Source organism: Senimuribacter intestinalis (assembly GCF_943192965.1).
GTDB classification, from domain to species: domain Bacteria; phylum Bacillota; class Clostridia; order Peptostreptococcales; family Anaerovoracaceae; genus Senimuribacter; species Senimuribacter intestinalis.
The window spans coordinates 1-57,671 of sequence record NZ_CALPCF010000007.1; the positions used below are offsets into that span (position 1 = coordinate 1).

57 protein-coding genes, 1 tRNA gene and 1 pseudogene (1 of these 59 running past the window's edge) are annotated in these 57,671 nt (G+C 44.8%); 8 read left to right on the top strand and 51 right to left on the bottom strand.

The window, feature by feature from the left end; genetic code table 11:
* Positions 1 to 189, top strand: a pseudogene (locus tag NFR88_RS07590) (hypothetical protein); the annotation flags it as partial.
* A 192-nt stretch (positions 190 to 381) separates the two neighbouring features.
* Here NFR88_RS07590 and NFR88_RS07595 read toward each other — a convergent pair.
* The 6 genes from NFR88_RS07595 to NFR88_RS07620 all read right to left on the bottom strand — a co-directional run bounded on the left by NFR88_RS07595 (position 382) and on the right by NFR88_RS07620 (position 7,035).
* Positions 382 to 1,620 (bottom strand): aminopeptidase, encoded by a 1,239-nt coding sequence (locus tag NFR88_RS07595; RefSeq protein ID WP_251614757.1) that lies wholly within the window; start codon positions 1,618 to 1,620, stop codon positions 382 to 384.
* A complete protein-coding gene (locus NFR88_RS07600) occupies positions 1,621 to 2,592 on the bottom strand; it encodes an ABC transporter ATP-binding protein (RefSeq protein WP_161908538.1) in 972 nt (323 codons plus the stop codon).
* The gene (locus NFR88_RS07605; RefSeq protein ID WP_251614760.1) at positions 2,585 to 3,574 is read right to left on the bottom strand and encodes an ABC transporter ATP-binding protein; all 990 of its coding nucleotides are present in this window, start codon (positions 3,572 to 3,574) and stop codon (positions 2,585 to 2,587) included. The genes NFR88_RS07600 and NFR88_RS07605 overlap by 8 nt, the downstream gene beginning before the upstream one ends.
* Positions 3,575 to 3,586: 12 nt before the next feature.
* Positions 3,587 to 4,462, bottom strand: a complete 876-nt coding sequence (locus NFR88_RS07610) for an ABC transporter permease (RefSeq protein WP_251614763.1) — start codon at positions 4,460 to 4,462, stop codon at positions 3,587 to 3,589.
* Positions 4,463 to 4,467: 5 nt separating this feature from the next.
* Complete coding sequence (locus NFR88_RS07615; protein WP_160202559.1) at positions 4,468 to 5,400, bottom strand: ABC transporter permease; 933 nt, start codon at positions 5,398 to 5,400, stop codon at positions 4,468 to 4,470.
* A 105-nt stretch (positions 5,401 to 5,505) separates the two neighbouring features.
* Positions 5,506 to 7,035: an ABC transporter substrate-binding protein gene (locus tag NFR88_RS07620; RefSeq protein ID WP_160202558.1), complete on the bottom strand. Its 1,530-nt coding sequence runs from the start codon at positions 7,033 to 7,035 to the stop codon at positions 5,506 to 5,508.
* Between the two features lie 203 nt (positions 7,036 to 7,238).
* On the opposite strand from NFR88_RS07620, the gene NFR88_RS07625 reads away from it, so the two are divergent.
* Positions 7,239 to 8,039: an IclR family transcriptional regulator gene (locus NFR88_RS07625; RefSeq protein WP_251614766.1), complete on the top strand. Its 801-nt coding sequence runs from the start codon at positions 7,239 to 7,241 to the stop codon at positions 8,037 to 8,039.
* A gap of 297 nt (positions 8,040 to 8,336) precedes the next feature.
* On the opposite strand, the gene NFR88_RS07630 is transcribed toward NFR88_RS07625, so the two are convergent.
* From NFR88_RS07630 to NFR88_RS07680, 11 genes are all read right to left on the bottom strand, one after another.
* The gene (locus tag NFR88_RS07630; RefSeq protein WP_160202556.1) at positions 8,337 to 9,119 is read right to left on the bottom strand and encodes a hypothetical protein; all 783 of its coding nucleotides are present in this window, start codon (positions 9,117 to 9,119) and stop codon (positions 8,337 to 8,339) included.
* 205 nt (positions 9,120 to 9,324) lie between these two features.
* On the bottom strand, positions 9,325 to 10,164 hold the full coding sequence (locus tag NFR88_RS07635) for an RnfABCDGE type electron transport complex subunit B (protein WP_251614769.1): 840 nt from the start codon (positions 10,162 to 10,164) through the stop codon (positions 9,325 to 9,327).
* A gap of 17 nt (positions 10,165 to 10,181) precedes the next feature.
* Positions 10,182 to 10,760: an electron transport complex protein RnfA gene (locus tag NFR88_RS07640; RefSeq protein ID WP_160202554.1), complete on the bottom strand. Its 579-nt coding sequence runs from the start codon at positions 10,758 to 10,760 to the stop codon at positions 10,182 to 10,184.
* On the bottom strand, positions 10,754 to 11,461 hold the full coding sequence (gene rsxE, locus NFR88_RS07645) for an electron transport complex subunit RsxE (RefSeq protein ID WP_160202553.1): 708 nt from the start codon (positions 11,459 to 11,461) through the stop codon (positions 10,754 to 10,756). Before rsxE ends, NFR88_RS07640 begins: the two co-directional genes overlap by 7 nt.
* Positions 11,461 to 12,042, bottom strand: a complete 582-nt coding sequence (locus NFR88_RS07650; RefSeq protein ID WP_160202552.1) for an FMN-binding protein — start codon at positions 12,040 to 12,042, stop codon at positions 11,461 to 11,463. Before NFR88_RS07650 ends, rsxE begins: the two co-directional genes overlap by 1 nt.
* Entirely contained in the window at positions 12,032 to 13,021 is a 990-nt protein-coding gene (locus NFR88_RS07655; RefSeq protein WP_160202551.1) for an RnfABCDGE type electron transport complex subunit D, read from the bottom strand. The genes NFR88_RS07650 and NFR88_RS07655 overlap by 11 nt, the downstream gene beginning before the upstream one ends.
* The gene (gene rsxC / locus NFR88_RS07660; protein ID WP_160202550.1) at positions 13,021 to 14,337 is read right to left on the bottom strand and encodes an electron transport complex subunit RsxC; all 1,317 of its coding nucleotides are present in this window, start codon (positions 14,335 to 14,337) and stop codon (positions 13,021 to 13,023) included. Before rsxC ends, NFR88_RS07655 begins: the two co-directional genes overlap by 1 nt.
* 339 nt (positions 14,338 to 14,676) lie before the next feature.
* Positions 14,677 to 14,889 carry a hypothetical protein gene (locus NFR88_RS07665; protein ID WP_160202549.1) on the bottom strand — a complete coding sequence of 71 codons (213 nt, stop codon included), beginning with the start codon at positions 14,887 to 14,889 and terminating at the stop codon, positions 14,677 to 14,679.
* Positions 14,890 to 15,020: 131 nt separating this feature from the next.
* Entirely contained in the window at positions 15,021 to 15,347 is a 327-nt protein-coding gene (locus NFR88_RS07670) for a LytTR family DNA-binding domain-containing protein (RefSeq protein WP_251614772.1), read from the bottom strand.
* Between the two features lie 145 nt (positions 15,348 to 15,492).
* Positions 15,493 to 16,011 carry a helix-turn-helix domain-containing protein gene (locus NFR88_RS07675; RefSeq protein WP_161908546.1) on the bottom strand — a complete coding sequence of 173 codons (519 nt, stop codon included), beginning with the start codon at positions 16,009 to 16,011 and terminating at the stop codon, positions 15,493 to 15,495.
* Positions 16,012 to 16,087: 76 nt separating this feature from the next.
* The gene (locus NFR88_RS07680) at positions 16,088 to 16,789 is read right to left on the bottom strand and encodes a DUF3990 domain-containing protein (protein WP_251614790.1); all 702 of its coding nucleotides are present in this window, start codon (positions 16,787 to 16,789) and stop codon (positions 16,088 to 16,090) included.
* A gap of 227 nt (positions 16,790 to 17,016) precedes the next feature.
* On the opposite strand from NFR88_RS07680, the gene NFR88_RS07685 reads away from it, so the two are divergent.
* The gene (locus tag NFR88_RS07685) at positions 17,017 to 17,313 is read left to right on the top strand and encodes an ATP-binding protein (RefSeq protein ID WP_160202567.1); all 297 of its coding nucleotides are present in this window, start codon (positions 17,017 to 17,019) and stop codon (positions 17,311 to 17,313) included.
* Positions 17,314 to 17,539: 226 nt separating this feature from the next.
* Here NFR88_RS07685 and NFR88_RS07690 read toward each other — a convergent pair whose 3' ends face one another.
* The 4 genes from NFR88_RS07690 to NFR88_RS07705 form a co-directional block, all read right to left on the bottom strand.
* Positions 17,540 to 17,929: a DUF2500 domain-containing protein gene (locus tag NFR88_RS07690; RefSeq protein WP_251614792.1), complete on the bottom strand. Its 390-nt coding sequence runs from the start codon at positions 17,927 to 17,929 to the stop codon at positions 17,540 to 17,542.
* Between the two features lie 627 nt (positions 17,930 to 18,556).
* Complete coding sequence (speB, locus tag NFR88_RS07695) at positions 18,557 to 19,489, bottom strand: agmatinase (protein WP_160202545.1); 933 nt, start codon at positions 19,487 to 19,489, stop codon at positions 18,557 to 18,559.
* Between the two features lie 137 nt (positions 19,490 to 19,626).
* Positions 19,627 to 20,985 (bottom strand): sigma-54 interaction domain-containing protein, encoded by a 1,359-nt coding sequence (locus NFR88_RS07700; protein WP_161908547.1) that lies wholly within the window; start codon positions 20,983 to 20,985, stop codon positions 19,627 to 19,629.
* Positions 20,986 to 21,064: 79 nt separating this feature from the next.
* Complete coding sequence (locus NFR88_RS07705; protein ID WP_251614795.1) at positions 21,065 to 22,498, bottom strand: aminotransferase class I/II-fold pyridoxal phosphate-dependent enzyme; 1,434 nt, start codon at positions 22,496 to 22,498, stop codon at positions 21,065 to 21,067.
* Positions 22,499 to 23,021: 523 nt separating this feature from the next.
* Here NFR88_RS07705 and NFR88_RS07710 point away from each other — a divergent pair.
* Positions 23,022 to 23,915, top strand: coding sequence for an SPL family radical SAM protein (locus tag NFR88_RS07710; protein WP_160202541.1), 894 nt, complete (start codon positions 23,022 to 23,024; stop codon positions 23,913 to 23,915).
* A 54-nt stretch (positions 23,916 to 23,969) separates the two neighbouring features.
* Here the strand turns inward: NFR88_RS07710 and NFR88_RS07715 are convergent, their stop codons facing one another.
* The 8 genes from NFR88_RS07715 to NFR88_RS07750 form a co-directional block, all read right to left on the bottom strand.
* Entirely contained in the window at positions 23,970 to 24,836 is an 867-nt protein-coding gene (locus NFR88_RS07715; RefSeq protein WP_251614797.1) for a methyltransferase domain-containing protein, read from the bottom strand.
* 297 nt (positions 24,837 to 25,133) lie between these two features.
* Positions 25,134 to 26,669 (bottom strand): cardiolipin synthase, encoded by a 1,536-nt coding sequence (gene cls, locus NFR88_RS07720; protein ID WP_160202539.1) that lies wholly within the window; start codon positions 26,667 to 26,669, stop codon positions 25,134 to 25,136.
* A gap of 96 nt (positions 26,670 to 26,765) precedes the next feature.
* Positions 26,766 to 27,857 carry a putative NPN-dependent ornithine cyclodeaminase gene (locus NFR88_RS07725; protein ID WP_160202538.1) on the bottom strand — a complete coding sequence of 364 codons (1,092 nt, stop codon included), beginning with the start codon at positions 27,855 to 27,857 and terminating at the stop codon, positions 26,766 to 26,768.
* An 18-nt stretch (positions 27,858 to 27,875) separates the two neighbouring features.
* Entirely contained in the window at positions 27,876 to 29,150 is a 1,275-nt protein-coding gene (gene serS / locus NFR88_RS07730; RefSeq protein ID WP_251614810.1) for a serine--tRNA ligase, read from the bottom strand.
* A 23-nt stretch (positions 29,151 to 29,173) separates the two neighbouring features.
* Entirely contained in the window at positions 29,174 to 31,093 is a 1,920-nt protein-coding gene (locus NFR88_RS07735; protein ID WP_160202536.1) for a glutamine synthetase, read from the bottom strand.
* Between the two features lie 102 nt (positions 31,094 to 31,195).
* The gene (locus NFR88_RS07740) at positions 31,196 to 34,081 is read right to left on the bottom strand and encodes a UPF0182 family membrane protein (protein ID WP_251614812.1); all 2,886 of its coding nucleotides are present in this window, start codon (positions 34,079 to 34,081) and stop codon (positions 31,196 to 31,198) included.
* An 11-nt stretch (positions 34,082 to 34,092) separates the two neighbouring features.
* Positions 34,093 to 35,931, bottom strand: a complete 1,839-nt coding sequence (locus NFR88_RS07745; protein ID WP_251614815.1) for a zinc ribbon domain-containing protein — start codon at positions 35,929 to 35,931, stop codon at positions 34,093 to 34,095.
* Positions 35,932 to 35,957: 26 nt separating this feature from the next.
* A complete protein-coding gene (locus tag NFR88_RS07750; protein WP_160202534.1) occupies positions 35,958 to 36,413 on the bottom strand; it encodes a hypothetical protein in 456 nt (151 codons plus the stop codon).
* A 408-nt stretch (positions 36,414 to 36,821) separates the two neighbouring features.
* Between NFR88_RS07750 and NFR88_RS07755 the strand changes: the two genes are divergently transcribed.
* Positions 36,822 to 37,769 carry an AEC family transporter gene (locus tag NFR88_RS07755; protein ID WP_371874454.1) on the top strand — a complete coding sequence of 316 codons (948 nt, stop codon included), beginning with the start codon at positions 36,822 to 36,824 and terminating at the stop codon, positions 37,767 to 37,769.
* On the opposite strand, the gene NFR88_RS07760 is transcribed toward NFR88_RS07755, so the two are convergent.
* Genes NFR88_RS07760 through NFR88_RS07770 form a run of 3 tightly spaced genes read right to left on the bottom strand, consistent with a single transcriptional unit; the run spans position 37,764 to position 40,739 of the window.
* Entirely contained in the window at positions 37,764 to 38,648 is an 885-nt protein-coding gene (locus tag NFR88_RS07760; RefSeq protein WP_160202533.1) for a ribokinase, read from the bottom strand. The genes NFR88_RS07755 and NFR88_RS07760 overlap by 6 nt on opposite strands.
* Positions 38,645 to 39,562 (bottom strand): ribonucleoside hydrolase RihC, encoded by a 918-nt coding sequence (gene rihC / locus NFR88_RS07765; RefSeq protein WP_201759590.1) that lies wholly within the window; start codon positions 39,560 to 39,562, stop codon positions 38,645 to 38,647. The genes NFR88_RS07760 and rihC overlap by 4 nt, the downstream gene beginning before the upstream one ends.
* A gap of 40 nt (positions 39,563 to 39,602) precedes the next feature.
* A complete protein-coding gene (locus NFR88_RS07770; protein ID WP_251614817.1) occupies positions 39,603 to 40,739 on the bottom strand; it encodes an aminotransferase class V-fold PLP-dependent enzyme in 1,137 nt (378 codons plus the stop codon).
* A gap of 123 nt (positions 40,740 to 40,862) precedes the next feature.
* Here NFR88_RS07770 and NFR88_RS07775 point away from each other — a divergent pair, with 123 nt between their 5' ends.
* On the top strand, positions 40,863 to 41,093 hold the full coding sequence (locus NFR88_RS07775) for a hypothetical protein (protein ID WP_251614821.1): 231 nt from the start codon (positions 40,863 to 40,865) through the stop codon (positions 41,091 to 41,093).
* Positions 41,094 to 41,113: 20 nt separating this feature from the next.
* Here the strand turns inward: NFR88_RS07775 and NFR88_RS07780 are convergent, their stop codons facing one another.
* From NFR88_RS07780 to NFR88_RS07795, 4 genes are all read right to left on the bottom strand, one after another.
* A complete protein-coding gene (locus NFR88_RS07780; protein ID WP_160202530.1) occupies positions 41,114 to 41,461 on the bottom strand; it encodes a hypothetical protein in 348 nt (115 codons plus the stop codon).
* 17 nt (positions 41,462 to 41,478) lie between these two features.
* Positions 41,479 to 41,718 (bottom strand): hypothetical protein, encoded by a 240-nt coding sequence (locus NFR88_RS07785; RefSeq protein WP_160202529.1) that lies wholly within the window; start codon positions 41,716 to 41,718, stop codon positions 41,479 to 41,481.
* Between the two features lie 424 nt (positions 41,719 to 42,142).
* Positions 42,143 to 42,218, bottom strand: a tRNA-Lys gene (locus tag NFR88_RS07790).
* Between the two features lie 397 nt (positions 42,219 to 42,615).
* A complete protein-coding gene (locus NFR88_RS07795; protein ID WP_251614824.1) occupies positions 42,616 to 43,353 on the bottom strand; it encodes a beta/alpha barrel domain-containing protein in 738 nt (245 codons plus the stop codon).
* Positions 43,354 to 43,492: 139 nt separating this feature from the next.
* Here NFR88_RS07795 and NFR88_RS07800 point away from each other — a divergent pair, with 139 nt between their 5' ends.
* Together NFR88_RS07800 and NFR88_RS07805 are read left to right on the top strand one after the other, a co-directional pair.
* Positions 43,493 to 43,753 (top strand): TIGR03905 family TSCPD domain-containing protein, encoded by a 261-nt coding sequence (locus tag NFR88_RS07800; protein ID WP_160202519.1) that lies wholly within the window; start codon positions 43,493 to 43,495, stop codon positions 43,751 to 43,753.
* A gap of 2 nt (positions 43,754 to 43,755) precedes the next feature.
* Positions 43,756 to 44,931, top strand: a complete 1,176-nt coding sequence (locus NFR88_RS07805; protein ID WP_251614827.1) for a cation diffusion facilitator family transporter — start codon at positions 43,756 to 43,758, stop codon at positions 44,929 to 44,931.
* Positions 44,932 to 45,016: 85 nt separating this feature from the next.
* On the opposite strand, the gene NFR88_RS07810 is transcribed toward NFR88_RS07805, so the two are convergent.
* The 15 genes from NFR88_RS07810 to NFR88_RS07880 all read right to left on the bottom strand — a co-directional run.
* Positions 45,017 to 46,447, bottom strand: a complete 1,431-nt coding sequence (locus tag NFR88_RS07810; RefSeq protein WP_251614830.1) for a HAMP domain-containing sensor histidine kinase — start codon at positions 46,445 to 46,447, stop codon at positions 45,017 to 45,019.
* A gap of 31 nt (positions 46,448 to 46,478) precedes the next feature.
* The gene (locus NFR88_RS07815; protein WP_160202516.1) at positions 46,479 to 47,177 is read right to left on the bottom strand and encodes a response regulator transcription factor; all 699 of its coding nucleotides are present in this window, start codon (positions 47,175 to 47,177) and stop codon (positions 46,479 to 46,481) included.
* 137 nt (positions 47,178 to 47,314) lie between these two features.
* Positions 47,315 to 47,923, bottom strand: coding sequence for an ABC-2 transporter permease (locus NFR88_RS07820; protein ID WP_251614833.1), 609 nt, complete (start codon positions 47,921 to 47,923; stop codon positions 47,315 to 47,317).
* Positions 47,917 to 48,780 (bottom strand): ABC transporter ATP-binding protein, encoded by an 864-nt coding sequence (locus NFR88_RS07825; protein WP_160202514.1) that lies wholly within the window; start codon positions 48,778 to 48,780, stop codon positions 47,917 to 47,919. Before NFR88_RS07825 ends, NFR88_RS07820 begins: the two co-directional genes overlap by 7 nt.
* Before the next feature lie 4 nt (positions 48,781 to 48,784).
* Positions 48,785 to 49,156 (bottom strand): GntR family transcriptional regulator, encoded by a 372-nt coding sequence (locus tag NFR88_RS07830; RefSeq protein ID WP_160202513.1) that lies wholly within the window; start codon positions 49,154 to 49,156, stop codon positions 48,785 to 48,787.
* 567 nt (positions 49,157 to 49,723) lie between these two features.
* On the bottom strand, positions 49,724 to 50,386 hold the full coding sequence (locus NFR88_RS07835) for an RDD family protein (RefSeq protein WP_160202512.1): 663 nt from the start codon (positions 50,384 to 50,386) through the stop codon (positions 49,724 to 49,726).
* Positions 50,376 to 51,335: a signal peptide peptidase SppA gene (sppA, locus tag NFR88_RS07840; RefSeq protein WP_160202511.1), complete on the bottom strand. Its 960-nt coding sequence runs from the start codon at positions 51,333 to 51,335 to the stop codon at positions 50,376 to 50,378. The genes NFR88_RS07835 and sppA overlap by 11 nt, the downstream gene beginning before the upstream one ends.
* Before the next feature lie 15 nt (positions 51,336 to 51,350).
* Positions 51,351 to 51,956 carry a lactate utilization protein gene (locus tag NFR88_RS07845; protein ID WP_251614836.1) on the bottom strand — a complete coding sequence of 202 codons (606 nt, stop codon included), beginning with the start codon at positions 51,954 to 51,956 and terminating at the stop codon, positions 51,351 to 51,353.
* A 13-nt stretch (positions 51,957 to 51,969) separates the two neighbouring features.
* A complete protein-coding gene (locus NFR88_RS07850) occupies positions 51,970 to 53,187 on the bottom strand; it encodes an MFS transporter (RefSeq protein WP_251614839.1) in 1,218 nt (405 codons plus the stop codon).
* 16 nt (positions 53,188 to 53,203) lie between these two features.
* Positions 53,204 to 53,989 (bottom strand): bifunctional hydroxymethylpyrimidine kinase/phosphomethylpyrimidine kinase, encoded by a 786-nt coding sequence (gene thiD, locus NFR88_RS07855; RefSeq protein WP_251614855.1) that lies wholly within the window; start codon positions 53,987 to 53,989, stop codon positions 53,204 to 53,206.
* A gap of 3 nt (positions 53,990 to 53,992) precedes the next feature.
* A complete protein-coding gene (locus tag NFR88_RS07860; protein ID WP_251614857.1) occupies positions 53,993 to 54,667 on the bottom strand; it encodes an HAD family hydrolase in 675 nt (224 codons plus the stop codon).
* The gene (gene thiE, locus NFR88_RS07865) at positions 54,664 to 55,308 is read right to left on the bottom strand and encodes a thiamine phosphate synthase (protein ID WP_251614860.1); all 645 of its coding nucleotides are present in this window, start codon (positions 55,306 to 55,308) and stop codon (positions 54,664 to 54,666) included. Before thiE ends, NFR88_RS07860 begins: the two co-directional genes overlap by 4 nt.
* Before the next feature lie 274 nt (positions 55,309 to 55,582).
* Positions 55,583 to 56,146 (bottom strand): cysteine hydrolase family protein, encoded by a 564-nt coding sequence (locus NFR88_RS07870; RefSeq protein ID WP_160202505.1) that lies wholly within the window; start codon positions 56,144 to 56,146, stop codon positions 55,583 to 55,585.
* A complete protein-coding gene (locus NFR88_RS07875) occupies positions 56,130 to 57,113 on the bottom strand; it encodes a DMT family transporter (protein ID WP_161908569.1) in 984 nt (327 codons plus the stop codon). The genes NFR88_RS07870 and NFR88_RS07875 overlap by 17 nt, the downstream gene beginning before the upstream one ends.
* Positions 57,114 to 57,238: 125 nt before the next feature.
* A protein-coding gene (locus NFR88_RS07880) for an alanine/glycine:cation symporter family protein (RefSeq protein ID WP_243151011.1) crosses the window boundary here: on the bottom strand, positions 57,239 to 57,671 show its 3' portion. It continues 974 nt past the right edge of the window; only the last 433 of its 1,407 coding nucleotides appear in the window; the start codon falls outside the window, past its right edge; it ends in the stop codon at positions 57,239 to 57,241.

Sequence of the window (57,671 nt, forward strand, 5' to 3'; positions counted from 1 at the left end):
ATCCAAGAAAAAGGATGGTTTTATCTAATACGGGTGAAAGATTTTAATCAATATTCATCCGGTATTCTGCATGGCTTAGAGCTGCCGGATACTGATGAATTCCCTGCGGATACTCTGAAACAACTGTATGGCATGCGGCGGGGAATTGAAACTTCATTTAGAGATTTGAAATATACAGTATTTTTTTGACAAGGGAACGCTCTTGTCTATTTGTTGTGTTTTTAAATCTACAAAAAACAATTTATCAGCTTGAATCAAAGGGAAAGAAAAGAGAAGTTAATATCGCGAACAATACTAACTTATCTTTAAATCCCTTAACTTAATGCCATTGGCATCTATAAACCTGGGCTCTTCACTCTTGCCTTATGAACAGATTTCCATTTAGATACAGAATTTCCCATCTCGGAAAATTTCAGCCTGACTGCCGTCCTCACAAGTTGCGGTGCACGCCAGATCCTCTGTGCCGAACATAAAATCCACGTGGAGAGCTGAAATATTCAGACCTTTCCTCTCCAGTGCCTCCATGCTGCGGTCTTCTCCTAAAATCATATCTGAATAACCTGCTCCCAGCGCCAAATGGCAGGAAGCATTTTCATCAAAGAGGGTATTATAGAATAAAATCCCCATCTGGTTAATCGGTGAATCAAATGGAACCAGAGCGATTTCGCCCAGATAACGCGCACTTTCATCTTCTAAAATGCCGGCTAAAACGTCTTCTCCCACCTCTGCACTGTACTCTACAACCTTGCCATCCTTAAATACAAGGCGCATGCCATCAATAATATTGCCCGCATGAACAAATGGCATTGAGCTGTAAACGACGCCGTTTACTTTGTATTTATGCGGTGTGGAAAGAATTTCCTCTGTTGGAATATTCGGCGCAAACAGTTCACCGTCCGGTTCCGGGCAGTGGCAGATACCGCCTACGAACACTGTGTCATCACACAATTCTATCGTAAGATCTGTGCCAAGACCATTGCGCAGGTGAAGCCCGCGAACCCCCAGATTATTGATTTTTTTCACGTTCTCAAGCATTTCATTGATGTGCTTATCCCAACCATCAACACCGCTTTCCTCTGTCACATAACAGCATTTGAGAATCGCTTCCCATAAAGCATCCATTGCATCTTCTTTTGTTTTATCCGGGAAAACTTTCATTGCCCATTCTTCTCCCGGGATTGCGGAAGCACTCCACTTCACACGGTTGTCCTTTTTCAGGAAGCTCAAATCCTTCAAAGTCGCCGATGTAGCATTCTTCCATGTTGCGAGTCTTACATCTTCTACGTCGCGCAGTCCGTCCGGCGCGTCGTTGTTCAGGCGTAAAAAGCATGCGTCCTTTTCAGCATAAGACGTTCTTGCTTCGACCCACCAGTCCGGTACTTCGGACAGGGTCTCCATTTTCGCATGCTCCAGACGAATTTTGGTCAGCTGCTGGTCGGTAAAATGAATTACCACATCTTTTGCGCCCAGCTCGTACGCTTTCTTCGCTAAAATGCGAAGAAATTCAATGGCAGTTACTGATGTTTCTTCTACCACCAGAATCTGCCCCGCACGAAGACCTACTCCCCTCTTCAAAATCAGCTCCGCATAATTTTCTAATAATCGTTCTTTATTTTCCATCTAATCTATGTGCTCCTTTTGGTTCATGATACAAGCACTATAATGGTTATCGGATATTTCCACCAGTTTATAGTTCTCGTTTTTACAAGCCTCACAAGCATATTTGCATCTTGGATAGAATCTGCAGTACTCTGCCGGGTTAATCGGCGATGTAACCTCACCGCGCAAAAGTTCCGGTTCTGTGTCTTTCTTTGTAATGTCAATTTCAGGTATTGCCGAAAGCAGCGCCTGCGTGTACGGATGCTTCGGGTTTCTGAAAAGTTCCCCTGTCTCTGCCAGCTCAACGCACTGCCCCAGATACATAACCGCAATTTCCGTGGAAATATGCTTTACTACACTCATGTCATGGGTGATGAACATATAAGCAAGTTCCCGTTCTTCCTGCAAATCCATCATCAGGTTCAAAATCTGCGCCTGAATAGATACGTCCAGTGCAGATACCGGCTCGTCGCAGACGATAAATTCAGGATCTGTCGCCAGCGCTCTTGCGATACCGATTCTTTGTCTTCTTCCGCCGTCCAGCTCGTGAGGATAAGCGTTAATCAGACGCGGTGCCAGACCTACTACATCCATCAGTTCTTTTACTCTGCGGTGTACTTCCGCTTTCGTTTTGAACATTTTCCCCACTTCCATCGGTTCTCGGATGATTTCCGACACGGAAAGTCTCGGATTCAATGACGCATACGGATCCTGGAAAATCAGCTGCATCTTCTTTCTCAGCTGTTTCATCTTCGCTTTATTAAAGTCCGTAATCTTCTCTCCGTCGAAGTAAATTTCGCCGTCAGTCGGTTCTACGAGACGAAGTACAGTTCTTCCCAAAGTGGTTTTTCCACAGCCGGATTCGCCTACAACGCCAAGGGTATGTCCTTTTTCGATGGAAAAGCTCACATCATCTACTGCGTGAAGCAAGCCGGAAGGCGTTTTGAAATATTTCTTTAAGTGTTTTACCTCAATCTTCGGTGTATTACTCATGGCTTTCCACCTCCTCGAACAAATGACATCTGATGACATGCTCGCCATCCACATTTACTGCCTTTGGCACTTCAGTTCTACACTTTTCCATGCACTTTGGGCATCTCGGATGAAATACACAGCCTGTCGGCAGTTCCATCGGATCAGGCATCAGACCATCAATCGGTGAAAGTCGCTTCGTCTGTTTTTTCATATCAGGGATGGAACCGAAAAGTCCAACGGTGTACGGATGGTGTGACTCGCTCAGGAAAATTTCCTCTGCCGTTCCCGACTCTACGATAGTTCCCGCATACATCACTGCAACCTTGTCGCAGTTTTGAGATACGATACCAAGATCGTGGGTGATGAGAATCATGGAAGTTCCCAGGTTTTTCTTCAGTTGACGCATCATATGCAGCACCTGCGCCTGAATGGTAACATCAAGGGCAGTAGTTGGCTCATCGGCAATAAGCAGCTCCGGTTCCAAAGACAGGGCGATTGCGATTACTACACGCTGCTTCATACCACCGGAAAACTGATGCGGATACTCTCTCTTTCTGCTGGCAGGAATACCAACCATCTCCAGCATTTGATCCACTTTCTTTTCCATTTCTTCATCGGAAAGATCCGGCATGTGAATCTTAAAGGATTCCTTAATCTGGTCACCGATACGAAGTACCGGGTTCAGGCTGGTCATCGGATCCTGAAAAATCATAGAGATGCGGTGTCCTCTGATGGCACGCATTTCTGCCTCTGTGCGCTCCAAAAGGTTGCCACTTCCCTCAAACTGGATTTCTCCGCCGGTGATAAACCCGGTATGTTTTGGCAGAAGCCGCATAATAGCCAGCGCAGTTGTAGTTTTTCCGGCGCCAGTTTCTCCAACCAGCCCCAGAGTTTCCCCTTTGTCCAGGGAAAAGCTAATGTCGTTTAATACGGAGGATACACCGTCGTCTGTGCGATATTCCGCCGAGATATGATCAATACTCAATATTCTTTCGCTCAAAACAGCCACCTCCTAGTTTTTCATTCTCGGATCCAACGCATCGCGAAGACCGTCGCCAAGTAGATTCAGGGAAATTACCGCAAGGGTGATTGCAGTACCCGGAATCAGTACCAGATACGGAGCCTGACGCAGGAAATCTCTGCCTTCATAGAGCATCGTACCCCATTCTGACGCAGGCGGTTTTACGCCCAGACCCATAAAGCTCAAAGAAGCGATAATCAGAATAGTTGCACCCATTGCAAGGGTTGCCTGCACGATGATCGGACCGATGGCATTTGGAATGATATGCTTTATGATGATGTGCCAGTCGTTACTGCCGCAGCAACGAGACGCTTCGATAAACTCCTGATCCTTGATGGACAGAATCGAAGAACGAATGACTCTGGCAAATACCGGGATGTATGCGATAGACAGGGCTATCAAAAGGTTGGACATGCTCTGCCCCAAAGCCGCAACGATGGAAATAGACATCAGCATTGGCGGAATTGCCAGCAGGATATCCATCAGACGCATGAGAATATTGTCACGGAAGCCGCCGAAATAACCAGCGATTGCACCGATAATAGCGCCGATTGCAACTGCAATGGCCATAGCGATAATACTTAAGGTCAGGGAAATTCTTGCGCCGTGAATAATACGGGCGAAAACGTCTCTGCCGAACTGGTCTGTACCAAACCAATGGTCTGCTGACGGTCCTTCCAGTCTTGCGTCCATATCCTGACCGACTACCTGGGTGTCATAGTCAGCGATAAAGTCAGCACAGAGGGCCAATATTGCCATGGCTAACAGAATCGCAAGCCCCAGCATGGCCAGTTTATTTTTACGCAGTCTCATCATGATTGCCGTAAACTGACTGCGTGCTTTCATTTCATTTTCTTGTTTCTTCACGGTAATCACGCCCTTTCATACTGCGATTTGATACGAGGGTCAATATAAGCGTAGATAATATCGACAAGCAGGTTTACCAAGCTGTATGCGATGGTAACAAACATGATTGCCGCCATAACGACCGGCGTATCTTTCATACGAATACTGGTAATCAGAAGAGATCCGATTCCAGAAATTGCAAATACGGATTCAATTACTACAGTACCTGCCAGCAAGTATCCGAAGTCTACACCGATTACGGTGATAATCGGAAGGAGCGCATTGCGCAGGGAGTGCTTTAAGATAACACTCTTTTCTTCTGCCCCCTTTGCTCTTGCGGTACGGATATAGTCCTGTTTCAAAACTTCCAGCATAGTGGAACGAGTCATTCGCACAAGGGTTGCCATGGTTCCCGTGGAAAGGGTGACCGCCGGCAAGATATAGCCTGTGATATCGTGAAGACCTGTAGCTGGAAGCCAGTGTAAATTCAATGCGAAAACCAGCATCAAAACCAGTCCTAATACGAAGGACGGAATAGATGCGAAGATGAGCGCTGCCACAGTGCTGACTGCATCCACAAAGGAATACTGGCGCACTGCGGAAATTACACCTACCGGTACTCCGATTAAAGTTGCAAAAAACATTGCAACAGCTGCCAGTGTCAGCGTGGTCGGAAAGCGGCTTAAAATTTCTTCAAATACCGGAAGCTTTGTCTGATAGGAATTTCCGAATTCTCCCTGAAACATATCAACAATATACTCAAAATAGCGTACAAAGAACGGCTCGTTTAAGCCCAGTTCAGCTTCCAGTTTCGCAACCTGTTCGGGAGATGCGCTCTGCCCCAAAATTAGCTGTGCCGCATTTCCCGGTGTCAAATTCATGATGGTAAATACGATAAAGGAGATTCCTAGCACAACAATCACCATCATGCCCAGACGTTGTAAAATATACTTTACCATAATCTGTCCTCTCTTTGAAAACTTGAGGGTATCCCCATTTTCACTGTGAATACCCTCTTTTTGTCATTATAGCGGTCTTACTAACCGCAAGGTCTATTCGCGCAATTACCAGGACATTCTCTTGATTTTGTAAATGCCCAGTGCGTCTGCTGCAACGCCTTTCAGGTTTGCATTTGTTGTGATTGTGGTTGGCTCAAACACCAGAGACGCAACGTATGCCTGTTCGCTGATGTCTGTTGCAACATCTTCGTAAGCAGCCTGTTTTTCATCACCTGTCAGTCTTGCCGCATTTTCCAGTTTACCGGAAAGTTCATCACTGACAACGTGAGTGATGTTGCCGGTTCCGCCGTAGCAGTCTTTATGGAACTGGCTGTACAGCAGGGAGTATGCGTCAGTAAACATTGCGCACCAAGAGGAAATTGTCATTTCGTAGTCGCCTTCAGAATATACATCTGTGGTATATGCGCCAGCTTCCATGATATCGATTTCAACTTCAATGCCTGCTTCTTTCAGGTCTGCCTGAATTACCTGAGCAACCTTCTGAATCTTCGCATCTTCTTTAATCTTAATTGTTAATTTCAGGTTTTCCTGTCCTGCTTCTTTCAGCAGTGCCTTAGCCTTGTCCAAATCATAGGTGTAGCCTGCTACTTTATCGGAGTAACCATCGCAGGTCGGAGAAATGGAGCTGTTTGCAGCAGTTCCGTTTCCTTCCAGCGCACCCTTAATGATGTTTTCTCTGTTGATTGCGTAGTTGATAGCCTGTCTTACTTTTACATCATCAAGTGGTTTTGCTTCGATATTCATGTTCAGAGACAGTACAGCAGCAATGTCGGTGCTGTAGAATGCCAGGTTTTCATCATCTTGTACTACGGAGATATCGGAGTTGTTTACATTTAAGAATGCGTCAGTTTCGCCTGCCTGCAGTGCAACAAGACCAGTGTTCTTGTCAGTAATTGGTTTGAAAGTTACTGTCTTGATTGCAGGTGCGCCGCCGAAGTATTCTTCATTTGCTTCTACAGTGATGTGGTCGCCGTTTACCCATTCAACGAATTTGTAAGCGCCGGTTCCCATCGGAGCTCTTTCTACAGCATCTTCGCCATTTTCTTCAGCATAAGCTTTGCTCATGATGGAGAAGTAAGGGGAAGCAAGGCTTCCAATCATAGCGCCGAAAGGCTCTTTTAAGCTTAATTTCACTGTGTAGTCGTCTACTTTTTCAACCTTATCGATGGCTGCAGTCATATCAGCTGCCCAGCCTTTTTCGATGGTTCTGTTGATGGAGTATACTACGTCGTCAGCAGTCATTTCTGTTCCGTTATGGAACTTTACACCCTGACGAAGTTTAAAGGTATATTCCATCTCGTCGTCGGAAATCTCATAGCTTTCTGCCAGTGATTCTACATATTCACCGTTTTCATTTGCCTCTACCAGATTATCGTAGATTGCATATGTAACGGTAAATGTGCTCATCATAGCGATTGCCATAGGATCCAGAGAGTTTGGTTCTGCTGATAATGCCCAGTTAAGGTCTGTTCTTGCTTCAGTATCATCTCCGCCACCGCCGCAGCCAGTCAGAGAAGCCAAAGCTAACATACAAATCAGCAAAAGAGCAATTCCTTTTTTTGTTCTTGCTTTCATAGTTGTTCCTCCTATTTTGGAACTCAGTTCCATTTTTCTTTTTTATAATAGTAAACCATTTTCAGAAATTTGTCAATATCTTTTTGTGAATTTTTATTTATATTTTCGTATATTTATTTTGTTCGTGACAGATTTGACATCTCTCGGTTTCCTTGTTACAATGAACACTGTATAACCATTAGAAATTAATTGAGGTGAAGGACTTGAAACAACCACTTATTACGTCTGACACAAAGAACAAGGAATTCTCTAACTCCATTGATAAAACGCTCAGTGTCATCGATTGTATTTTTGAGGAAGAAGGTACTTTTATCGATATCCAAAAGAAACTCAATCTTCCGAAAGCAACTTTACATAGAATCCTACAATCTTTGGAGAAGTATGGACTGATTGAAAAGGTAGCTCCGACAGACCACTACCGTCTTGGACTGAAGTTTATTTATTACAGTGAAGCAGTAAAGACCCGGCTTTCTATCCCCTCTATCGCACAGCCCTTTTTACAGTCACTCTCTGCCTCTATCGGCGAGAGTGCAGGTCTAACTGTGCTCTTTCAGGAGCATTGCCTGTCGCTGGCTTCCTGCCGGGGAGAAGAATCAGCACTGACTTCCAATCTTCTTCCATTTCCTACGCTAAACTGTTGTTCTGCCGGAAAACTGTTTCTGTCATCCTGGAGCGATGAACAGCTAACAGAGTACTTTTCAAATGCACATTTGAAAAAACTGACACATAACACCATTATCACTTACGACGACTTTAAAAAAGAGCAGGCTAAAATCTTAAAAAACGGCTTTTCTTGTGATGACGAGGAAAACGAATACGGTCTATTCTGTCTCAGCGTGCCTCTCTTCAATCATACTGGACAAATCAATGCCAATATTGGCATTACTGCACCAAAATCTCGTCTTTTCACAAAGGATGTCGATGCGATTATCCTTCAGCTAAAAGATACCGCCCGTGAAATTAGCGATGTTCTGATAAAAACTAAGTGCGTGTGTCCGTATTAAGGTGCAGGCAGCTCAGCGCCGACCCTTACATGGAGGCTGTTGCCGCAACAAAATACATATTTTTAAAGAAAATCCCGAAAATATGCACACCAGTCTGCATATTTTCGGGATTATTGTATTATTTATGCACGTTTCGCACTGCAACCCATCAGTTATCACGCCATTTCACGCTTTTTTATCGTTGAAAATGCATATGAGAAGAAAAATCATTAAAAATATGCACAGTCTCTAGAAGATTTGTGCATATTTTATGTTGTTTTTCTGGAGATATGCACAAGCCCACTGTTTCCCCGCCATCTAAACGAAAAAGAAATCAATGATTCTGTTAATTGTCATGGTGTCTATACTGCCGTCCATGTTATCAAAGGTAAATATCACGTCTTTCCATGGCACATATCCATAGCGCATATACTGCTGCATTTTCCAGACCAAACTATTACAATAACCCGGATCACCCAACATGCCGCAATGCTCCAAATATTTAAAACGATTCTCGCTTCGTACTGCAATTTTAAAATCAGGAACGATTTCCTTACCTCCAAGGAGCATCGGCTCCTCGTAGTGGTATGGAATTCTTCTTTGATATAGAATATCCGCCACAATCAGTTCAGATTTCGAGCGAACCATATCGCCTTTCATCGTTTTATGAATCAAGTGTTCCGGATATTTCATACTTCTATCATAATGCTGATTGCCCCAGTTTTCCCCATCTGCAAAAGCTACTATTTTAGGAAGTCCTTCTAAAGTGGAAAACTTATATGCTCCTGGAAGGCTGTCCATCACAGCTTCCGGCATGTAATCCTTAAAATTTTTCAGATATTTATCGGCGGCTTTGATGTTATTCTCCATAATCGAAATAGATTTCTCCAGAAAATAACGCTGCTGCTTGCCAGCTACTTCTTTATTGTCAACTCTACCGATATAGTCATGGCTCTCGGCATCATAATAGTACTGTTTATCACCACGATTTGACATAAACATTCTGCCCTCAGGCAGACCTTTTAATGCCTTTCGGTATTCACTACACAATTTCTTCTGATTTTCTAATTCCCACTGGACATAGTCTTTACTGCTTTTCATCGGTCCCCTTTCGATCCTATTAGTTACATTTAATTCCATATTTGTAAATAAATTATACACAATTATTTCAAAAAGTCAACCATTATTTCATCGCTGACGCTTGATGAAAACGCACCTGAAATCCTGAATGCTGATGTCCCTAAGCATCTCATCTCCTTTGAAAAACGACCTCGCCACAGGGCGAGGTCGCAAATTAAAATCTTTTTTAAGCCTCCGGCTTTTCTGCTTTCGGTTCAGCAGGTTTTGCCGGCGCTTTCTTTACGCGCATATTGTTGATTGCGCCTGTCGGACATTCTTTTGCGCAAAGTCCGCAGTTCTTGCACTTGTCAGGGTCGATTCTTGCCACGTTGTTTTCCACTGTGATTGCCTCGAACTTACAAGTCTTTTCGCACTTCTTGCAGCCGATACATCCGTTAGTGCAGGCCTTTCTGGTATCTGCGCCTTTTGCTTCAGATTTGCACTGAACCACAACCAGGTTCTTAGCGCTCTGAATTTTGATAACGGAGTTCGGGCAAACCTTTGCACATGCGCCGCAAGCTACGCAGTTATCTCTGTTGACAACCGCTACGCCGTCGCACACGTGAATCGCGTCAAAGTCGCATGCTGCAGCACAGTCACCAAGACCGATACAGCCATAAGGGCAAGCGGAAAGTCCGCCGAAAAACTGCTTTGCAGCAGAACAGGTCTGTACACCTGTATATTCCATGATGGTCTTTGCTGCATCCTTAGTACCGTTGCACATCACAACTGCCACCTGTTTGTCAGCAGAACCTGCTTCAACGCCCAACACTTCCGCAAGCTTTGCGGCAACATCTGCGCCGCCTACAGGGCACATGGAACAGCTGAGTGAATGATCCTCAGCCAGAGCATTGGCATAATCGTCGCAACCGTTATATCCGCAGGCACCGCAGTTGGCGCCCGGAAGTTCCGCACGAAGCAGTGCAAACGTTTCATCAACAGGTACGAAGAACACTTTGGAAGCGATGGTCAGAATGACTGCGCAGACAAGACCAATCGCAACTACAATTAAAACTGGTGTTAACATTTCATTCGCCTCCTATCTTACTGGAACAGTCCGCTGAAGCCCATGAAGCCCAGGGACAGCATAGCAGCAGTAATTAATGTAAGAGGAACACCTCTGAATGCCATCGGCACGCCATCTTCGTTTTCCAGCTTGCTTCTGACACCGGCAAAGAGAATCATTGCCAATAAGAAACCTACGCCGGCGCCGAATGCGTTGCAGATGGACAGTAAGTATCCGTAACCGGAATCGATATTGTTGATGCAGACACCCAGTACCGCGCAGTTGGTGGTAATTAACGGAAGGAATACGCCCAGCGCCTTGTGCAGGGATGGGATGAATTTCTTCAGCATCATTTCAACCAGCTGCACCAGCGCAGCGATAACCAGGATGAAGACTACAGTCTGCAAATATCCAATATCAAATTTGTTTAAAACCTGCTGAATTGGCCAGGTCGCGATTGTCGCAAGCACCATTACAAAGATAACGGCGATACCCATACCTACCGCGGAATCCAGTTTTTTGGATACGCCCAGGAATGGACAAATACCAAGGAACTGTGCCAATACATAGTTGTTTACAAGAATCATACTCATGATGATAGTAATTGCTTCTAACATACTTCTTCAGCTCCTTTCTGACAATCTTTTTCTTTTCTTGCGCCGCCGCACATTGCAGCCATAGCGCAACCTTCACAGCCAAATTCTTTCTTCTTCAGCGCCTTGCCCTTTGTAAAGTAGTTTACAGCGGCAATGAGCACACCGAATACGAAGAATCCGCCCGGAGCCAGATTGAAAATTCCCATGCCTGGAACGATATTCGTCAGAACTTCCTGTCCGAACAGTGTACCTGAACCGAAGAATTCTCTAATCAGACCCATAACGCCCAGCGCCAGGGTAAATCCAATACCCATACCGATACCGTCCAGTGCGGAGTCAAACGGATTATTTTTGCTTGCAAACATTTCTGCTCTTCCCAAAATGATACAGTTTACTACAATCAATGGAATAAACAGACCCAGTGAAGCGTACAGGGAAGGTACAAATGCCTGCAGCAATAACTGAACAACCGTTACAAATCCTGCGATTACTACAATGTAGCACGGGATACGAACTTTGTCAGGAATGATATTTCGAAGAATAGAGATTACGATATTGGAACAAATCAGTACCGCCATAGCAGATACGCCCATTCCGATACCGTTAATTGCAGAAGAAGTAGTTGCCAGTGTCGGACAAGTACCCAGCAGCAATACAAGTACAGGGTTTTCCTTAATGATACCTTTGGTAAGGATGCTTAACTTGCTTGGTTTCTTTTCCATTATTTAGCACCTCCTACAATCTTATACTGTTCTAATGCACAGTATACGCCATAGTGTACCGCATTAGAAGAAATAGTCGCGCCGGAAATGTGATTGATGGCAGCTTCATCTTTTGCAGATGTGGAAGTAATCTCATCAGAAGATTTTCCTTCATACTGATACAGATGTCCATCGTGATCGTGGGCTTTGGTTCCAAGACCCGGTGTATCCGCGTGGGCAGTTACCTTAACGCCGGTAATCTTGCCGTCCGCATCAATGCCAATCATCTCAGTCAGCACGCCGCCGAAGGACTTAGTATTTACAGTAATCACCATACCACTTCCATTGTCTGCGATGTAGCACTCCGTTGCATATACCTTGTCAGGATCCGCAACAGCCAACTCGCCGTCATAGGCAGTGAAAGAATCTGCTGCCGGCAGAAGCTCTGCTCTCGCCTCGTTTGCAGATTCAATTGCATTCTTATCGATGATTGGCTTCGCAACACCGTAAGTTGCAGCAAGAGCTGCAGTGATTACTAAACAAATCGCTACTAAAACAACGATAGGTGCAACATATTCTTTGAAAGTATTGTTATTTTTCATTTTTCTTTGCACCTCCATATGTTAATTTGATGCACAGCTGATCAATCAGCGGCGTCATAATATTCATCAGTAAGATGGAGAAGGATACGCCTTCCGGATATGCACCCCAAAGTCTTACAACCATGGTGATGATACCGCAGCCAACGCCCATGATGACTTTACCCAGAGACATAATCGGGGAAGTCACATAATCAGTTGCCATGAAGAACGCACCCAGCATTACGCCGCCTGCGCAAACATGGAAAATTGCCATGTCCAGGGCACTTGCATCCACATCCCCTGAAAAGCTGTAGTACAGGAATGCGATAACAAATACAGTACCGATAAAGCATGCCGGAATAATTGGACTGATGACTTTTTTCCAAATCAGGAACAGCCCGCCAGCCAGCAGCGCCAATGCGGAAACTTCGCCCATAGAACCACCGATGAATCCGAGGAACATTTCAGCGTTGGACGGAAGATCGGCAGCACTGCCTTCCGCAAGCACGCCAAGCGGCGTTGCACTAGTTACTGCATCTGCTTCCGCCATTCTTGGAGTCGGCCATGTGGTCATTTCTGTTGCAAAGGAAATGAACAGCACAATTCTTGCTGTGATAGCAGGGTTTACGATGTTTCTGCCAATACCGCCGTAAAGCTGTTTTACGATGATAATTGCAACAAAGCATCCAATGATTGCCATCCAGTACGGGAAGTTTGAAGGCACGTTGAATGCAATCAGAACGCCCGTCAGAGCGGCAGATAAGTCTCCCGCAGTCTGTCTCTTTTTCATGGCTTTGTTGTAGAGCCATTCAAAGCCTACGCTGGCAACTACGCAAACCAGAGTTAACAGGATTACACGCATGCCAAATACGTAGATACTTACCAAAAACGAAGGCACTAAAGCAAGGATTACCATCAGCATGGTTTTGCTTGTATCCATCTTGCTCACTAAATGCGGTGCGGAGGATACTGCCAGATTATTATAGTATGTCTTATCCATTATTTAATTCCAGCCTCCTTTACAACGCCTTTTCCAAGCTTATTCATGAAGCCCAGAGGTCTTCTCGCAGGACATACATAGGAACAACTTCCGCATTCCATGCACTGCATTACCTGAAGATCTGAAAGTCTCTGTGCATCTCTGCGCTCGTAAGCTTCTGCTAAAGCAGTTGGCAGAAGATTGAACGGACATGCCTTATGGCATCTGCCGCAATTGATACAAGCGGTTTCCTCCGGAATATATGACTTTTCTTTGGAGAATGCCAAGATTGCATTGTTATTCTTCACGATTGGCATTTCGTCGGAGAAAATAGCTCTTCCCATCATCGGTCCGCCCATGATAATCTTCTTCGGCTCAGATTTATATCCGCCACAAAATTCGATTACATCGTGAATCTGTGTGCCGATTGGCGCGATGATATTTTTCGGCTGCGCTACTGCATCGCCGTCAATAGTCATTCTCTTGTTGATGAGAGGCACGCCAGTTCTGAAATACTGTCCGACAAAGGCAACAGATGTAACATTGGAAAGAATAATTCCAAGGTCAGCCGGCAGAACGCCCGCTTTCATTTCTTTGCCTGTAATTTCGTATACCAGTACACGTTCTGCACCCTTTGGATATCTGTCCTGAAGAGTGAAGGTGTGCATGTTGGAAAGCCCCTGCTCTGCAAACATCTGGTCGAGTTTTGCAATTGCATCAGGCTTGTTGGACTCAATACCTACATAAGCTTCGTCCAGATTCAGGTACTTCATGATCAGCTTCATACCGTCGATGATATCTTGCGTATCTTCTAACATACCTCTGTGGTCAGAAGTGATAAACGGTTCGCACTCTGCCGCATTCAGAATTAAAGTATGTACATCGTCAATATTCTTTGGATTGTACTTGATGTGAGTCGGGAAAGAGGCGCCGCCAAGACCTACAAGGCCGCTTGCTCTGACTGCTTTTACAAATCCTGCCAAATCATCTACTTCAGGAACTTTAATGTCCTCACTCATTTCTTGTTTTTTGTCAGTCTCAATTACAACTAACGTGTCATTACCGCCAACGGCCGAACGCTGGGTCTCGATACCCACTACGGTTCCGGACACGCTGGAATGGATAGGTGCACTTACGAAAGCATCCGTATCACCGATAAGTTGTCCCACCTTGACTGCATCTCCCTTGGCTACCAAGGGTTTACAAGGTGCGCCGATGTGCTGAGACATTGAAATCTTCACAATGTCAGGAATCGGCATAACTTCGGTTTCACAGCCGGCAGTGTTCTTATAGTGACCGGCGTCAATGCTGTGTAAATGCTTTGCATTTGCGCTCATAATTTGAAACCTTCCTTTCTAAAAATAGCTTCCTTATAATCATACATGGTATATTATACTACAACGTTTCGCAAAAATCATTACATTTTTACAAGAAAACCGCATTTCACAGAATTTTCCTACATGTTCTGGATAAATTATGTACGTAACAACATATGCGGCAAGGGATTGGTTCATTCCGCCAGATGGGGGGGGAGGCGTGATGCGGCGACCATTCTCATGGACCGACTTTATCAGCCGTCTTTATGAGTCGTCTATGGAGGAGGCTATACACACCATAAAACACCCGCCTGCAAATGCACAAGGCGGGTTAAATGTACGTTAATAAATATATGATCGTTAAATTCCAATCTGCGACCAATCGATATCTGTTTCATCAATAAAGCCGCTCTGCTCCGCTTCCTTTAACGCTTCCGCTTCAGATGCAGTGAGCTTTGTATAGTCCGGATCCCACGCTAGAACCAGTTTCTTGATGAACTCAAGTACAAAGTTTTGTTCGCTTTCAGGTAAGCTCTCCATTAAACGAGCTGCCTCTATTGTTATATTAGACATAAATTACCTCCATCCAACTAATCCCCCTATTTTAAGTTCATTATACAATACTCTATTAAGAAAATCACTATAAATTTATGAATTTATTTTGTAATAAATAAATTCTTGAGACTCAAAACGAGATATTTACTTCACCGCACATCCGGCATGCAATATCTGGTAAAACCCAGTCTGCTTTCCTGCAAATATGTACGACTGATTGATACAAAACTTCCATCTATTAATAGGAAGTTACTTTTTTCTATGGCGCTGACTCTGCCCATGTTGACAATCATGCTGTTATGACAGCGGAGAAAATTTTGCGGTAGCGCTTCCATTTCTTCAAACTTTCCGTAAAAGCTGCAAAGCACCTGTCCGCCGGTTCCACGTACCAGCACCTGCCTTTTCTGTTTTTCAAAGTAATAAATTCTGCTGTAGGGAATCACAAAGCGACCGCTTTTATTTTCCAAATGTAACAATCCGTAATGTTAATCATCTAAATTTTTCTTGTACTCCCTTCGCCAAACACTCACCTTTGCTATTTTCCAAAAAAAATAGAACTACAATAGTTTTCTGTAGTTCTTTACTCTATATTTCTTTAATAGTAAAAACAATCAGCTCCGCCTACCCCAAAATATCCATCATCTCGCATTTCAGTGCCCCGGACAGGCGAACGACAATTTCCGCCTGAGCCTTATTGATGTCCTTGCTTTTCCGCTCATAGGCACGAATGGTATTGATTGAAACACCGGACAACCCGGAAAGTTCTTCTTGCGTAAGGCCGCAATCTTTACGAACAATCTTCAGTTTACTGCCTGTCTGTGCAAAATGAGCATCCAGTACTTCATAAAATTTCCGTACATCGGTCTCGTGTAGTGTGTCGTAAAGCCCCTGCAGGGCATCGAAGGATACCGTCTCTAAAATATCCTTGAAGCTGCGTCCCGAATACCACTGATAATGAGTCAGTGCCCAGCCAATCCAATACACATCAGATTTTTCATAGGTTTCAATAACGTCTGCGTCAATCTGCTTTCCCACAGTCCGTTCCATAACTTCTGAAAAAAGTTCTATGCCGCTTTTGCCCGCAATATATTTCGGATTTCCGCTTTCAATCTCTTCCGCAATTCCTGACTGAATAAACATATGGAGAAATTCGTCTCCTTTGTAACCAAACTCTATTACAGCGTCATGAAGCATATTTCCGACTGATTTCGCAGCCTTACTCAGATATGTGGCATTGTAAACGGGGGTCATCATTTTTCATATCCTCTCTAATAATATCAAGTATAAACAAATCTTCTCGAAGCATCGCAGGATTTTTCTTTCTCTGTTGATAATTCTGTCTCGCCAAGCTGTCTCTTTGAGCGCGCTTGTAATAGTATTTCCGATAGTCGGCAATTTCATATTGCACAAACTCAATTTTGCTAAATGCTGCAGGAGAAAGCAGCACAACCTGCTCGCCAAGAGTTCCCAGTTCCATAGCAACACCCAAATCTCGTATCGAAATGGTATTGTTAATAAAATCTTCCGCAAAAGAAAAATAAGAATCGTCTGCTCGATACCCCACCATGATATCAACACCCTTGGTATCGGGCAAAAAATACTCCAGCAGATACTCCCTCGCACTTCTTGCTATATTACTGTTGATATCAAACTTGCGGTTCTTCAAAAGAATTGCCAGCCAATTCAATATGTTAAAGTTCCCCTTTGTCAAATGCATCACTTGCATCTCATCAGTATGAAGGATGTACTGATTAGAATAACCGTCCCTTTTTATAGGGCATGCCCACTCCTTTGCCAGTTCCATATTCTCAGTGCAATAAAATCCCTGCCCATAATCATTGTATGACTTTCCAATGCCATACGTAGGAATTTCAACAATCTGCTGTGATCCATGATAAATCGTAATATCCTTACTCATAAACCTCTCCAATCTATAATACCACAGTATCAGTTTTCTTCATTGTAATACTGTGGCATCAGTTTGTCAAGCCCTCAGCCCCGCTAATTCCACTCCCACAAGAAAAAACCGCCGTTCAAAAACTTGCGTAGCTTCTTTCCAACCCTCTATTGACTTTCATCTTCCAGCCGTTTAGAACAAACTTATAAGTTTAAAACTTTAGAGTTTAATAGCAAAGAGAACTTCACATATTTTACTGCAGAGATTATGAACTTCAGAATTTAAATAAACAATATAGTAAAAACAATTTTGAATGTATCATAATTTATGGGCGTCGCCGTGTTGGCAAGACCGCATTGATTAACCAATTTTGCAAAGATAAACCGGCCATCTTTTTCTCCGCTCTCAATGCTTCTTCCCAGGAAAATTTAGAAGCTTTATCGAAAGCAATATATGAGAAACTTCTTTCGTTTTTGGTATTGTTGTACTGCAAAACATATCAGCCATCAGTGCGGGTCATATTGACCGTATTTACGATTCTGTAATCAGTAAATATTTTCTGATTACATGGGTCTTATTTTTAAGCCGGTGTGCCGTGAATATCTTTTTCTTTACGCGAAAGTCTTTGCCAAGGGTCTAAATATCATTACCCTATTTTCTCGAAGAGCGGATTCACCCAAGGGCTGCAAGACTTTGCAAAACAAGGTGAAGTTATGCTTGTCACACTACAGGACATGTATAAATAAAAAACAGTTCTATAATATCATGTTCTTATCTTTCTTCCCTCCATCGTTCAAAGGACAGATATCTGGTTCCCTGAAAAGTCAGTTCCCCTACGTCTCCCTCAGCCAACATGCCGTATTCCGGTCCATTTACGGATAACTCCATACGGTCTCCGCTTTCGACCTGAAATGTCACATAATACCTCGTAGATGAAGTAGTTACAGTCCCACAGGCTTCACCGCCTGTTGCATGATTATGACGAGAAATCGCCGTCCTCCTCGAAACCACTTTCGCAGGCACCGTCAACCTCTGCGACTGATTGTTCTTATTCCATGTACTGACACCCTTTACTGCCGTGACAATAAAGGTTCCAATTACGATTACAAACACGACTATAAACATAACTCCAAATGCACTAAATCCATCACCATAATACATTTTATATATTGCTCCTCTCTACTCCACAATCTTCACACCAGACGAACAATTTCTATCATTTTTATTATATCATAATCATCATATAAAACTCAATAGATGCTTTCGCATCAATAGTCAAGCATGGGAATTAGCCCGAAGTCTGCCAATCTCTTGTTGCTTATCGCTTTGTTCCCCTTCGTTATAGCCTGCCACCCTCCCTCCACGCACTATCTGCAACGTCTGCGCCGCCAACTTCGCACAAATTTTTTCAAATTCTTGCGACCGCTCCTTGTAATACGCCAACTCAAGGAAGTTATTTTAAGAAAGCGGCGGCGAACGCCAAATCAAGGGATTTTTTAATGAATGCCAGCGCAAAACCCTGTTGATTTTGAAGAGTTGAGCCGTTCTCACTTCACTTCGCCGCAAGAATTCCATAATTTTTCCTTGAAATTGGCGGATTTACCAGTGCTAACGCAAAAATTTCAAAAAAATCATGCCTAATTGGCGTTCAGTACTTAATCCCCCGTAGCACCCCACGGCACAGTACAGTACAGACACAAAAATCTCAGAAACGTTGACAAATTCAACACTAGCATATCCTCCTCAAAAAACTGCTGCGCAAATTTCCTCACGCAGCAGTTTCTCTTTCTATTTCCTTTCCAGCTTTCCAAGCCCTTCCGCCCAGTAGCCCCAGCCTTCCGTAATCAGCTTCCGCCCTGCGAACATTGCGGCAAGAGACGGGTCCAGCGCCGGTGCGATCTCCACAACATCAAAAGCCATAATGTTCAGTCCACGGAACAGCTTTTCCAGCAGAGTCAGAGCCATACGGGAAGTCAGCCCACCAAACTGCGGCGTTCCTGTACCCGCAGCATAAGCCGGATCCAGTGCATCAATATCGAAAGTCAAATAAACCTGATTGAACTTTTTCATCTTTTCAATGCAGTCAGCAGCCACCGCTTCAATGCCCTCATGGTAGCAATCATAAGCGGTTTTCACCTGTATATTACCTTCCTTGTAAAGCTCAAACTCATCCGGCTCGATAGAACGGATTCCAATAAAGTACAAATTTTCCAGCGATTTTACGTGAGAAAGTTCCAGCGCTCTGCGCTCAGTGCTGCCATGAGAGAGCAAGTCGCCTTCCAGCGCCTCGCACAAATCCATATGTGCATCTATGTGAATAATACCAAATTCTTCATCGACTGCATCGTTAATGCCTCTCTCCACCGGAATGGTCACAGAATGGTCACCGCCAACCATGGTAAAGCGAACGCCTTTACGTACCAAATCCGCTACGTATTTCTGTACCTCTGCAAAGACTTCCTCTCTGTCGCTGCCCTCAAAGTCTCCACCGTCTACTACATTCAGAGTATCAAACCACGCAAGGCGCTCTGTGCATGGAGTAGAATGAAGAGTATTTGCACGCAGCATCTGCGGTGCCTCGGCTGCACCGCCACGATAGCTAACGCCTCCGTCATACGGAATACCGAAAATTACCACATCGGCATTTTCCTCTTTCATTTCTGGCCGGTTCAGACCGCACCATGAACTTTTATTCTTTGCAAATTCATTTTTTACTTGCATTATATTCACTCCTTTTCATTTACTGCCATACAATTTTAGCAATAACCGTGCCAGAACAGAAACCTTTTCATTTCAACTATTTTTCAACTACTCCGGCGGTCTATGAAAAAAAATTTACAACAGAAAGGTAAAATTTTTTACCACACCCTGTTCAGCAGCGTCTGATAATCAATCTGTAGCTTTTCAATTTTATACTTCAGTGCCTGTCTGGTAATCTGCAGGCTTGTAGCCGCCTGATTCAAAGAGGAAGCATTCCTTAAAGTTTTTTCCAGAATTTCTTTTTCATAACGGTTCATCATTTCTGCCAGACTGCCGGAAGGCTCCGCACTGCCGCTTTCGCCCAGCATGCCGCTTCCCGAAATCAAATAATCCGGCAAATCGGTCAGTCCGATGACATCGCCTTCGACCAGATTAAATGCGGACTCCATCACATTCCTAAGTTCCCGCACATTGCCCGGCCAGCTGTAATCCTGCAGCACCTTTTCTGCAAAAGGACTAACTTCCTTCACAGACTTTCCCATCTGCTTATTATACTGCCCAATAAAATGAGAACTCAGCAGCGAGATATCTTCCCTTCGTTTGCGAAGCGGCGGCACCAAAAGCTGCACCACACTGAGACGATAAAATAAATCCTGCCGCATTTTCCCACTGCCGATTGCCTCCTTCGGACTAACGTTCATGGCAGAAATCAGTCGCGTGTCTACCTCCGTGTAAGATTCCGCACCCACTTTCATATATCGCTGCTCTTCTACCGCCTTCAAAAGTTTCGCCTGCAGTTCAAGACTCATGGAATTAACCTCATCCAGAAACAAGGTACCGCCATCGGCAAGCTCGAAGAGCCCCTTCTTGTTTTCCGCACCGGTAAAGCTACCCTTTACCGTTCCAAAAAGCGTACTTTCGATGAGTGCATCGGGAATAGCCGCGCAGTTAAGGGAAATGAACGGTCTCTTTTTCCGCCTTCCATGACTGTGAATTGCCTCGACAATGAGTTCCTTTCCCGTTCCTGACTCTCCAATCACCATGACCGGCGAATCGTTTTTCGCGATTTTCAAAAGCTTTTCCTTCATATATTCCATATCCGGATTCTGCGTCACGATATCATCCGCCGTATAGAGTTTCCTTTTCTTTGAAATATCGTCCGTATCGTCAGGCAACTCTACAGAAAGGTCAATGCTGCCGATCAGTTCACCGTTATTTTCTATGGGGAATGTGCTGGTCATCGTAGTGTGGCGTCTGCCGGACGGCTCCGTCAGGGTCTGTTTCTGATTCAGTACCGGAAGTCCCGTCGCCATGACCTTTGCATGGGTGCTGTTGCCCTCATTCAGTTCAGGATATACCGCAAAAAGATTTTTACCTAAAATATCATCGGTGCGCAGATACTCTTTGTCCTCAGTCACCATCGCAGAGTATTCGATGATATTTTCTTTATTTACAATCAAAATCGCATCAATTCTGCCGTAAAGATTGGCAAATTTTTCCAAACTGTTAATCTGCATAGCTTCTCCACTCCTACTGAATTTTCAAAAATTCAAAGTTTCCCATTCTGTTTCCGATCAGTGTAACCTTTGTCATCCGTTACTCCTTTCCTACTGTGACTCTGCCCAAATCATCTATACCGATTACCTTTTCGCCTGCCTCTCGCAGCGCTTTTACATAGTCTATTACCGATTTGTCTATCACTTCCCCCGGACAAAGAATCGGAATCCCCGGCGGATATGGAATCACTGACGATGCACACACCCTGCCCGCCGCCATTTCCAGCGCAATTCGCTCCTTCTCCTTGGGTACTGGACGCTGCGCAAGGTTCTGAAAATCCCACGCTCCGTTTACATCACGCGCTGCCTGTTCACATGCCCTTTCCGGCACCAAAGAATGCGCTGTAGCAATTTTCCGAAGAGCATCAAGCAGTCGCTCATAGTCACATCGCCTATTTCCGATTCCAGTCATGCACATCACAATATTACCAGTAACCAGTTCTGCAAAAATCCCCTGCTCCATGAGCAGTTCCTCAAGTTCCAATCCGGAAATTCCGTAGGCACGCATGTCCAGATTTATCTTTGTATCGTCAAGCAGCGGATGCCGCATGATCCGCAGCCCATTAATGTCGGCAGCCCTTCCATAAAAATACTGTAAATCCTCTTTCCACTGACGAATCAATGTTTCACCTCTCCTTTCGAGAAGGTCAGCATTAATATCCAGCGACGCCATTAAAAGATAGGACGGGCTGGTGCTTTCAATAAGCTGCAGCTTATCCTCAAAATCATACTTGTCAATTCGGTCTGAGCAAAGGTTTGCCACAGCACTCTGGGTAAAAGACGTCAGCGTCTTATGGGTACTGTTAATCACGATGTCTGCCCCCAGATTTTCTGCCGCTTTTTTCGTACCGGCAAAAGCATCGAAGAACTTCAAATGCGCACCATGTGCCTGATCGACAATCAGAATCTTTCCCGCACGATGTACAACTTCGGCGATGGCAGCTATATCACTGCAGATCCCATAATAATTAGGACTCGGCAAAAGCACTGCGCTGCTGTCAGGATGCTGTACCAAACACCTTTCGATCTCCTCCGGGGTAATCTCTCCGGAAATCTCATATTCTTCTATCAATTCAGGATGCGCATAGACCGGCTGCCCACCTGCCATCATCAAACCGTTAAATACCGATTTATGACAGTTTCTTGCCATGATCAGCTTGCCATCCCTTGGTACCACAGTCATAATAGCCGCAATCAGCCCTGCGCTGCTGCCGTTGATAAGCAGATAACTTTCTTTAGAAGCATACATCGTCTTATACCGATTCATCGTTTCCGCTATAATACTCTCCGCCTGAAACAGATTGTCTGCCCCTGGTATTTCTGTAATATCCCAGTCCATAAAATGGTCAAGAAATTCCCCATACCCATTTTCCCTATAAATTGCCGCACCTTTGTGCCCCGGCATGTGAAAAGACACTGGCTCCGTCTGCCCATGTGCCTGCAAAAAATCTGCGATGCTCTGTTTCCTGTCCATGTTCATCTCCGTATGTTTGGTTTATTTTCATTTTGGTTTATTTTCACTATTTGATTTCATTTTATCATTGCCCGCACCGCTTGGCAAGAACCAACCCCTGCGAAGACACAGCAAAGGCATGAAACATCCCCATTAAAGCGACGCGGTCTTCTAAGAAACATTTTTCTACGACAAGCACAAACAATATCCGTGCCGATGCAAGCAGATATTTCAATCCGCCAACTTGAGAGGATTTTTTTGCAAGTATTGCGCCCTTCCCTCAAAAAACGCCAACGCAAGAAAAGAAAAATAAAGACGTAAAGTTGGCGTATGCAACTTATAACCTGTTCTTTCATGGGTTTGTCGCGTCTGCAATGGTATCAAGTCATTTTCAATTCCCAGCTGCTCCAAGGCTCTTCCCGCAAGGTCATCATACCAACTTTTGTTGCTGCTATAATTTTTGTCTTCTCCATGTTCAACCCATCTCTTTTGTGCTATACTTATTTTATCTGCAACACGCCCACCAAGACAGAAAGGAAATCCCATGGCATACTACAAACCCATTACCTGTAAATCTGCAATGAACCGGATTAACAGCAGATATCTGCCCTTTCATTGGGACCTGAATATTTACCGCGGATGTGCGCACCGCTGCCGATACTGTTATGCCCTATACACCCATGACTATATGGAGGACAATCGTTTTTTTGACACCATTTATATCAAACAAAATGTAGCAGACCGCCTTGCTGCAGAGCTTGCAAAGCCCCAGTGGAAGCGCGAAGTAGTCAACATCGGCGGAATTACTGACAGCTATCAGCCGATTGAAGCTGATATGCAGCTTATGCCCGAAATCCTGAAACTCTTAATCCAGCACAAAACTCCCTGCATCATCTCCACTAAATCAGATTTGATCTTGCGTGACTTTGATCTGCTGGAGCAGCTTTCCCGTATCACCTATGTCAACGTAGCAGCAACCATCACCACGACTGATGAACAGCTTCGTAAAAAACTGGAACCGGGCGGTGTGTCCTCTGTCCGCCGTTTTGCAATGCTCAAAGCTTTTGCACCCACAAAGGTTCATACCGGTCTTCATACCATGCCCATCATTCCGCTCCTTAGCGACAGTGATGAAAATCTGGAAAGTCTTTTTGCAGGCGGCGCAGACGCAAAGGTGGACTACGTCCTGCCTGGTCTTTTGAATCTCAAAGGAAAAACCAGAGACCATTTCCTCGAATTTTTTCACACGGAGTTTCCCGAAAAAATGGACGCATTTTTGACCTTTTACGGCAGAGGCGGCTTAGATAAGGCATACAAAAAGAGCTTTTATCAAAAGCTCTCAAAAATCAATGCAAAGTATGGTCTGACCATGGGACACCGTCTGCCCCAAAGCCTCCTGCAGCCTGTCGATGACGGCCAGCAGCTGTCACTGTTTTAGATACGTCAAACCCTTCAACTTATCAATCATTTGCTTTACAACGTCTTTACAATTTTAACGCGATTCTCCCACCAGTACTTCTGCCTCCACGGTAATCTCCCTAATGCCGCTTACGTCCAGTCTACTCTTGTCCACATCGAAGAGTAGCGGTGTCATTCGCACAAGGTCTGCAAGATGCTCTTTTCCAATTTCCATAGTTTTGCTGACAGGTGTTCTGCTTACCATCTCAAAATTTTTTTCAAAATAATCCAGTACTTCTTCATTGGAATAGGATTTGTTTCGAAGAAGCGGTGCTGCCGCCTTGCGCAGCTGCGACATATGAGAAGCACCTGGCACGACCTTCACCAGCACACCGCCCGGTTTCAAAATCCGCACAAACTCTTTGTAGTTAGCCGGTGTAAAAACATCCAAAATACAGTCCACACTCTGGTCCTTCATCGGGATATTGGTGATATCAGCTACCATCCATTTAACAGGTTGCGAGCTCTTTGCCGCCTGCTTGATTGCCTCTGTTGAAATATCAAATGCCAGAATCTGCCCACTGCTCCCTAGCCTTTCAGAAAGCTGCGCGGCATAATATCCTTCTCCGCAGCCAGCATCCAGCACGACAAAATTTTCATCCTCCGTCTGCTTCTGCGCCGCCCTTTCCTGCACCAGGCGTTCCACTGTTCCCACAACTTCTTCCATAATATGGCTGTAATATCCTGCTTGTAAAAACCGATAGCGACTGGCAAAAAACTCCTTATCATAGCCTTTTAACACTTTATTTTCCTGCAAAAGGTTCACATAGCCCTTTGCCGAAATATCAAAACGGTGCTCTTTCTTGCATACCAAACCGCCCCCATGAAAGCGGATTTTCTTTCCGCATCTGGGACACTGGAATAGGCTTTTCACTTCGTAAAATTTATCAATCTTTTCCATTCTGACTCTCCCTTTATCATGCAGACGAATTACATATTTTCGAACTTTTCATCGAAAATATGCACATTTTCTATAAGTGCCGTGCATATTTTCGTTAAAATCAACGAATTTATGCATAAATGACGCCAAAACATCTTCATAAATCCTTTACAATTCAGATAAACATGCATATTTTCAAAGCTTTTCCTCAAAATATGCACGCCTTTCGCTTTAAACGTGCATATTTTAGAAAAAAATCAAGAAATTATGCACATCGACCAATACAGTCACTCTCATCGCCGGTGACCTGCCAGGTCATTACATCAGCGGGCTCAGCATTCGCAGTACCGCGTCGTAGAGAAGTCCCCAAAAGCTGCGCTTGCAATCCTCATGATGAATCTCGCGTGACACCCTAAAGGTCTCCAAACAGTCCTTCTTCACGTCCAGCACGGCCTGACAGCCTGCCAGAAGCGTGCCGCACTCAAAATGAAGAAACAGGCTTCGGTAATCCATATTAATCGTTCCCACCACAGCGACTTTATCATCACTGACAAAGCTCTTCGCATGGATAAAGCCCGGCGTGTACTGATAAATTTTGACACCTGCTTTGATGAGCGGCTCATAGTAAGATCGAGTCAGCCGGAATACAATTTTCTTGTCAGGAATAGCTGGCGTTACAATCCTCACATCGATACCCCGCTTTGCCGCAAGCACCAGCGCTGTCTTCATTTCATTGTCGATAATCAAATATGGCGTGAAAATATACACATAATCTTCCGCTTGATTGAGAATTTCCAGGTAGACATTTTCCCCTACTGGTTCGTCATCCAGCGGCGAGTCGCCGTAAGGCTGCACGATACCCTCCCCGCCAAAAGGTGCCGGATGCCCAGCGTGAGGTCTGAACCTGCTATAATCCTCTTCCGTAGGCAAAAATGCATTCCACATGTTGAGGAACATCACTGTAAAATTCCATACAGCATGTCCCGCAAGCCGAATTCCGGAATCTTTCCAGTGTCCAAAACGCTCAATTTTATTGATATATTCATCGGCAATATTGTAGCCGCCGGAATAAGCCACCTGCCCGTCAATGACGGTGATTTTTCGGTGGTCTCGGTTGTTGTATACCAGCGACAGGAACGGTCTCATTGTATTGAAACTAAGCACCTTAATTCCTGCCAGGCGCAATTTTTTCTCAAAACCCTTCGGGAGCAAATTCATGCTGCCTACATCATCGTAAATCAGGCGCACGTCTATCCCGGCAGCAGCTTTTTCTTTAAGGATTTCAAAAATGCCATCCCACATTTCGCCTCGTGAAATGATAAAATATTCCATAAAGATAAACTTCTGTGCACTGCGCAGGTCGAAAAGCATATCCTCGTAAACGTCATCACCTAAGGCATAATATTTGCTCTGCGTTCCTTTCCATGCCGGAAAGCCGCCTTTTGCAGCTATGTAATCCACTGTATCCAAAAGTCTGCCGGGTGCCAGATCCGTCAAATCGTCCTCTGGCTGCAAATCCTTTCTGTGCAGCTCCTCCTGCGGATTAATTCTCCATTTTAGCCATCTGGCAGGTCGCTTATTTCCAAAAAACGCATACATCGCCGCACCCAGCACAGGCAGCAGACATATTAGGAGAATCCATGCCGTCTTATATGCTGGATTATCATCTCTCCAGGTAATGAACAGTGCCATCAAAATCGAAGCAACACTAAATCCCAAAGAAACCCAGGTGCTGTACTCCGTCAGCGCCATCAGCGCTATGCCAAACCAGACTAGCTGTATCAGAATCAAAAATCCGGTAATCGTCATTCGATTCACTATTTTGCCAAAAATCTTTCCGGCAGTCGTTTTCATTGCTAAATTCCCTTTCCCAATTACTACATCATTTCCTAGAAAAAGCGGGCGATAACCGCCCGCCAAAATCGCTTTATCTCTAAGCTCGTTTCACTTTTACAGGTTCAGACCCTGACAAACATTGTTCAGAAAATCCTGCACGTTGGTTACAATGCCCTTTGCTGCAAGACTTCCTCGATCTCCCAGCTTATTTGCTGCAAATTCAGAAGTATCTACCATATAAAAATATACTGGTCTGATCGTTCCATCTGCAAGCACTCTGTAGGTAGGCGTCATGTTACCTGTAGCAATGGTGTGCAGAACTGTCGCCATGCCGATTACTGTAGTCGCTTTTCTGACATGGGATCGAATCGTATCCTGCCCTACATAAGTATGTTCATATACTTCCGGCAGCGGTCCGTCATCACGGATAGAACCGTTCAAAACAAACGGAACATCGTTCTTTACACAGGAATAAATAATTCCGTTTTTAATGCCTTCTTTTTCAATAAAAGCCGGGATAGAACCGTGGGTGTTGATACAGTTGATTGTATCCAGGTGATTATAATGTCCATTGACATACGGCGCCTGGGTTTTAATATCAGTACCCAGAGCAGTTCCAAGGTAAGCACCTTCAAGGTCGTGAGTTGCCAGTGCATTTCCTGCCAGAATCGCCTGCACATAGCCAGACTCGATGAGTTTTTCATAGCACTCTCTGGCTTTCGCATCAAAGGAGCAGGCAGGACCCAGCACCCAAACGATATAGCCATTATGTGCTTTTTCATATTTTAAAAGTTCCACAAGCTGTTCATAGTCATAGCTGAAACCCGTCTCCCTGCTTCTGCTCTGGCGGAATGCAAAGGTCTGGGCTCTGCCCGCTTCTTCTCTTTCAAAACAGTCAGCGTGAACATAAATGCCCTCTTCACAGTCCTCACTGCGCCCTACAACAACCTGGTCTCCCTGCTTCAGGTTTCTAAATTCTCTTACAAAAATTTGACCATTTTCAAAGACCGGCACGCTGTCCATACGGCTGTCCTCTGCCAAATACCAGTTACCACCGACCTTAAAATATTCCGGGTAAATAGATGTAGCATGAAATCCCGCCGGTGCGGCTTTATCCACAGGCGCTGCCACCAGTTTGGCATTAGGTGCGTTTACGAACTTTTCTTGGGAAAAATCCGGTTCAATATATTTGGGTAGTTTAAACATCTTTATCTCTTTTCTTCCTTATTTTGTGATTTTCTCTGCACCGCCCATATACTTTCTGAGCGCTTCCGGAATCACTACGCTGCCGTCAGCCTGCTGATAGTTTTCCAAAATTGCAGCTACAGTTCTACCTACTGCAAGACCGGAGCCGTTGAGAGTGTGCACAAATTCAGGCTTTCCTTTTTCTCTTCTGAAACGAATCCCTGCTCTTCTAGCCTGGAAATCCTCAAAGTTACTACAGGAAGAAATCTCTACATATCTACCGTAGCTTGGCATCCAGACTTCAATATCGTAAGTCATGGCGCTGGAGAAGCCCAAATCACCGGAGCTGAGTCTCACCACTCTATATGGAATGTTAAGGATTTTCAGCACCTCCTCTGCATCAGCAGTGAGTTTTTCCAGTTCATCATAGGAAGTTTCCGGGTCTACGAATTTTACCAGCTCAACCTTGTTAAACTGGTGCTGTCTGATAAGCCCTCTGGTATCTCTTCCTGCAGAGCCTGCTTCTGCTCTAAAACAAGGGGTATACGCAGTATAGTAAACTGGCAGTTCTTTTTCGTCCATGATTTCGCCGCCCCGGAGGTTGGTTACAGGAACCTCAGCAGTTGGAATCAAGAAAAAGTCTTTCTGCGGAATGTAGAACATATCTTCTTCAAATTTCGGCAGCTGACCTGTTCCAGTCATTGCAGCTCTGTTCACCATAAACGGCGGCAGAATTTCGGTGTAATCCTGGTCGATGGTGTGCAGATCCAGCATAAAATTGATCACTGCTCGCTCCAGTCTTGCCCCAAGTCCCTTATATACTGTAAATCTAGCGCCGGAAATTTTTGCAGCTCTCTCAAAGTCCAGAATGTCCAGATCTTCACCTACATCCCAGTGGGCTTTTGGTTCAAAATCGAAGGTTGTCGGCTCGCCAAACTTTCTAACCTCTACATTATCACTGTCGTCTTCGCCAAACTGTACGTCTTTGTACGGTGTATTCGGAATGCTGAGCAGCGCATTTTTCAGTTCTTCTTCCAAGACAGAAAGCTGTCCGTCCAGTTCCTTGATCTTACCGGACAGTTCCTTCATCTCTGCCATGATCGCAGTAGTATCCTCTCCTGCCTTTTTCAGCTTTGGAATTTTTCTGGAAACGGTATTCTGCTTATTTTTCATCGCTTCCACTTCTGCTAAAAGCTCTCTTCTCTGCTCATCGAGTTTCTTTACGTTATCAATACCGAAGTCGCCTTTGCCTCTAAACTCTACTCTGGCTTTTACGCCTTCAAAATCTTCTCTGATTCGTTTAATATCTAACATGGTTACACTCCTTTTACCATTTACTATAGCAAGTTTTTCTTATATCTAATGTACAAACTGCTCAGCAGGTTTACTTTCTGCTGAATTTCCAGCTGTAAATCTGATGCCAGATCGTAGTCACCCTCGTCCAGCGCATTCTTTGCTCTTGTCAGCAGACACTTTTCTGTGATAGTGTCCTTGGCAATCTCATGTCTGATCCGATCAATTTCAATCCAGTTTTTGATATCATAATCGGAAAAATCGTCAAGATTATGTACCTGCTTGCAGCTCCTGATAAAATTCATCGTATCCGGAATAATTCGGTCATGCAGCTCTGTTTTCCACTGTGACAAGGTCTGCTCACGGTAAGACTCCAGAACAATGTCCGGCATGACATTTCCTTCCTTAAACACTGCCAGTCTTTCCGGGTGTTCATCAAATGCACGAAGGTTTTCCCAAACCGTTGCAGGCGCATGACCAAAGAGGTGGTCACGTTCTTCCTCTGTAAAATCTTCAAACACGTTATACTCACTGCGATATTCCCGCTCTGTTTCCAGATAAAAATCATCCTGCCCGTGTTTTTTGGAGATGGAAGCCTCCAGCTCTTTTGGCGTTTTTCCTGCAGCAAGAACCGCATGCACACCATCTAAGATTGCCATATAGGAAGCTGCAATCACCAGATAGGTGTTGCTCTTCGGATTTGGCGCACGAAGCTCAAATCGAGTTGCCATCGGATTTTTCGGGTCTCTGATTAAACCCACCAAAACGGTTCTGTTTCTGGATGGCTCTGTCACAGCTCTGCCCAGGGAGGTAACGATACAAACCGGCGCTTCGTAGCCTGGCTTCAGACGGTTAAGGGAGTCATTTGATGAACTTACGAAAGGATTGATTACCTCATAGTTCTTCAAAATTCCCATCAGCGCGCCGTAACCCAGTGGATTCATAAAATCCTTACTGAAATCTGCCGGCGCAAACATGCTGACCATCTTACCATTTTTCAGCTTGGCTGCAAGACCCAGATGGGTATGCTCACCACTTCCCGCAACGCCCTCAAAAGGCTTCGCCATAAAGGTTACATCAAGACCGTGTTTAGTAAAGATGTCTCTCACCACGTACTTCACCTGATTCTCATTGTCTGCAGCCTGCATTGCATCTGCATACTTCCAGTCGATTTCAAGCTGCTCCATGACGTGGTCGTAATGCCCGCTGTGACCCATTTTTGCCTTGACGCCGCCGACTTCCTTGTGTCCCATCTCTACTTCAAAGCCATATTTATCTAATAGCATCAGCGTCTCTTCCAGGGCGGTTCTCACCTCTCCGTAAGTACGCTTCCAATACTGTTCTTTCAAAACCTGCGCTGTAAACAGCTGCTCTCTATCCCCTTTGTCATCTGGGGTTTTTACCCAAAATTCCAGTTCAGTGGCACTGGTCAGCACCAAATCTTCAATATCATCTACACTGTCAATGCCATTGATATACTCAAATACGTAAGGATATGCCGCAAGTTCTTCCATCAGCTTTTTCTTAAAGTGATTGAGCGCATCGCGAAGCACAACTCTGGATCCAACCTCAAAATTGTCGTTGTGTACCAAAAAGGATGGAATTCTAAGAGTTCCGATAGGGAGTCCTGTGCGGTATCCTAAGTGACTGAAATTATAATCCACATACCAGTTCACAGAAAGATCCGGAATGATATCAATCTTTGCATTATTGAGTACTGCAATACCCGGAAGTGCTACACTGGATCCATCAGTCTGCACACCGCCTGCCAGCATCTTATCTATGTCTTCAAGGAACAAATTTACGGGGATCTTTTCGTCGGTATCGTGGCCGCCGATATCAATTCCCACCAGGGAAACGAATTGGACTTCTGGATGTTCCTTTAATATCTTTGTAATCTCCTGCGCTGAATGGTTTGCTGCAGGAATCGTAAACAACATTTTATCTAAATCGTAGTCCAGCATATCGTCCTCCTTTATAAGCCAGATTATCTAAAAAATTATATAGAATAACGGGTTATGGGACATCCGCGCGCGAATGCCCCAATCTCCCAAATTCACTCTTAATTATGCTAACTTGTTCAAAGCTTCTTCCAGAGACTTCATATACTCCCCATACTTTGCCCAGTCTCCATTTTTCAGCGCATCCTGCGCTTTATCATAGCTTTCAGATGCCTGTTTAATCCAGTCAGCTGTAGTTTTTTCGGAGCTGCTCTGACCTCCATTCTGGTTGTCATCGCCATTGTTATCCACAGGTGCCTTTGTACCGGTTCCCTCTCCAAACAATGCTTCCAAAGCTTCCGCTAAGGTTTCCTCGTAAGCAATCTTGTCATCATAAGCAACAATAACACGTTTTACTTCCGGAATTGCGGAGTTTTCAGCCTCCAGATAAACCGGCTCCAGATAAAGCAGTGAAGACTCAATCGGAATGACGAAGAGGTTTCCTCTCTTATATGTCGTGCCTCTGGAACTCCACAGCGTAAAGTCACTGGAAATTTCAGGATTCTGGTTAATCTGCGCTTCAATCTGCATCGGACCGTATACAGTCTTGCTCTTCGGGAAGCTGTACAGCACCAGTTCACCGTAATGTTCGCCATCGTTTCTTGCCACCATCAAAGCAGTCATGTTCTGCTTTGACTTCGGCGTGAATGGCAGAGAGTTAAAGAACTCAGCGCTGTTCTCGCCCGGCAGTTTTGCGATATAGTAATTCGGCGACATCTTCTGCTGATCCTGTCCATAGATTTCATCAGCGATATCCCAAACGTCTTCATTCTGGTAGAATACCTTTACGTCTTCCATGTGGTAACGGCTGTATACGCCTGCCTGAATAGCAAAGAGTGTATTCGGATATCTGATATGAGCTACCAGGCTTTCCGGCATTTCATTCAAATCCTTAAACAGCGCCGGATAAATCTTCTGGAACGTCTTTGCAATCGGATCGGTGTCATCTACAATGTAGAAGTTTACATCGCCGTTATATGCGTCGATGACTACTTTTACAGAATTTCTGATATAGTTGATATCTCCATTCTTACCAGAATATGGCTCAGAATACGGATAGTAGGAGCTGGTAGTGTAAGCATCCAGCATCCAGTAAACCTTGCCGTCCGCAATCACTGCATACGGATCTTCCTCGTAACTCAGATACGGCATGATTTTCCGTACGCGATCCATCACGTTTCTGTTGATGATGATTCTGGAATCACTCTTAATATTGGAAGAAACCAAAAGTTTCATGCTCTGCTCCTTGATGGCAAACATCACACGGTTGAGCATATTCAGCTTGATGCCGGCTTCTCCCTCGTACTTGTTGTACTGGTTGGCGCTTCCGTCAGGATAGTCAAATTCTTCTTCACTGGTGTTGACCAGAATGTAATCGTTGGTCATTTCGCCGAAATAGATTTCAGGGCGATCCACAGAAATTTCCTCGATAGAGGACTGCGGCGGAATATTCTTAATCAGAACATCCGGCTGACCACTCTGGGTCACCGCGTCTACTCTGGACAGCGCGATACCGTAACCGTGGGTGTATTTCAAGTGTCTGTTGAGCCAAGTATCCTGAATCTTTTCTTTGTCAATTTCTCTAGTGGACAGATAGGTCTGGGTATATTCCCCGTTTACCATATATCTGTCTACGTCAACATCGTTGAATTTGTAGTACTGTCTGATACTCTGCGTCTGATTATAGAAAGTGTTTACAGGTTCATAGTCGTTAATACGAATATTTTCAATAGTTTCAGAGTTTCCTGCAATATCCTCGCTGGTCAGAGAATTGTCTGCATCGAATGATTTTACGGAAACATTGTCAAGCTGGTAAGCATACTGAGTATACTCAATATTTCTTTCCAGATATTTGGATTCCTTGTTAATCTCGTCCGGCGACACAATGAAGTTCTGCACCAGATAGCTTGCTCCGGTTCCCAGCGCACCAATCAGAATCATAATCACTGGAATCGTGAAAATTTTTCTGAACTGCTTCTTTTTGATGTGAATGATTACAGTAATTGCACCCAGCACCGCCAGTACGCAAAGAGCTCTGTAGACCCAAAGGGTAATATTTACATCGGTAAATCCAGCGCCGTATACTGCACCTGTATGGGTGTGGAGCAAGTCAAACTGCTTCAGGAAGAAGTTGATTCCAACCATCAGGAAGAATACTACGCCCAAGAAGGTCAGCTGACCGGAGGCAATGTGCAGAAGCTGCTTAAAATTGTTGTCGTCAAACTGTTTCTTTGGTTTTGCCGCTCTCGGCTGTGCCTTCTTTCCGGTAAAAGCTTCAAAAACTTTGTCAAACGGACTGTTACCGCCCATGCCGGAGAATGGGTTGTCTCCGCCGTCATAGCGTTCTTCACTGTCAAATTCAGGCTCCTGTTGCGGAGTCTCCTCTTCCTTAAACATATCCGGCGTATGCACGGACAGCAGGATAGAGTAGTAAATCACGGTAACTACAATAATCAGAAGCACCATGCCGATAAACATTTCGTTGAGCTGTTTTAAGAAATTCAGCTGGAAAATATAGAACGAAATGTCAATATGGAATAACGGGTCTTTGATATCGAACCCCGTTGCGTTAGCAAACTGCAAAATCTCAAACCACAAACTGCTTACTGCATAGAATGCGGAGAACAGCCCGAACGCCGCCGAGATCAGTGTCGTATAACGTCCCAGCTTCTTCATATCAGTTGCTTCGTGAGATGCAATCTTATTAAAATAGCCTTTTTTCAGCATTCTCAGATAGAAATTCATGATTAGTGTTAAAATCACAAAAATCGGAATACCCACTTCGAGTTCGGTCGTCAGTTGTTTCAGGAATACACTCACATATCCCATTTCTTTAAACCACAGCCAGTCCGTAATAAAGTTTATCAGTAATAAGAATAAGGCTAAAATAATTACGATAAACATGATGATTACGCTAAGCCGTCGCTGCCCTTTTGCGCTTTTCTTGTTCAAAATTAGTCCTCCTAAATTGTTTTGATTTCTACAATCTGCATAGTCTTATTGACCGGCTCCATGTAGACAATCTGCTTTTCTGTAAATTCTTCGCTTGTACTGCTGTCAACTTTGACTACAGAAACATAAACGTAAAATCCCGCTCCACCGGCACGGATATCTCCAATAGCCAGCTTATTGATTCCGTATGAAACATCTTCGCTTTCGTTCATCTCCTGTATCTCAGAATAAAGTGCAGAAGTCTCATCTACAAAATCCAAAACGTCTTCGTTCTTTCCATTTATTTTGTCTACCCAAGCGGAGTAGAACTGGACTACTGTGCCTATGATTTCACCTCCATAGGTTACAGAATTTCCTTCATCATCTGTGTACCATGGCTTATCGGCAAAGGTATACGCATTGCTGAAGCCCTCAAAACCATAGTCGTTCCCATCTTCAAACAACAAATTCTGGGCCTCTTCGCAAACTGCAATATTAGTCCCCAGCCCTTTCTTCGCTTCGATAAGCTGTGCAATTTCACTAGCCGTTGGTACCGGTTCTTGCGGCGGCTCCTCTTCCTGGGTTTCTCCCGCAAAAATACCAAGAATCTGGTGATAGCCGTTGTCAATCATCTTGCCAGCTGCCGAGTCCGGTGCAAAATGCAGAACTCCTATCGCTATCAAATCCAGTACGATAAAAATGCAAAGGAAAATTCCAATTACTTTTAGGACCTTTCCTTTCTTTTTTGGCGCTTCCGCAGCAGCATCATCGTCGTCATCAGCGCCAAAGACATCGTAAAAAGTAAGCCTTGATCGGTCTTCTTCTGCTTTCTTTTCCGCAGTCCTGCTGGGGGGAAGCTGCGATGCAGCGTCACCTTCTTCCTGCGCAAGTTCTTCCAGGGTCGGCACTTCATCGGTGTGAAATGTCTCTGCCTCTGCAAAGCCCGTCTCAACCTCCGGCTGCGGTACTACCTGCGGCTGATCAAGTTCAAGATATCCTTCCGGCGTGCTCGCCAGCTCAACTCCAATGTAGGAATCCTCCTGAGACTGATCCTCTATAGGGAAGACTTCCGTTCCCTCCTGCTCAGTCTCGGCTTCCGGTTCCACAGAATCGCTCTCCCACCACAATTCCTCTTTTGATTCTTCTATTTTTTCGGTAACTGCTTCGGTAAACGCTTTGTCGCCAGGCAGTGTCCAGTCAAATTCCTCATGTCTGCTTTCTTGGGTAGTTTTCGACTGCTCTTCACGTGCCGTCTCTGCCTCCTGCTCTGCGATAAAGCTGGGAACAAAATCCTGCCCACTCTGAATCCGCTCATATTCCTGATCTAAAAGCGCCTGAAAAGCTGCATTCTTTTGATTGAAAGTATAGAACTTATCTATTCCGTCTGCCTTGCCCGCGCCTCTGTCCATTACACGGGTCGGCTCCTGTGCTTCAAAGGTGCCCATCTCCGCAAACAGCCGCTCCGGTTCAACGGCTTCATCACCTGTGGTTTTGACAGATTCCGGCTCTGCTGTTTCTTCAGACTCTTTTTCCGGCGCTTCTGCCGCTTCCTCTGCTGCTTCCGCCCGCTGCTGACTCTGCGCAAGTTCTCTAGCAAAAAGATTGCGCTGTTTTTCTTCTAATACTGAATCCCAGTTGAAGTCGATATCCTCGGTCTTTTTATTGTCTGTCGGGTACCCATCCAGATCCCAGTCAAAGCGTTCTGGTGCAACACTTCTCCTGATCATCACTTCTTCTGTTTTCGCTGCCTGTGCATCGGTCTGCTTAAAGGCAGGCACGAACGCATCTTCGCCTTCTTCGACTCTGGTGCCGCACTTGCTGCAGAACTTGTCGTCAGTGCCCAGCAGTTTTCCACATTCTTTACAATACATCGCTGCCTCCTACCAAACTCTATTCTTTATTCTTTGATTTGTTCTTCTAATTCTTCTATGGTGTACGTTTTTCCTTTTTTTGAAACACAGCAATCTCTACTAAAATACTTCTTAGGTGCCTGTTGCTCGTCCAAAGTTGCAGCCGTCTCAGCCATCTCTGCTGCTTCCGCTGCCCTGGTCAAAATCTGCTCTGTCGAAGGTGCTTTCTCTGTCAGAGAGATTGCCTCGCAGGTGCCTTTGTCTGCTGTTCTGTTATCTATGTATATGACTTCGGATTTCTTTTCTTTCAGACTGCTGACCGCCGCGCTGATCTCGCTGACCGTATCATTGAGTTCGGAAAGCAGCTGTCGTTTCTTCTTTGCATGCAGCGTCGCCCGCATCAGCAGCACTGCGGCAAGCACGGCCAAACCCAGCACCATCAAAATCTCGATTGTCACTTGATGATTCATCATAAAATTCCCGAATTTTCCGATTGCATTCATCGCTTCTCCTCCTGATAGACTTCATAATATTATACACTAAAATTCCAGCGATAGCAAACGATATAGGCGATTTTTTCAACTTTTTCCCCACAAAACCATACAAAAAGAGCCGGATTCACAGGCTCTTTCATTTGAGAGATGATCAATCCGACTCTTTCCGCTTGCACAGAGATTAATATTCGTTCTTTTCTGCGTTGTTTCTCTGATCAGAATTCTTCTGGTTCTTCTGGTTATTCTTGTTGTTCTGCTTGTTGTTTTTCTGGTTATTCTTTTCCATGGTTTTCACCCTCCTTTTATTTGTCAGGCTTAGTGTGCGCACCCATAAAAAAAATTATAATTGGAAAATCTTGCACTTTGCTGATAAGTGGCGTAAAATGAGGAGTAATCTTTTTAGAAAGGACAACTGCTATGCTGGCGAATTTACTTTTTTGTCTCAATGCGACTATTCCTCTGTTTCTACTGCTGGTGCTGGGCATGGTTTTTACAAAATTTAAGATATTCGATGAAGTATTTGTTGCAAAGCTGAACAGCTTCGTCTTTCAAATTGCTTTGCCGGTGCTGGTCTTCTATGATTTATGCAGGGAAGATTTTTACAGCCTGTGGGACGGCAGGTTTGTGCTTTTTTGCTTTATCGCAACAGCTCTCTCCATCGCGTTGACCGCCGCAATTGCCTTTCTTCTGCCAGACAAATCCACGCGCGGCGAATTCATTCAAGCCGCCTATCGCAGCAGTGCGGCGATTCTCGGCATCGCACTCATTCAAAATCTGTACGGAAGCAGCGGCATGGCTCCGCTGATGATCATCGGCTCAGTTCCCCTTTACAATATCATGGCAGTGGTGGTTTTGTCTTTCTTCCAACCAGCTCACGGTACACTAGACAAAAAACGGCTGGCATCCGCCGGAATCGGCATTCTGAAAAATCCCATCCTTTGGGGCGTGTTGCTAGGTTTATTCTGGGCACTTTTAAATCTACCGATGCCACAAATTTTAGACAGAACACTGGAAAATATTGGTCGTCTTGCTACGCCACTGGGATTACTTTCCATGGGCGCCGCCTTTGACATAAAAAAAGCGCTGAAAAGCGCTAAATCTGCGGGTCTCGCCGCATTTATCAAATTAATCGGACTAGGTCTTATCGTCGTGCCCATTGCCGTCTTCATGGGATTTACGGGGAATAAACTAGTTTCCATCCTCATCATGTGCTGTTCTTCTACCACGGTCAGCAGCTACATCATGGCAAAAAACATGGATCACGAAGGTACCCTAACCAGCAGCACCATTATGCTGACTACTTTTTTCCTTGCATTTACCCTAACAGGCTGGCTTTTCGTCCTGAAAACTTTAGGTCTGCTATAAAAGCTGCGCTGACACCTCATCTCTTAGGGGAATCGAAGGCGCTGCGCCCTCTCTGCCCACGGCAATAGAAGCCGCCTTTGATGCAAGGTCGAGGCATTCTGAAACCCTTTTGCCCTCCATCATTGCCGCAATAAAATATCCCGTAAAAGTATCTCCTGCTGCAGTCGTATCCACCACTTCCACCGGATAAATAGGCTGTCTACACTCTACACTTTCATCGCGATAGCATGCTCCATCTCCGCCCAAGGTCAAAACCACCTTTGCCTGTGAATACAGCCGCGCCAGTTCCTGCAAAATTGCTGCAGGCTCTTTTTTTCCTGTAATCTGTTCTCCCTCCACTTCGTTGAGCAAAAACATGGAAATTTTGCTGAAATCACAAAACTTTAAGTTATCATCGAAAGGCGACGGATTGAGTATGATTTTCATGCCCCGCTCATAGGCTTTGTCAATGATAACATGTAGGAGATTGACTTCGTTTTGTAGCAATAAAACGTCTCCCTCTCCAAAAGATTCCAAAACCTGGTTTATGTAATGCTCGGTCAATAACCGGTTTGCTCCGCCATAGAGTAGAATACAGTTCTGACCGCTTTTGTCCACCTGAATGATGGCATGACCAGTTTTGCCCGGCAGGGTTTTGATATATGAAGTCTCCACACCGGCTTCCTCCAACGCCTGCAAGAGCATAGCCCCATCCTCTCCAATGCACCCTGCATGATAAACCTCTGCCCCTGCTTTTGCAAGAGCGATGGACTGATTTAGACCCTTGCCACCGCAAAAGGTTTCAAGTCTTGTAGACGCCAGAGTTTCACCAGGAGTCACCATGTGTTCTACATGATAAACATAGTCCAGATTTAAAGAGCCAAAATTCAATATTTTCATCTACAAAACTCCTCTACAAACCAGTTTTCAAATTTTTCTGCGTCCACCTCAGTGCAGACGTTGATATTTGCTGCTTTTTCTCCATTGCGCACGGCACGAAAATCAGAAACCGTCGTACCTGCCGCCACCCCTTCTGTGGCAACTTCAATAGACATCATTTCTGTTTTGAAAAACTCCGGGTGCAAAAGATATGCAATGGTGCAGGCGTCGTGAACAATCAGTCCCGTGTCAAGGCTACCACCTCTATAATGTTCAAAGAGGGAAAACAACATGTGCCCCGCAGGACCGCTTTTATCAATGCGCTCTGCCGCCGGTCTATGAAGCAGGGCAAGTCTTGTCACATTAAGCCCCAGCATGGTAATAGGCACACCAGATTCAAAAACAATAGCTGCCGCATGGGGATCATTATAAATATTAAATTCAGCCGTAGAATTGGTATTTCCTCCGCTAAGACCTCCGCCCATGGTGACAATTTCGGCAATCTTTGTTTTTACCTCCGGATACAGTCTGAACAAAATGGCGATATTGGTGTGGGTGCCGATTACCACCAGCGTAACCTTTTCCTCGCTTGCCATAATCATCTCGCGCATAGCTTCTACTGCGTGCTTTTCCAACGGTTTTCTCTGTAACGGTGGAAAATCAAAACCGTCCATTCCGGTGAGCCCATGAATTTCCGGACACGGTTCCAGCGTCCGCATTAAAGGCTGCCCGCAGCCCTTGGCAACAGGAATATCCACATCTAAAAACTCGGTCAGTTTCAGGGCGTTGGCAGTAGTTTTCTCGACTTCCACATTAGCGCCTACAGTGCTCAAAAGTCGTACATCTAAACTTGGATTTCTGATGGCAATGACAATTGCTGCTGCATCATCAATGCCCGGATCAGTATCAAAAATAATCGGTCTTGGGTTCATCATAAGGTTCTCCTTTCTGGATTTTAGTTGTATTCCGCGTAATTTACGGCAGCAGGTATGGATCGTCAATCTCCAGCATTTCCAAAAGCCGCAGCACAGTTTCTTTGACCTGCGGCCGCGTGTTGAAATAGCCGAAAGAAAACTGCGCCACGCCGTTTTCCACGCCGATTAAAATATCTTTTTCTTTCATATAGTCACGAATTTCCTCCGCCGTGAATCCCTCTGCCGTAATGCAAATAGTCGGCAGTCTATCTCCCGGACCGTAGTCACCGTGGACTTTGACAGAGTTCATAGCTTTAGCAGATTCAAAAAATCTCTTCGCCAGTCTATGGGGCAGCATTGCGATGCCGTAAATGCCCGTTTCCAAAATAAATTCTATTGATTCAGCAAAGGTTTTCAGCGCTCTTTGCTGTGGACCTTCTATTTGGCTCGCCAGCGCCTGCAACGCTGTTTCATCCACTCCGTCTCTAAGACAGATTCCACCGACACCGGAAGCCCCCATAAGCATTTTCTCACTGGTAATGCAGTAAACATCTACGCCTAGATTTTCAAGGTTTACATCGATTGCGCCTGCCGTCAGTCTGCCATCTGAAATGACAAGGACTTTGTGCCCTCTTGCAATAGAAGAAATCCTTTCCAGGTCAGCCACATTCCCCGTCAGGCTGCATCCATGGGCACAAACCACCGCACAGGTATCCTCTTCAATCAAATCTCCCAGGGTGCTATACTGCAGTCTGCCGCAATGGTCTGCCTTCAGTCTGCTGATTCTGCACTCCAAATCGGAAAGCACCTGCAATGTATCCGCCTTCTCAAAAGCGCCGACAATCACATGTCCACCTCTTGGAACAAAGGCGCGCAACGCCGTCTCTATGGCAGCACTTCCTCCGTTTGTCAGATATATATTTTCTGGTCTTTTGCAGTGAAGCAGCTTCGCAGTCAGCTCCTTCACCTGCTGGTCGCCGACTGGGTCCAAATCCCTCGCCGCCGGTTTGTGAATCGTCTTTTCGATGTTGTTCAAATAAATCATATAGCCTTCCTCTCTGTTCGCGCAGTTTCTGTTAGCACTATTATATATGATTTTGCCGCTGTTGTCACGTCCACCGTCGCTTCTGCACCATTTTCCCTCAAAACTTCCCTCTTGGTGCACTTTTTCAGGGCCAAACGGTCGTAGCTGCACCATTTTTCAAAAAATCCGCTCTCATGGTGCGAAAATCACTTGCCGTACTCCATAGTGAAGCAATTTCACGTCTATACAGCTGAGGTTCACTGTCTATCCAATCACATTTTTGGAAGTCCCTGTAATATGATGGAAATAATCAATTCTGCAATCCCCTTGTCCCGCACCATTGCCCTTGATTCTGACACAAATGGTGCAGATTTAGCTAATTCCAAAGAAAAAACTGCACCATTTGCTTATTTTTTTCGCAAAATGGTGCAAGAATCGTTAAATCATTATTCCCGTATAAACCCTGCGTCTTTTTCAAGCGCCTCCGGTTGGTCCGATACATACCGCCATAGTAAATATTCACTGTAATTTCCATTTCCTTCCGAACATCAAAATACGGTCTCGCCCAAATATTTATCATGAGGTGCAATCAGGCATTTCTCAATAGATTTCCAATAGCTCTCGTAGAGCTTTTTCTGTGCTGTTCCATAGTTCTCCCTGGTGTCAAATTCCCAGTAAAGCATATACTTTACACTTTTTACAACCCGTTTGATTTCAAGGGGCGGCAAACCTTCTCTGATTTGTTCCATATCTATACGGTGATTTCTTTTTACAAATCTAAGAAAAAGCAGTCCCTCCTGCTTCTTCAGAAAGTCCTCTGCCTTCGCCATGAGTTCCTCAAACTCCTCAACCTTTTGCGGCTTCACCTGATAAATGCAAATTTCTGTAAATGACATGGTATGCCTCCTTTTCCTTAACTTCTATCCTGTTTCATCTTCCATCGGACAAAACTCTTCGTCAAAACAGCGATAATCACCACAACGCCCACAAGTCCGCCGTGAAGTAAAATTTCTGTGTACCATGGAGCTGACCGCATAGTATAAAGCTCCGGGCGGGTTTTGTAGTGCCAAAAGGTAAAGATTGTCTTTCCGGCAAAAACTCCGAGAAATGAATAAATTACTATGGTTGTAATTTGGTTTACTTTTTTTAACATGCAAATTTCTCCTGTTATTTTACTTCGAATTAGCAAATCTTGTCTAGCGCCTTGCAATGATGCGCTGGAATTTCCTATCGGCTTGCTCAGCAAAGAATTTTGGAGTACAAATCTGACTTAAGTGGTAACATATCTTTTGCTTTCAAGTGACAGCCATCTATACCACCCGGGTCTTTTATTGTAAAATACGCCAGTTTAGACGCTTTGTCCACAATATCGGGCGGCGCATACCCCCGACAAAATTCTGCCTTTTTGTTTCCATTATACTAGACAATCACTGCCAAATCATCATTTTTTTATTTATACGCATGCCATACCTTCCTGACTTTTCCTTCCTCTGTAGTAATCCTTTGCATCTCGAGCCCCTGCGATTTGATTGCAGGCAAAGAAAAAACAGACACCAAATGGTATCTGTTTTCTTTATTGGTACACCCACAGGGGCTCGAACCCTGGACACCCTGATTAAGAGTCAGGTGCTCTACCAGCTGAGCTATGGATGCACATTATTCAGTTCAGTGCTCATTGGCACATTTGATATAATAACACTTTTACAATAGCTTGTCAATGACTTTTTTCTTTTTTCTCAGGCTGCCGTAGTTTTCCCCCAGTGCATATATTCACCAAAACCTCCAAATATATGCACATGCACGTGCATATATTTGTGAAAACCATTTAAAATATGCAGATTCATAGTCAATATACGGTCAACTTTCCAGCGTTCGGTCTATAAATCTGCATATATTCCTTACTTTCTTCAAAAATATGCACAGCCTGTCGAAAGAACCTGCATATTTTCGAGGAAAACACAGATTCTATGCACAACAGCACAACAGGTTTCGGCACGGCCAGCTAATGCCCATCTGGACGGCCAGCGAGTTCGCCCCAAAGTTGCAGCAGCTACAGCAGTTCCAGCAGCTCAGAAAATTCTAAATCTCCTTCCGGGCACTTATGCTCTTCGGGATGTTCCTCTGCCATTTTGCGATATTTCACCATCATTTCAGCAAAAATCTCCGCTGAAGTCGGCGGCGTATAGCTGATTGTATTTGCCCCTGCCTGAATGGTTTCCAGAATCGTTTCATCCGTCGGTCCGCCTGTTGCGATAATCGGCACCTTCGGAAAATCCTTGCGAATGTGGCGCACCAGCTGCGGCGTCTTTGCTGCAGCAGATACGTTGAGAATATCGGCTCCAGCTCTTAGCCTGGCATCAATGTCGGTTGAATCACTGACTACTGTTGCTACAATTGGAATATCAATCACTTTTTTTATCATTGCTACATTATCATTAGTCATAGGTGCATTGACAACTACGCCATATGCCCCCTGGGCTTCAGCGTCCTTTGCCATAATAGCAGCACGAAAGCCCTGCGTTGTGCCTCCGCCGATTCCTGCAAGAACCGGCACCGATGATGCATTGATAATTGCATCAGAGATAATCTGCTGCGGCGTAAAAGGATAAACGGCAAGAATCGCATCCGCATTACAGTTTCTGATAATAGCTATGTCTGTAGAAAACAGAACCGACTTGAGTCTTCTCCCCATGATTACAATGCCCTTGGCCTGCCAGATGACTTCCGGTATCTGTAAATATTTTGCTCTAAGCGTTCCACTAATTCTAGGTATTTCTTTTTCTCCCATGCTGAACCTCCTCCTTGAATGATACGTCAATTATACACCAGCAGGGCGTCAATGTTCAATTATTTTTTCTTCATATTTTTTCCTAATTGTGTTATACTGGTGATACTTGCGATAAAATATAGAAAGGAGATTTTTTACTATGATTTACAGATACAAAACCCAAGGCACCTGCGCCGGTTATATTGATGTGGAGGTCGAAAACGGAGTTCTGAAACAGGCTGTTTTTCACGGCGGCTGTAACGGTAATCTACAGGGAATCAGCAAGCTGGTTTCCGGCATGTCCGTCGACCAACTGAAAGAAACACTTTCTGGCATTCGCTGCGGATTTAAAGCAACGTCCTGTCCTGACCAGCTGGTAAAAGCAGTGGAAGCCGCTATTGCCCAGGAGGAAGCCAACTAAATATGACCGATTTTATGTGCAAACGTTTCGTGAAAAATCACGAAAATACGAAAGAGCCGCAAGTTCGAGAAGGGTATGGCAAGCTTGCCAGCGTAGTCGGCATTATTTCCAATGCCATCCTCTGCATTGCAAAAATTCTGGTAGGGCTGATTTCCGGAAGTATCGCCATCATCGCAGATGGTATCAACAATCTGGCAGATGCTTCTTCCTCCGTCATCACTTTGGCGGGGTTCAAACTCTCTGCTTTGCCCGAGGATGAGGAACATCCTTATGGTCATGCCCGCATTGAATATATCACCGGTATGATTGTTTCCGTTCTCATCGTTGTAGTCGGTGTGGAACTGATTAAATCCTCCATAGATAAAATTCTGCACCCGGAGCCGCTGGAGTTCAGCTGGTCTATGGTCATCGTGCTGCTCCTTGCGATTCTTTTGAAGGTCTGGCAGGCAATGTTCAACATCAAAATCGGTAAGAAAATCAATTCTGTCGCTTTAACTGCTACCGGAACAGACAGCCGCAACGATGTAATTTCGACCACTGCAGTGCTTTTCAGCATCATCATCGGCAAGATGGCAAATATCCAAATTGATGGATACATGGGCGTCCTTGTGGCGTTGTTCATCATCTGGTCCGGTATTGGACTCATAAAAGAAACATCCAGCCCACTCTTAGGGGAAGCCCCTGACCCGGATTTGGTTGCCGCTATCAGCGAAATGGCTTCAGACTTTGACGGCGTGCTGGGCATTCACGATTTGGTCGTTCACAATTACGGTCCCGGTAAAGTTTTTGCTTCCATCCATATTGAGGTGGACGCAAACGGCGATTTGATGGAAAGCCATGACATGGTGGACAATATCGAGCGGCAGCTATCTAAAAAGCTTCACATCGTACTTACTGCTCACATGGATCCAATCAAAGTCGATGATCCGATAGTAGCCTTAATGAACGAAGTAACAACAAAAGTAACAGACAGCCTGGACGGCATATCCAACGTCCACGACCTGCGTGTAGTTCCTGGACCGACTCACACCAACATCATCTTTGATATCGTTGTAAATCCAAGCTGCAAGCTTTCCAACAAAGAAATACACCAGGCATTTACAGATGCGATCAAAGCCATCGACGAAAACTATTTTGTCGTCATCAACTTTGATAAGAACTATGTAAATCAAGTGTAGCAATATAAAGTACAATAAAAGAGACTGACTCACAAGGCATGCGCCCTGATATGTACCTGAGTTCAGTCTCTTTTTCGTTACAGTTTTACTCTCCAATCAGCACTTCTTTTGAAGGTTGCTGTTCTTTTTCCATGTCTGCCTGCGCATCTTCTTTCTGCCCCAGCTCTTCTGCCGGCAAAGTCGGAATCAGAATTCTCACCGTAAAGATACGTTCCTGTTCATCGTAAGAAAAATCGCCGCCAAGGTCGCTGCAGATTTTTTCGCAGGTCTTCAGCCCGATTCGCGTGCTTTCCACTTTCTTCGCTTCCTCAGGCATGCCGTTAATCGCCAAAATCTTGACATTCTCAGCTTCCGTCTCTGCATAAATGCAGACTACTTCATTCTTGTCTGCATACTTCATAATGTTAGAAAAAATATTATCAAATAGTCTGCGTAAACCAGAAATATCCGCTCTAATCTGCACTTCTGGTATATTAAAGTAGAATTCTACCTGATATCCATAGCTGATAATCTCCGCACTGTGCTCAGATAAAAGCTGCTGAAACAAAATACTCGCATCGAATACTTCCAATTCCCTGTCAGTTCCCTTATTTCCGAAGACCAGAAAATACTGAAACAGCTTGTCAGATAAATCCTTTAATTGGAAAGCCTTATCCCTGCAAGAAGCAATATATCGTTCCAAGTCCTCCTGGCTTTCGTATTTTCTTCCTTCAATGATATCCAGATATCCTATCATGGATGTCAGCGGCGTTCTGATATCGTGAGACATGGAAGTAATCAGCTGATTATTAGCCTCCCACGCATCTTTTTCACTCTGATGTTTTTGTAAAATGGAGTCCCTCATGACATTCACACCGTCAGCCAGCATGCCGATTTCATCATTACGCGTGCCTTTGATTTCATGATCCAGTTTTCCATCACTGACAATATTTACCTCCGTTGCCAGAGTCATAATACGCTTTGCTATATACCCGTGGTATAAAAGCAGCACCAGAAATAAAGTCAAAAAACTCAAAACCAGACTGACAGTCTCGGTAATTTGTCTCCAGCCTTCTTCTTTGTATATATCGATATAGGTATAATACTTTTTATCTGCGTACTGAATAATTCGATTTCTTACATCTTCCTGAAAAGACTCCGGCTCAATTCGCGCCACCTTCTGCTGCGGCAGATAATTCTCAAGCTGTGTATCGCTGTCCTCTGTAATTCCTTCATCTACCGTATTCTCGTTAGACGTCACCGCCCATCCTGCATCTAGCATTACGTTTTCGTTGTCCCATATGTAAAGATAGGTGTAATCCTGATCAGATACCCACTCCCGGAGCACATCCGTATCCGTCGCCTTCACGTGATGCTCCTCAATATACTGCTCTAAGTCCTCAAAAGCAGCATTGACATTACGCTCAATTGCCGGTTCGCTGGTAAAGTTGACACTAATCATATAGTTTGAAAACCAGGTGCTGACCAAATACATACATATTGCCAGAAAAATTCCCATCAGAGTGACGATTGCCATTTTCAGGTTAAGGGAAACAAATTTTTTCTGTTTACTCAACCTTGTACCCCTTTCCCCACACTGTCTTGATGATTTTCGGTTTATTTACGTCCTCTTCCAGTTTTTTACGCAGATTCAAAACATGCACCATAATAGTATTGCCCGCAGACGGCAGATACTTTTCTCCCCATACACCTTCGTAAAGGTCTTTGTTCTCTACGATTTCGCCACGGTGCTCTATGAAATAGCGCAAAATATCATATTCTTTATCTGTTAGCGGAATCTTTTTGTCGCCTCGAACCGCCGCTCTCGATTTGCTGTCAATGGAAATTCCACCGACGAGGGTCTCTTCCGTTGTAAGAGGAAACCTGCTGTAATACTCCTTATATCTGCGAAGCAGGGATTTTACTTTCATCAAAAGCTCCGTCTGTGAGAACGGTTTCACCAGATAGTCGTCACCACCCTCAGAATAAGCCTCCACCTTGTCCTGCTCCTGAGACTTTGCCGTCAAGAATAGAACCGGCACCGATGAGGTTTCTCTGATTTTGGCACATACTTCCACACCGGACATACCCGGCATCATGATGTCTAATATTACCAGGTCTACCTGCTTATGTTCTTTTATCTTTTCCAGTGCAATTTCTCCATTTTCGGCCTGGTCGACAACGTATCCTTCACTGCCAAGCAGCACGGTTAAAACCTCTCTGATATTCGGGTCATCGTCCACAACTAAAATCTTATATTGCATCATAAACTGTCCTTTCTTTCCCTTTTGCACCTCCTATTTTATACCGATATTACAAAAAAATATAGTAAAACCCATAGAATTTAAGAATTTTTAAGAAAAGGAAAAGAGACTCGCAAGCGCAAGTCCCTGTAAGTAACCACCTATTGATATTTCCTTTTGTACATCTTCATGGAAATCCCCATGGAAACAATCACTGCTAAAGCTGAGATGCACACACCAGCAACAAGATAGATTCTCGGGTTAAAATTCCAGAATTCCAGGTCAATGCTGTGCACAGTTAAAAATGCCAGCCCCACCGTAATTAAAATATATAAAATTCTTCCCCTTTCAGCACCCATCTTAAAAATAATCGGCAGGTTGATTGACATTAGAACCAAACTGCAGCAGAATACCAGCAGCAAAACTAAAAGTTTTTCCGTGAGGAGTTCCAGATTGCCTTCCCTTACCAGCATGAATACAGCCGAGGAAACGATTTCGATGACAGCAACTAATGCTGCGCCGATCATGCCGATTAGATACTTGGAAATTACGATATCCCTAATCTTATAAGGCATCATCTGCGCATAAGTGCCCCATCTCGACTGTTCATCAAAAGCCAGTGCCGTAATCGGCAGCATAGTCATATACATCAGCGCAAACCCATTGGTTGCCTCATTTTGAATTATTGCAAATCCAATCATTAAAATGAAAAACAGCTTTAACTGTCTAAAAAGCACCATACTGTCCTTAATTAAAAGTCCCCTTAACATTTCCCCCGCACTCCTTTCGTCATATACAGCATAATATCCTCGATGGTAGCCTTCTCCAGCATAAAAACATCGCTGACCAGTTCTCTTTTCACCAGACACGTAATCCCATACTGGCCAGTGCGCATGCCTGCCACGGCTTCAGCCGGCACATCGGCAAACTGTTCTTTGCTGCACTTCAAAATCCCGTATTCCTCCAAAAGCAAATCCTTTTCCTTACAGAACAAAAGCTTTCCCTGATGGATAAACCCAATATAGTCGCAAAGTTTCTCAAGGTCGCTTAATATATGCGAAGAAATCAGAATAGAGTGATCCGGCTCTCTGGTAAAATCATAGAAAATCTCCAGAATTTCATCTCGCACGATTGGGTCTAATCCGCTGGTTGCCTCATCCAAAACCAAAAGCTTCGGGTCGTGAGAAAGCGCAGCCGCAATAGAAAGCTTCATCTTCATGCCTCTGGAAAAATCCTTGAAGGCTTTCTCTTTTGGCAGACCCAGTCTGGTAAGATATCCAAAATAAGTTTCCTCATCCCACTTCCGATAAGTGGCTTTCATAATCCTATTTACATCACTGGCATTGAGCACACCCGGAAAGGTCGCCTCATCCAGAACTACGCCAATCTCTTCCTTCAGCCTGTCAAAGCCGGCATCCTCGTTATTCATCCCCAGTACCTGCACCATTCCGCTGTCTCTCTTCAAAGTATTCATAATCAGCCTGATGGTAGTAGTTTTTCCTGCGCCATTTTCCCCAATCAGACCCAGAATACAGCCCTTTGGCAAATTAAAAGTGATATCCTCCAGGGCAAATCCGTCCAGCTTTCTGCTCACAGATTTCAGTTCAATGGCATTCTCATAGCTCATCTCTTTACTCCTCCTCCAGCAACATCAACATTTCAGCAAGCTGCCCACAAGTCAGACCACAAACCTTTCCCAGCTTTAAAATCTCCATCATCTTAGCTTCAATCTGCTTTAGATGATTTTCTCGAATCAGTTGGGTGTTCTGCTCTGCTACAAAACAACCCTTACCCGCTACGGTATAGATAAACCCCTCCTGCTCCAACTCATCATAAGCTCTTTTTGTAGTAATCACGCTGATTCTAAGATCCTTCGCCAGAGAGCGAATAGACGGCAGTGCGTCTCCCTCTGCAAGCATACCGGCGATAATCTGATTCTTAATCTGCAGATAAATTTGCTCGTAAATCGGCTGCTGACTTGCATTGCTAATAATAATATCCAAGGTGGCCTCCTTTGATTCGGTGTATGATTTACCGTATATATACAGTATATATAGTTATAACAGTTTGTCAAGGCTTTTTTATAATTTTAATGAGAGGACAGCAGATTCGTCCGACTGCGTGCCATCTTTGGCGGATTTTTTTGTATACATGGCGTACACCTGAAGAAATCCGCCATCTTCCTTGCTTTTTAGAGGGCGAAATGGCGCGCACTCTAAAGATTTGAACGATAGCTAAGGGCAGCTACTGCTAAATCCGCCGGTTCTTTTTAAATTTAGGTCAAAGATGGCGTTTTATTGAGGTAGCGCGCCATCACCACTCTAAATAACCATAAAACATGGCGTGCCGCAAAGGGGGGCACGCCATGTATACAGGAAAATATTCCAAAGATGGCGTTTTACTGAGGTAGTGCGCCATATACACAGAAAAAACAAGGATTGTCGGCGCACAGCCCTAGTTATTGGGTAGTGGACATCGGCCGCGGGTCCTCACACCAATCCTTCCACAACAAAAAAGGGCGCTGCATGAACGGTGATTACCCGTCAATACAGCTGCCCTCTTTAAATTTCTTATTTTTCGTCTTCTTTACGCTCCTTCGGCCCCTGATTCGAATCTACGTGCATGTAGCGCTCGTAGATATCGCCTGTCGGAGGCGTTGGCGGCACGCGCGGCGGTATCGAAGATGCCGGAGGCACAGACGGCGTTGGCACATCCACTGAGTCAACCTGCCGATACCGCTTATTGATATCTCCGTTAATATAGGTCGGTATCCTCTTCTCATAGACCACTCTGGTGTCGCAGAGAATATCGTGGAGTCCCTTTTTCTCGTTAGTAATTCCCACCAGAATATATCCGATACCGAGAATAAAGGAGGACAGAAATCTGCCGATAGTTTCTCTGTAAAGTACATCTACAAAACTCAGCTTTTCCGCATCTGCACTTACCACCTTTAAGTTCAGCGCTTTTTTTCCAAGGGTTGCTCCTGCATAGTAGGTGCACAGTACAAAATAGACAGCGCCTGCTGCGTACAAAATACCATCTCTAAAGGAGTACTGGAACAGGAAGCTGCTGTCCAGCGGATTGTTTTCCAAAAGCATGCCGAAGCTGAGAAACAGTACCAGACGCACCACCAGCTGACCCAGCCATACCAGCACCATATCAATGAGGTAGGCTGCAAGGCGCGCCCAGAATCCTGCGTACACCTGCACCTGACAGTTGGTATTACTGCACATAATACATAAACACCCCGCTTTCAAATTCTTCAGCGGTTTCTTTCAGTACCTGACTGTCCGATTTCGGCAGCAGGTTTTCAACCTTTGCAAAGAGTGCAGTCCAGAAATCTGTTGCTGAATCCAGACGGTAGTACTGATCTACACCCAGCGTATTGGAAACCATTTCCTTTGCCTCTTCATAGCTGGCGATTTTATCAATCAAACCATTTTGGGCCGCCTGTTTTGCAGTATAGGTTCTGCCGTCAGCCAGCTTGCGCACTTCTTTTTCTGTCATATTTCTTCCATCAGCTACGATTTTTACAAATTCGCTGAAATATTCGTCCACCTGGGACTGATAAATCTTCATCTGCTCATCGTTAAAGGTTGCCGCCTTATTAGCACCGCTTGTGATGGCGATGTTTTTGATACCCAGCTTTTTGTAAAGGCCGCTCAAATCATAGCCGCTCATAATGACACCGATAGAGCCGGTCACTGTATTCTGGTTGGCATAAATAGTGTCCGCTGCCATGGAAATCATATAGGCACCGGAGGCCCCGGTATGCGCCATGTAGGCATAGACTGGTCTTCCCGTTTCTTTCTTATACTCCATCAGCTTGTCATACATTTCCTGAGATTCATAGACAGTACCTCCTGGGGAATCCACATAGAGCAGAATCCCTTCGTTATTGGAATCGTCGATTAAACTGTCAATGTAATTAAGGTTGGTAGAGTGGCGATAGGCCTCCGTGCCGTACAAATCATCGCTTTGCGCCTGAATAGTTCCCACAATATCTACAATAGCGATATACTCTCCTGCCGGCGGCACAAATTCCACATCACCGTTTAAAATTTTTTCTGTTGCACGGTCAAAAATCCTATCTGAAACCGTATTCGTCATAACACTGGCAACACCGGTTACAATGAACAAAATCACTGCAACTACCAGTCCAATCGTCTGTTTGGTTTTCATACTTTCTCCCTTCTATTAATATCCCAATTCTTCATTTATTAGAATGATCTCCATCTCGCAGGAGAACATTTTTCCAAAATAAATCACCATGCCGTTGCAGATTCGCTCCGGACTGCTGCAATCATAGCACTTGTCACTCTTTAATGCACATGGCGTATTACAGGAAAGACGTTTGGCATTTTTCGGCGCAGCGATATTTCTGGCTCTGTCTATGGCCTGCTGCAGGTCTGGCATAATCTTGTTGGCGCCGACAATAAAGTATACTTTTTTATGTCCATAAAGACTTTCTGAAAGGCGATTGCCCTTGCCGTCAATATTTACCATTTCTCCCGTTTCACTGACGCCATTGGCGGAAGTCAGATAGATTTTTGCACCTGCCGCATGGATGGTCAATTCCTCTACTGACATCCCTCCTGCCGGCCGCCAATGCCAATAGACATCGTTATGGGAGGATAAAATTTCGTAAAGCCCCATCTCTTCGATCGTCATAGAACCGCCAATTCCTACGGAAGTCCCGTCAATTTCCCTGTTCAGATAATCTGCTGCCTCTTCCTTTGTAGAAAATATGACCGCCTTATAGCCTTTCTCTTTAAATGAAGCCGCTGTTTTTTCGAGGTTCATCTCTATAACTCCTTTATTTTTTAATTCGATCAACTGTCGCTAAAATAATGACCGCACCTGCTGCTGTAATAATCAAAGACACCAGCGTCAGCATTTTCGCACCACTGATATCCAAAATCGCACCGCCGGCAAGGCTGGAAAGCATGGTAGTAATGGTCACCATCATGGTAAAAACCGACTGTCCTTTGACTGCCTCTCCCTTGCTCATAATTTCATCGATAAAGTGCACCATGGCAGGCAGGAATAATCCAAAGGCAATAAGCTGGAAAACTTGCGCCGCTAATATCATGGATACCGATGCAGCGATGTGGCACATCAGTATCTTTATTGTAAATCCAATTGCCGCAACTTTCAACATGAATTGACAAGTAAATTTTGCCCGAAGCTTATCAAAGAATACCAGAGTCGGGATTTCCAAAAACGCCATCAACGACAAAATTCTTCCCATATCCGCACTGTTTCCCCCAACTTCCGTCACAATCTGCATGAGATAATTGTTCATAACCGAGTTACTGAAATACAGCCCGATGACACCGATATTGGCAATGAAAAAAATCTTATTTCTTCCAATAAATTCCAGTAAATTGATGTCTTCTGCAACTTCTACCATTTCTGTTAGGTTTTCTGCAGCTGTCTCTTCAGCCGTCTCCCGTTTGCCGCAGGCCTTTGCTTTGTCATACTGCCTCTTGGTCATAAGAAGGCTGATCGCCATCATTGCCATGACAATTTCCGCACTGATAGGCAGCACCTCAATACCAAAGCGCGCAACCAGCACCCCCAGCACCGCACACAATAGCGAGTAAGACAGCGAACCTACGCTTCTTGCAATTCCGAAATTGATGTGGATACCGCTTTCTGAAAGCTTAAAGCTAAGCGAATTAATCAAAGGCTGCACCGCCGTATGCCAGGCGATGAGCAAGACGAAGACCACAGAAAGCGCCACGGATTTTCCCTGCAGCGCAAAGAGGCCTACCGTCATCACCATCATCATAATAGTCATGATCTGGCTGATTCCGATGGTTGAAATTTTCTTTGATCGATCCGCCAAATCAGCAACCAGTGGCTGAATCACCACCGCTACCACATTGGCGACCGCTAAAATAATGCCGATTTCTGTGTTCAGATAGCCTCTTCCCAGCAAAAACACAGACGCAAAGCTGCTGACGATTCCGTAAATCATCCAGTAAGTGCCGTGTATGCACCCGTAACTAAAATTCAATCTAAATTTCATTTTCTAATGCTCCTTGTCAAACCCAATAGGCGTGATCCATCGGTCCGCTTCCTGCCCCTAAATCCAGCATAGCGGAAAGCGCTTCGGAAATGTATTTTTTTGCCTGTTCAACTGCGACTTCAAGTTCCAGCCCTTTTGCCAGCCCCGCCGCAATGGCGCTGGACAGAGTGCAGCCTGTACCATGGGTGTTGGGGTTGTCTATCCGCTCCCCGTAAAACCACCTGCTGCCATCTTTATCTAAAAGAAAATCATTGGGTTCGCCCGTCTGATGTCCACCCTTTAATAAAACGTTGCATCCAAACTTTTCCTTTATTGTCTGAGCTGCTGCTTCCATATCTTTCTGCGTCTTGATCTTTCTTCCGCACAAAAACTCTGCTTCCGGAATATTGGGTGTAACCAGTTCCGCCAAGGGCATCAGCTGTTCGCAAAGAGCTTTAATCCCCTCGTCTGACAATAGTTTTGCACCACTGGACGCAACCATCACCGGATCCAAAACAATATGCTTTGCCTTGTATAAGGTTAGCTTCTCAGCGATAACATCCACCAGCGCGGCTGATGAAACCATGCCGATTTTTATCCCATCGGGATAAATATCGGTGAAAATGGCGTCAAGCTGCGCTGCCAAAAACGCCGGCGTTATGTCCATGACCTCCCTCACACCGGTGGTATTTTGTGCTGTCAGCGCGGTAACAGCACTCATGGCATAAACCCCATTCATGGTCATGGTTTTAATGTCTGCCTGAATGCCTGCACCGCCGCTGCAGTCGCTTCCTGCAATCGTTAATGCTGTAAATTTCTTCATCTGCTACCTCTCTAGGGAAGGCACTCCCAAAAGTCTATCAAAGTCAAGTTCTTCCAAAGTTCTTACATAAATATCCACCTTCTGCGACAGCTCCGCCTGCTCTTTTTCGCTTACCGGGTCATAAACACCGACCGTTTTCAGCCCTGCCGTTTTGGCGGTTTTTACGGAGTACAGGCCATCTTCGAAAAGCCATGTTTCAGATGGCTTTGTGCCCATAATTTTCATGGCTTCAAAGAAAATCTTCGGCTCCGCTTTGCTTGTTTTCCACTGGACGCAGCTGAGAATTTCTGCAAAGTAACCCGTATAGCCCAGTCTGTCAAATGCCGTGCGGATATAGTCTTCTGTAGTAGAGCTGGCAATCGTCATAGGTATTCCTTCTGTCTTCAGCCTCTCCAAAAGCTGCCTCGCGCCCGGCTTAAATGCCGCTTCATCTGCATAATATCCCGCTACTACGCCGTTAATGCCTCTCGTAATTTCCTCCGTAGACTGCGCCAGTGCATACCGCTCCTTTACGTAGACTGCACCCATATCCACGGTCATCGTAAACAGTTTGTCACCAAGACCTGCTTCCGCTTTCACGCCCAAAGACTGCAAATACCTTGCCCCTGCGTCGGTCCACACGTGCATAGTATCAAGAAGTACGCCGTCCACATCAAAAATGACACCTTTTAGACTCATCTTCCTTCCACCATCACTTTCACTTCTTCTTTCAAGTCCCTAGCTGCTTCCTCGATATTTTTCTGCCCAAAAATGGCGCTGATGACTGCCACCCCGCAAAGACCCCTGCCGGAAAGCTTTCCTACATTTTCCCGGGTAATGCCGCCGATTCCAATGACCGGAATATTCACCGCCTTGCAGATTTCTGCCACCGTTTCGTGGCTGATTTCCGCAGCTTCTTCTTTTGATCCAGTCTGAAAGACCGCCCCGACACCCAAATAATCTGCGCCCATCGCCTCTGCCGCTTTCGCCTGTTCCACTGTCTTTGCAGAAACGCCGAGGATTTTGTCAGGTCCGATGATTTCTCTCACATTCTGCCCTTCCAAATCCTTCTGACCTACGTGAACACCGTCAGCGTCAATCTCAGCTGCAATGTCCGCATAATCGTTGATGACAAAGGGCACGCCGTAAATTCTGCAAAGGGTCTGTATTTCTTTCGCCTCACTGACGAGAACATCTCTCTCCAAATTCTTCTCTCGCAGCTGAATAAAAGTGGCACCGCCCTTCAACGCTTTCTCTACCTGCTCATACAGGGTTTCTTCCCCTAGCCAGTGTCTGTCTGTCACTGCATACAGCAGCAAGTTCTCACGGGTCAGTTTCATAATCTGTTCCTTTCTTTGCTAGTATAGTGTTTCGCAAATAACTAAGTCAATCCACGGCGGACATTGACAAATCCATATATTTTTTTGGATTTTGTCAATGTTCGCCCATTATTTTTGCGTAAATCGCAGGTTTTTCTCCGATTTTTTGACAAAATTGACAAAAAATCGGTTTTCTGTCAATTTTGTCAATAAAATCTGCCTAAAACATTGTCAGAATTGACAAATTCTCAGGATTTTGTCAATTTTAGCAAACCGGTCAATGTGATTATCCATACTACCAAATAATCTTTGCGCCAATGTGCTCCATATCTTCCATATTTGCTCTCTGAATTTCTTCCGTCTGGGAAGAACAGCATTGTTCTATAATGATAGTTTCGTAGTCTAGCGCGATAGCGTCGTAGCAGGTGGTTCTGACGCAGTTTGGCGTGGTGGTTCCAATGAGCACCACTGTTTCTATCTGCAGACGACGCAGAATTAAATCCAGCTCTGTCTGAAAAAATCCGCTCCATCGTGGTTTAATAATCTGATAATCCGAAGGCTCTGCCATAAGCCCTTCCGCCAGTTCTTCACTATTTATGCCCGTTGAGCCTGGTGCCATGGTACCGCCGCCGGCTTTCCACGCTGCTTTTCTGGTAAATTCCACATCGCTTCCGTCAGGGCGATACTGCCGTCTCACCCAAAATACCGGCGAGCCCGCCGCTCTTGCTTCTGCGATAACTTTTGCGCACGCTGGCACTGTTGCTTTTGCGCCGGCAATACAATGCGCCGCACCCGGCTCTACAAATGCCTTCTGCATGTCGATGACAATCAGCGCCGCTTTTTTATGAAATATACTCATGACCTTCGTCCTCCAATTTTTCACGTTCCTGTCTCTGCTGCATTTTGTGATCCCCGTACATGGAAACCAGTGAACTTGCCAGAATTAGTCCAATACCAGCCATCATAGTAGGAGGGATTTCATCTCCCAGCACTACAGCCGCAGCCGCAGCCGCCAGCACCGGTTTAAAGAAAAATACCATAGATGCTTCCTGGGCAGACACGTATTCCATTGCCATGAAATAGGAGGCGTAACCCATGCCGGTAACAAAGAGCGCCACGTACAGAAAATACGGCAGGTTTCCCATGTTATATCCTTCCAGAAACGGAATATTGACAAAGCTGCCAAGTCCGTGACCTTCCAAAAATGCGCCGACACCTCCAATATGACTGAGCGCCGCAAATGTCATCATCTCAATGCTTCCAAAGAAAAAACTGCCGCAGGTCAGAGCGATACCGCCCAGCTTTCTGCTTTCACTCTTTCCCAGCACACCGTAAAGTGCAAAGGTCATCCCAGAAAGCAGAACAAATATTACTCCTGCCACATTGAGTCCCGGGTGCCACGGCTGCACGATACAGATGACGCCCAGCAAGTCCCCGATGACTGAAATCAGCTTATGCCCTGGCAATGCTTCTTTTAAAATAATCACTGCAAAAATAGTAACAAAAAGTGGATTGCTGCTAAACAGCACCGCTACCTTTGAGGCTTCAATATGTAAAATCGACAACTGATAGCATGTCATACTGATTAGCACACCGATGAGTCCCAGCACTGCAAACCATTTGATATCAGCTCCCGTAATGCGCTGATTTCTCTTGCGAAGTCCTGATATGGCAAAAGGCAGCAGCACAATGCCGCCGACAAAAAATCTTCCCATCGTAATCTGAATGGGATGAAACTCTCCCGCTGACATTTTCAGCACAATTTCCATAGAGCTGAATAGAATCGTCGCTATAAAAATGCAAATATATCCTTTTTTCTTATCCATGGGTTCCTCCCTCACCTGCAAAAATGTTCTTCCCGAACCATTATAGTCCTGCGAAGCGTGAAAATCAATAGAATGCAGATGCAAAAATAAGGAGCTGTCTCAGCAGCTCCTTAGATTCTTTCTGTTTATTTCCAAAGGTCTGTATTGTCCAGTCCGATATCTTTCGCCTTAAATACAGGGTTTATCCCTTCTTCTCTCTGTTTAACATAATTATTCAGCGCACGGATTGCGATACCGCCTAAGCAGAACATGGCAATAATGTTCACAATAGCCATACCACCCATGATGATATCCGCCAGATTCCACGCCAGCTGCAGATTGGAGTTGGCACCGATAAATACCATGACTACTGCCAGCAGCCGGAAGATGGTCATAAAAGCCTTGCTTTCGCTGATAAACTTAATATTAGCTTCTGCATAGAAGTAATTGCCGATGAGAGATGTAAAAGCAAAGAGTGCAACAGACACAGTGATAATCCCTACACCAATCTCGCCGAACATGGATTTCACAGACTCCTGCACCAGTGGAATACCGTTGAGCTCACCGCCTACAGTGTAC

Coding starts and splice junctions, on each gene's coding strand:
- thiD (WP_251614855.1), bottom strand. CDS start 53,989: ATGAAGAAATTTACAGCATTAACGATTGCAGGAAGCGACTGCAGCGGC.
- NFR88_RS07690 (WP_251614792.1), bottom strand. CDS start 17,929: ATGTATTATGGTGATGGATTTAGTGCATTTGGAGTTATGTTTATAGTC.
- rsxE (WP_160202553.1), bottom strand. CDS start 11,461: ATGGAAAAGAAACCAAGCAAGTTAAGCATCCTTACCAAAGGTATCATT.
- NFR88_RS07655 (WP_160202551.1), bottom strand. CDS start 13,021: ATGGATAAGACATACTATAATAATCTGGCAGTATCCTCCGCACCGCAT.
- NFR88_RS07745 (WP_251614815.1), bottom strand. CDS start 35,931: ATGTATTGTAAAGAATGTGGAAAACTGCTGGGCACTGACGACAAGTTC.
- NFR88_RS07665 (WP_160202549.1), bottom strand. CDS start 14,889: ATGTCTAATATAACAATAGAGGCAGCTCGTTTAATGGAGAGCTTACCT.
- NFR88_RS07640 (WP_160202554.1), bottom strand. CDS start 10,760: ATGTTAGAAGCAATTACTATCATCATGAGTATGATTCTTGTAAACAAC.
- NFR88_RS07825 (WP_160202514.1), bottom strand. CDS start 48,780: ATGAGCTATGAGAATGCCATTGAACTGAAATCTGTGAGCAGAAAGCTG.
- NFR88_RS07710 (WP_160202541.1), top strand. CDS start 23,022: ATGGCATACTACAAACCCATTACCTGTAAATCTGCAATGAACCGGATT.
- NFR88_RS07780 (WP_160202530.1), bottom strand. CDS start 41,461: ATGTCATTTACAGAAATTTGCATTTATCAGGTGAAGCCGCAAAAGGTT.
- NFR88_RS07615 (WP_160202559.1), bottom strand. CDS start 5,400: ATGGTAAAGTATATTTTACAACGTCTGGGCATGATGGTGATTGTTGTG.
- NFR88_RS07715 (WP_251614797.1), bottom strand. CDS start 24,836: ATGGAAAAGATTGATAAATTTTACGAAGTGAAAAGCCTATTCCAGTGT.
- thiE (WP_251614860.1), bottom strand. CDS start 55,308: ATGAAACTGACCCGTGAGAACTTGCTGCTGTATGCAGTGACAGACAGA.
- NFR88_RS07675 (WP_161908546.1), bottom strand. CDS start 16,011: ATGTTTATTCAGTCAGGAATTGCGGAAGAGATTGAAAGCGGAAATCCG.
- NFR88_RS07820 (WP_251614833.1), bottom strand. CDS start 47,923: ATGTTAAGGGGACTTTTAATTAAGGACAGTATGGTGCTTTTTAGACAG.
- NFR88_RS07700 (WP_161908547.1), bottom strand. CDS start 20,985: ATGCAGATTAACAGTTTGGAAAAATTTGCCAATCTTTACGGCAGAATT.
- NFR88_RS07680 (WP_251614790.1), bottom strand. CDS start 16,789: ATGAGTAAGGATATTACGATTTATCATGGATCACAGCAGATTGTTGAA.
- NFR88_RS07835 (WP_160202512.1), bottom strand. CDS start 50,386: ATGTGCAGTAATACCAACTGTCAGGTGCAGGTGTACGCAGGATTCTGG.
- NFR88_RS07725 (WP_160202538.1), bottom strand. CDS start 27,857: ATGTTTAAACTACCCAAATATATTGAACCGGATTTTTCCCAAGAAAAG.
- NFR88_RS07755 (WP_371874454.1), top strand. CDS start 36,822: ATGCTGGCGAATTTACTTTTTTGTCTCAATGCGACTATTCCTCTGTTT.
- NFR88_RS07800 (WP_160202519.1), top strand. CDS start 43,493: ATGATTTACAGATACAAAACCCAAGGCACCTGCGCCGGTTATATTGAT.
- NFR88_RS07630 (WP_160202556.1), bottom strand. CDS start 9,119: ATGAAAAGCAGTAAAGACTATGTCCAGTGGGAATTAGAAAATCAGAAG.
- NFR88_RS07760 (WP_160202533.1), bottom strand. CDS start 38,648: ATGAAAATATTGAATTTTGGCTCTTTAAATCTGGACTATGTTTATCAT.
- NFR88_RS07870 (WP_160202505.1), bottom strand. CDS start 56,146: ATGAGTATATTTCATAAAAAAGCGGCGCTGATTGTCATCGACATGCAG.
- NFR88_RS07770 (WP_251614817.1), bottom strand. CDS start 40,739: ATGGTGCAGCTACGACCGTTTGGCCCTGAAAAAGTGCACCAAGAGGGA.
- NFR88_RS07735 (WP_160202536.1), bottom strand. CDS start 31,093: ATGCTGGACTACGATTTAGATAAAATGTTGTTTACGATTCCTGCAGCA.
- sppA (WP_160202511.1), bottom strand. CDS start 51,335: ATGAAAACCAAACAGACGATTGGACTGGTAGTTGCAGTGATTTTGTTC.
- NFR88_RS07860 (WP_251614857.1), bottom strand. CDS start 54,667: ATGAGTCTAAAAGGTGTCATTTTTGATGTGGACGGCGTACTTCTTGAT.
- NFR88_RS07600 (WP_161908538.1), bottom strand. CDS start 2,592: ATGAGTAATACACCGAAGATTGAGGTAAAACACTTAAAGAAATATTTC.
- rihC (WP_201759590.1), bottom strand. CDS start 39,562: ATGATGAACCCAAGACCGATTATTTTTGATACTGATCCGGGCATTGAT.
- NFR88_RS07650 (WP_160202552.1), bottom strand. CDS start 12,042: ATGAAAAATAACAATACTTTCAAAGAATATGTTGCACCTATCGTTGTT.
- NFR88_RS07810 (WP_251614830.1), bottom strand. CDS start 46,447: ATGGCAATCGTCACTCTGATGGGAATTTTTCTGGCAATATGTATGTAT.
- NFR88_RS07850 (WP_251614839.1), bottom strand. CDS start 53,187: ATGAAATTTAGATTGAATTTTAGTTACGGGTGCATACACGGCACTTAC.
- NFR88_RS07795 (WP_251614824.1), bottom strand. CDS start 43,353: ATGGGAGAAAAAGAAATACCTAGAATTAGTGGAACGCTTAGAGCAAAA.
- NFR88_RS07815 (WP_160202516.1), bottom strand. CDS start 47,177: ATGATGCAATATAAGATTTTAGTTGTGGACGATGACCCGAATATCAGA.
- speB (WP_160202545.1), bottom strand. CDS start 19,489: ATGCAAGTAAAAAATGAATTTGCAAAGAATAAAAGTTCATGGTGCGGT.
- NFR88_RS07750 (WP_160202534.1), bottom strand. CDS start 36,413: ATGAATGCAATCGGAAAATTCGGGAATTTTATGATGAATCATCAAGTG.
- NFR88_RS07635 (WP_251614769.1), bottom strand. CDS start 10,164: ATGTTAACACCAGTTTTAATTGTAGTTGCGATTGGTCTTGTCTGCGCA.
- NFR88_RS07875 (WP_161908569.1), bottom strand. CDS start 57,113: ATGGATAAGAAAAAAGGATATATTTGCATTTTTATAGCGACGATTCTA.
- NFR88_RS07805 (WP_251614827.1), top strand. CDS start 43,756: ATGACCGATTTTATGTGCAAACGTTTCGTGAAAAATCACGAAAATACG.
- NFR88_RS07595 (WP_251614757.1), bottom strand. CDS start 1,620: ATGGAAAATAAAGAACGATTATTAGAAAATTATGCGGAGCTGATTTTG.
- NFR88_RS07775 (WP_251614821.1), top strand. CDS start 40,863: ATGATGGAAATAATCAATTCTGCAATCCCCTTGTCCCGCACCATTGCC.
- NFR88_RS07845 (WP_251614836.1), bottom strand. CDS start 51,956: ATGAACCTCGAAAAAACAGCGGCTTCATTTAAAGAGAAAGGCTATAAG.
- NFR88_RS07620 (WP_160202558.1), bottom strand. CDS start 7,035: ATGAAAGCAAGAACAAAAAAAGGAATTGCTCTTTTGCTGATTTGTATG.
- rsxC (WP_160202550.1), bottom strand. CDS start 14,337: ATGAGCGCAAATGCAAAGCATTTACACAGCATTGACGCCGGTCACTAT.
- cls (WP_160202539.1), bottom strand. CDS start 26,669: ATGAAAACGACTGCCGGAAAGATTTTTGGCAAAATAGTGAATCGAATG.
- NFR88_RS07705 (WP_251614795.1), bottom strand. CDS start 22,498: ATGGACAGGAAACAGAGCATCGCAGATTTTTTGCAGGCACATGGGCAG.
- serS (WP_251614810.1), bottom strand. CDS start 29,150: ATGTTAGATATTAAACGAATCAGAGAAGATTTTGAAGGCGTAAAAGCC.
- NFR88_RS07785 (WP_160202529.1), bottom strand. CDS start 41,718: ATGTTAAAAAAAGTAAACCAAATTACAACCATAGTAATTTATTCATTT.